This window comes from Burkholderia paludis, assembly GCF_000732615.1.
In the GTDB taxonomy this organism is placed as follows: domain Bacteria; phylum Pseudomonadota; class Gammaproteobacteria; order Burkholderiales; family Burkholderiaceae; genus Burkholderia; species Burkholderia paludis.
Map to the genome: position 1 here is coordinate 1 of NZ_JPGL01000037.1, position 57,282 is coordinate 57,282.

General features: G+C 67.7%; 47 protein-coding genes and 2 pseudogenes. 24 read left to right on the forward strand and 25 right to left on the reverse strand.

The genetic code is table 11. From position 1 onward, the window contains the following. The 4 genes from GQ56_RS46610 to GQ56_RS0122770 form a co-directional block, all read left to right on the forward strand. The coding region (locus tag GQ56_RS46610) for a hypothetical protein (RefSeq protein ID WP_235212743.1) at window positions 1–285 on the forward strand (285 nt) is incomplete at its 5' end. A gap of 231 nt (window positions 286–516) precedes the next feature. Then, window positions 517–885 (forward strand): response regulator, encoded by a 369-nt coding sequence (locus tag GQ56_RS0122760; protein WP_021161390.1) that lies wholly within the window; start codon window positions 517–519, stop codon window positions 883–885. Beyond that, complete coding sequence (locus GQ56_RS0122765) at window positions 878–1,504, forward strand: chemotaxis protein CheC (protein WP_031400830.1); 627 nt, start codon at window positions 878–880, stop codon at window positions 1,502–1,504. The genes GQ56_RS0122760 and GQ56_RS0122765 overlap by 8 nt, the downstream gene beginning before the upstream one ends. Beyond that, a complete protein-coding gene (locus GQ56_RS0122770; protein ID WP_031400831.1) occupies window positions 1,501–2,439 on the forward strand; it encodes a GGDEF domain-containing protein in 939 nt (312 codons plus the stop codon). The genes GQ56_RS0122765 and GQ56_RS0122770 overlap by 4 nt, the downstream gene beginning before the upstream one ends. A 51-nt stretch (window positions 2,440–2,490) precedes the next feature. Here GQ56_RS0122770 and GQ56_RS0122775 read toward each other — a convergent pair whose 3' ends face one another. After that, window positions 2,491–3,375 (reverse strand): alpha/beta fold hydrolase, encoded by an 885-nt coding sequence (locus GQ56_RS0122775; RefSeq protein WP_031400832.1) that lies wholly within the window; start codon window positions 3,373–3,375, stop codon window positions 2,491–2,493. A gap of 191 nt (window positions 3,376–3,566) precedes the next feature. Here GQ56_RS0122775 and GQ56_RS0122780 point away from each other — a divergent pair, with 191 nt between their 5' ends. The 5 genes from GQ56_RS0122780 to GQ56_RS0122800 all read left to right on the forward strand — a co-directional run bounded on the left by GQ56_RS0122780 (window position 3,567) and on the right by GQ56_RS0122800 (window position 8,967). Further along, window positions 3,567–3,899 (forward strand): hypothetical protein, encoded by a 333-nt coding sequence (locus tag GQ56_RS0122780; protein WP_031400833.1) that lies wholly within the window; start codon window positions 3,567–3,569, stop codon window positions 3,897–3,899. Window positions 3,900–4,158: 259 nt separating this feature from the next. Then, on the forward strand, window positions 4,159–5,007 hold the full coding sequence (gene hpnD / locus GQ56_RS0122785) for a presqualene diphosphate synthase HpnD (protein ID WP_031400834.1): 849 nt from the start codon (window positions 4,159–4,161) through the stop codon (window positions 5,005–5,007). A gap of 13 nt (window positions 5,008–5,020) precedes the next feature. Then, window positions 5,021–6,274: a hydroxysqualene dehydroxylase HpnE gene (gene hpnE / locus GQ56_RS0122790; RefSeq protein WP_031400835.1), complete on the forward strand. Its 1,254-nt coding sequence runs from the start codon at window positions 5,021–5,023 to the stop codon at window positions 6,272–6,274. A gap of 8 nt (window positions 6,275–6,282) precedes the next feature. Continuing rightward, window positions 6,283–8,256 carry a squalene--hopene cyclase gene (gene shc, locus GQ56_RS0122795; RefSeq protein ID WP_031400836.1) on the forward strand — a complete coding sequence of 658 codons (1,974 nt, stop codon included), beginning with the start codon at window positions 6,283–6,285 and terminating at the stop codon, window positions 8,254–8,256. A 3-nt stretch (window positions 8,257–8,259) separates the two neighbouring features. Then, window positions 8,260–8,967, forward strand: coding sequence for a phosphorylase (locus GQ56_RS0122800; protein WP_031400837.1), 708 nt, complete (start codon window positions 8,260–8,262; stop codon window positions 8,965–8,967). 121 nt (window positions 8,968–9,088) lie between these two features. Here the strand turns inward: GQ56_RS0122800 and GQ56_RS0122805 are convergent, their stop codons facing one another. Together GQ56_RS0122805 and hpnN are read right to left on the reverse strand one after the other, a co-directional pair. Continuing rightward, window positions 9,089–10,018, reverse strand: a complete 930-nt coding sequence (locus GQ56_RS0122805) for an MlaA family lipoprotein (RefSeq protein WP_031400838.1) — start codon at window positions 10,016–10,018, stop codon at window positions 9,089–9,091. Next, window positions 10,011–12,644 (reverse strand): hopanoid transporter HpnN, encoded by a 2,634-nt coding sequence (hpnN, locus tag GQ56_RS0122810; RefSeq protein WP_031400839.1) that lies wholly within the window; start codon window positions 12,642–12,644, stop codon window positions 10,011–10,013. Before hpnN ends, GQ56_RS0122805 begins: the two co-directional genes overlap by 8 nt. 314 nt (window positions 12,645–12,958) lie before the next feature. Here hpnN and GQ56_RS0122815 point away from each other — a divergent pair, with 314 nt between their 5' ends. Further along, entirely contained in the window at window positions 12,959–13,555 is a 597-nt protein-coding gene (locus GQ56_RS0122815; RefSeq protein WP_031400840.1) for an MlaC/ttg2D family ABC transporter substrate-binding protein, read from the forward strand. A 176-nt stretch (window positions 13,556–13,731) separates the two neighbouring features. Here GQ56_RS0122815 and GQ56_RS0122820 read toward each other — a convergent pair whose 3' ends face one another. From GQ56_RS0122820 to glcD, 12 genes are all read right to left on the reverse strand, one after another. Beyond that, window positions 13,732–14,913 (reverse strand): fimbrial protein, encoded by a 1,182-nt coding sequence (locus GQ56_RS0122820; RefSeq protein ID WP_043301599.1) that lies wholly within the window; start codon window positions 14,911–14,913, stop codon window positions 13,732–13,734. Beyond that, window positions 14,901–17,459, reverse strand: coding sequence for a fimbria/pilus outer membrane usher protein (locus GQ56_RS0122825; RefSeq protein ID WP_052007318.1), 2,559 nt, complete (start codon window positions 17,457–17,459; stop codon window positions 14,901–14,903). The genes GQ56_RS0122820 and GQ56_RS0122825 overlap by 13 nt, the downstream gene beginning before the upstream one ends. Window positions 17,460–17,612: 153 nt before the next feature. After that, entirely contained in the window at window positions 17,613–18,386 is a 774-nt protein-coding gene (locus tag GQ56_RS0122830; protein WP_031400843.1) for a fimbria/pilus periplasmic chaperone, read from the reverse strand. Between the two features lie 88 nt (window positions 18,387–18,474). After that, complete coding sequence (locus tag GQ56_RS0122835; RefSeq protein ID WP_031400844.1) at window positions 18,475–19,017, reverse strand: fimbrial protein; 543 nt, start codon at window positions 19,015–19,017, stop codon at window positions 18,475–18,477. Between the two features lie 460 nt (window positions 19,018–19,477). Continuing rightward, window positions 19,478–20,122, reverse strand: a complete 645-nt coding sequence (locus GQ56_RS0122840) for a response regulator (protein WP_031400845.1) — start codon at window positions 20,120–20,122, stop codon at window positions 19,478–19,480. 28 nt (window positions 20,123–20,150) lie between these two features. After that, a complete protein-coding gene (locus GQ56_RS0122845; RefSeq protein WP_031400846.1) occupies window positions 20,151–21,533 on the reverse strand; it encodes a cache domain-containing protein in 1,383 nt (460 codons plus the stop codon). A 110-nt stretch (window positions 21,534–21,643) separates the two neighbouring features. Next, window positions 21,644–23,206, reverse strand: coding sequence for a sensor domain-containing diguanylate cyclase (locus GQ56_RS0122850; RefSeq protein ID WP_031400847.1), 1,563 nt, complete (start codon window positions 23,204–23,206; stop codon window positions 21,644–21,646). Window positions 23,207–23,778: 572 nt separating this feature from the next. Beyond that, window positions 23,779–25,953 (reverse strand): malate synthase G, encoded by a 2,175-nt coding sequence (locus GQ56_RS0122855; RefSeq protein WP_031400848.1) that lies wholly within the window; start codon window positions 25,951–25,953, stop codon window positions 23,779–23,781. Between the two features lie 34 nt (window positions 25,954–25,987). Beyond that, a complete protein-coding gene (locus tag GQ56_RS0122860) occupies window positions 25,988–26,392 on the reverse strand; it encodes a GlcG/HbpS family heme-binding protein (protein WP_031400849.1) in 405 nt (134 codons plus the stop codon). A gap of 20 nt (window positions 26,393–26,412) precedes the next feature. Further along, the gene (glcF, locus tag GQ56_RS0122865; RefSeq protein ID WP_031400850.1) at window positions 26,413–27,633 is read right to left on the reverse strand and encodes a glycolate oxidase subunit GlcF; all 1,221 of its coding nucleotides are present in this window, start codon (window positions 27,631–27,633) and stop codon (window positions 26,413–26,415) included. 19 nt (window positions 27,634–27,652) lie between these two features. Beyond that, window positions 27,653–28,729: a glycolate oxidase subunit GlcE gene (glcE, locus tag GQ56_RS0122870; protein WP_031400851.1), complete on the reverse strand. Its 1,077-nt coding sequence runs from the start codon at window positions 28,727–28,729 to the stop codon at window positions 27,653–27,655. After that, window positions 28,729–30,228, reverse strand: a complete 1,500-nt coding sequence (gene glcD, locus GQ56_RS0122875) for a glycolate oxidase subunit GlcD (protein ID WP_031400852.1) — start codon at window positions 30,226–30,228, stop codon at window positions 28,729–28,731. The genes glcE and glcD overlap by 1 nt, the downstream gene beginning before the upstream one ends. A 220-nt stretch (window positions 30,229–30,448) precedes the next feature. Here glcD and glcC point away from each other — a divergent pair, with 220 nt between their 5' ends. Further along, the gene (gene glcC / locus GQ56_RS0122880) at window positions 30,449–31,219 is read left to right on the forward strand and encodes a transcriptional regulator GlcC (RefSeq protein WP_031400853.1); all 771 of its coding nucleotides are present in this window, start codon (window positions 30,449–30,451) and stop codon (window positions 31,217–31,219) included. A gap of 290 nt (window positions 31,220–31,509) precedes the next feature. Next, window positions 31,510–31,950: pseudogene (locus GQ56_RS0122885) on the forward strand (DUF6306 domain-containing protein); the annotation flags it as partial. 165 nt (window positions 31,951–32,115) lie between these two features. Here the strand turns inward: GQ56_RS0122885 and GQ56_RS0122890 are convergent. The 4 genes from GQ56_RS0122890 to GQ56_RS0122905 all read right to left on the reverse strand — a co-directional run bounded on the left by GQ56_RS0122890 (window position 32,116) and on the right by GQ56_RS0122905 (window position 35,009). Continuing rightward, window positions 32,116–32,562, reverse strand: coding sequence for a MarR family winged helix-turn-helix transcriptional regulator (locus tag GQ56_RS0122890; protein WP_031400855.1), 447 nt, complete (start codon window positions 32,560–32,562; stop codon window positions 32,116–32,118). Next, on the reverse strand, window positions 32,550–33,200 hold the full coding sequence (locus GQ56_RS0122895) for a cysteine hydrolase (RefSeq protein ID WP_052007319.1): 651 nt from the start codon (window positions 33,198–33,200) through the stop codon (window positions 32,550–32,552). Before GQ56_RS0122895 ends, GQ56_RS0122890 begins: the two co-directional genes overlap by 13 nt. A gap of 182 nt (window positions 33,201–33,382) precedes the next feature. Continuing rightward, window positions 33,383–34,114 carry a transporter substrate-binding domain-containing protein gene (locus GQ56_RS0122900; protein ID WP_031400857.1) on the reverse strand — a complete coding sequence of 244 codons (732 nt, stop codon included), beginning with the start codon at window positions 34,112–34,114 and terminating at the stop codon, window positions 33,383–33,385. 253 nt (window positions 34,115–34,367) lie between these two features. After that, window positions 34,368–35,009, reverse strand: coding sequence for a GntR family transcriptional regulator (locus tag GQ56_RS0122905; RefSeq protein WP_031400858.1), 642 nt, complete (start codon window positions 35,007–35,009; stop codon window positions 34,368–34,370). A gap of 133 nt (window positions 35,010–35,142) precedes the next feature. Here GQ56_RS0122905 and GQ56_RS0122910 point away from each other — a divergent pair, with 133 nt between their 5' ends. The 3 genes and pseudogenes from GQ56_RS0122910 (at window position 35,143) to GQ56_RS0122920 (ending at window position 36,866) form a co-directional block, all read left to right on the forward strand. Continuing rightward, entirely contained in the window at window positions 35,143–35,619 is a 477-nt protein-coding gene (locus GQ56_RS0122910; RefSeq protein WP_031400859.1) for an OsmC family protein, read from the forward strand. Window positions 35,620–35,782: 163 nt separating this feature from the next. Then, a pseudogene (gene araH, locus GQ56_RS46615) lies at window positions 35,783–35,911 on the forward strand (L-arabinose ABC transporter permease AraH); the annotation flags it as partial. Between the two features lie 52 nt (window positions 35,912–35,963). Beyond that, window positions 35,964–36,866, forward strand: a complete 903-nt coding sequence (locus GQ56_RS0122920) for an SMP-30/gluconolactonase/LRE family protein (RefSeq protein ID WP_031400861.1) — start codon at window positions 35,964–35,966, stop codon at window positions 36,864–36,866. Window positions 36,867–36,980: 114 nt separating this feature from the next. On the opposite strand, the gene GQ56_RS41675 is transcribed toward GQ56_RS0122920, so the two are convergent. From GQ56_RS41675 to GQ56_RS41680, 3 genes are read right to left on the reverse strand one after another with little or no spacing between them, the layout of a single operon-like run. Continuing rightward, window positions 36,981–37,847, reverse strand: coding sequence for a hypothetical protein (locus GQ56_RS41675; RefSeq protein WP_075122991.1), 867 nt, complete (start codon window positions 37,845–37,847; stop codon window positions 36,981–36,983). A gap of 1 nt (window position 37,848) precedes the next feature. Next, window positions 37,849–41,697: a type VI secretion system Vgr family protein gene (locus tag GQ56_RS0122925; RefSeq protein WP_235212744.1), complete on the reverse strand. Its 3,849-nt coding sequence runs from the start codon at window positions 41,695–41,697 to the stop codon at window positions 37,849–37,851. Window positions 41,698–41,703: 6 nt separating this feature from the next. After that, window positions 41,704–41,955 (reverse strand): PAAR domain-containing protein, encoded by a 252-nt coding sequence (locus tag GQ56_RS41680; protein WP_075122992.1) that lies wholly within the window; start codon window positions 41,953–41,955, stop codon window positions 41,704–41,706. A gap of 233 nt (window positions 41,956–42,188) precedes the next feature. Here GQ56_RS41680 and GQ56_RS0122940 point away from each other — a divergent pair, with 233 nt between their 5' ends. The 7 genes from GQ56_RS0122940 to GQ56_RS0122970 all read left to right on the forward strand — a co-directional run bounded on the left by GQ56_RS0122940 (window position 42,189) and on the right by GQ56_RS0122970 (window position 51,528). Continuing rightward, complete coding sequence (locus GQ56_RS0122940) at window positions 42,189–42,692, forward strand: MarR family winged helix-turn-helix transcriptional regulator (RefSeq protein WP_031400864.1); 504 nt, start codon at window positions 42,189–42,191, stop codon at window positions 42,690–42,692. A 220-nt stretch (window positions 42,693–42,912) separates the two neighbouring features. Next, window positions 42,913–43,743: a p-hydroxycinnamoyl CoA hydratase/lyase gene (locus GQ56_RS0122945; RefSeq protein WP_031400865.1), complete on the forward strand. Its 831-nt coding sequence runs from the start codon at window positions 42,913–42,915 to the stop codon at window positions 43,741–43,743. A 59-nt stretch (window positions 43,744–43,802) separates the two neighbouring features. After that, on the forward strand, window positions 43,803–45,251 hold the full coding sequence (locus GQ56_RS0122950; protein WP_031400866.1) for an aldehyde dehydrogenase: 1,449 nt from the start codon (window positions 43,803–43,805) through the stop codon (window positions 45,249–45,251). Beyond that, entirely contained in the window at window positions 45,248–47,149 is a 1,902-nt protein-coding gene (locus tag GQ56_RS0122955; RefSeq protein WP_043301600.1) for a feruloyl-CoA synthase, read from the forward strand. The genes GQ56_RS0122950 and GQ56_RS0122955 overlap by 4 nt, the downstream gene beginning before the upstream one ends. 208 nt (window positions 47,150–47,357) lie before the next feature. After that, on the forward strand, window positions 47,358–48,563 hold the full coding sequence (gene mhpT, locus GQ56_RS0122960) for a 3-(3-hydroxy-phenyl)propionate transporter MhpT (RefSeq protein WP_031400868.1): 1,206 nt from the start codon (window positions 47,358–47,360) through the stop codon (window positions 48,561–48,563). A gap of 66 nt (window positions 48,564–48,629) precedes the next feature. Continuing rightward, on the forward strand, window positions 48,630–49,778 hold the full coding sequence (locus GQ56_RS0122965) for a porin (RefSeq protein WP_031400869.1): 1,149 nt from the start codon (window positions 48,630–48,632) through the stop codon (window positions 49,776–49,778). Between the two features lie 28 nt (window positions 49,779–49,806). Then, window positions 49,807–51,528, forward strand: a complete 1,722-nt coding sequence (locus tag GQ56_RS0122970; RefSeq protein WP_031400870.1) for a tannase/feruloyl esterase family alpha/beta hydrolase — start codon at window positions 49,807–49,809, stop codon at window positions 51,526–51,528. A gap of 71 nt (window positions 51,529–51,599) precedes the next feature. Here GQ56_RS0122970 and GQ56_RS0122975 read toward each other — a convergent pair whose 3' ends face one another. Beyond that, window positions 51,600–52,076, reverse strand: coding sequence for an Lrp/AsnC family transcriptional regulator (locus GQ56_RS0122975; protein ID WP_031400871.1), 477 nt, complete (start codon window positions 52,074–52,076; stop codon window positions 51,600–51,602). Between the two features lie 158 nt (window positions 52,077–52,234). On the opposite strand from GQ56_RS0122975, the gene GQ56_RS0122980 reads away from it, so the two are divergent. Then, window positions 52,235–53,467, forward strand: coding sequence for a diaminopropionate ammonia-lyase (locus GQ56_RS0122980; protein ID WP_031400872.1), 1,233 nt, complete (start codon window positions 52,235–52,237; stop codon window positions 53,465–53,467). 37 nt (window positions 53,468–53,504) lie between these two features. Then, complete coding sequence (locus GQ56_RS0122985) at window positions 53,505–54,680, forward strand: M20 aminoacylase family protein (protein ID WP_031400873.1); 1,176 nt, start codon at window positions 53,505–53,507, stop codon at window positions 54,678–54,680. Between the two features lie 247 nt (window positions 54,681–54,927). On the opposite strand, the gene GQ56_RS0122990 is transcribed toward GQ56_RS0122985, so the two are convergent. Both GQ56_RS0122990 and GQ56_RS0122995 read right to left on the reverse strand, forming a co-directional pair. Continuing rightward, a complete protein-coding gene (locus tag GQ56_RS0122990; protein ID WP_031400874.1) occupies window positions 54,928–56,286 on the reverse strand; it encodes an aspartate aminotransferase family protein in 1,359 nt (452 codons plus the stop codon). Window positions 56,287–56,579: 293 nt separating this feature from the next. Further along, window positions 56,580–57,089, reverse strand: coding sequence for a GNAT family N-acetyltransferase (locus GQ56_RS0122995; protein WP_031400875.1), 510 nt, complete (start codon window positions 57,087–57,089; stop codon window positions 56,580–56,582). Window positions 57,090–57,282: the final 193 nt, after the last annotated feature.

The window sequence follows — 57,282 nt, forward strand, 5'->3', positions numbered from 1 at the left end:
GGGGCGTGGGAGTCGGCGGGCCGGTCGGACGTCATCGGGGAGGCGGGTGAGGCGGAGCTGCCTGTCATCATAAACGAGTTGCGACGGCCCGCCGCGCGGCCCCGGATGCACGCCGGATGCGCGCAATCCTGTCGATTCAGACAGGAGAAGTTTGTCAGATTGAAAACGCGACGAATCCGGCAGCGCAAACGTACACAAGGAAAAATTTTGCGTGCTTATCTCGAAAATGGTCGCGCCTGTTTTCGGAATGAACCGCGATCGGACCAAATCTGTCCGAAATGGTGAAAATGGCGAGTTGCATCGCCTCCCGTTTACTCCGAGAATCGCGCCTTGCTTTCCCTATGACAGATAGATGCGCCCGCCGGCGTTCGCCGTGCGGTGCGTCGCGCGCACCCGCGTCGCGTCGCCCGCGCGCGGTCGCAAGAGGGCTGCCCGCACCCGAACGCATGGCGCCTCAAGAAGCGCGCCGCGCGGTCGTTAACGCGAGAGAGACCATTCCGTATACCGCTTCGCTCCATGCCTTTGCCGATTGTAATTGCTGACGATTCGCTGCTCGCTCGCAAACTTCTGACAAAGGCGCTGCCGGGAGGCTGGGACGTCGATGTCGCGTATGCCGCGAACGGTCGAGAGGCCTTGGCGCTCTATCGTGACGGCAAAGCTTCCGTAATGTTTCTGGACCTGACGATGCCCGACATGAGCGGATATCAGGTCCTGGAGACACTGCGCCACGAAGATCTGAACACGTTCGTGATCGTGGTATCCGCCGATATCCAGCCGCAGGCGCAAGCACGCGTGCGCGAATTGGGCGCGATCGCATTCGTAGCCAAACCCGTGACGTCGGAGGCATTGCTGCCCATTCTCAAGGAGTATGGGTTGTATGCCTGAATCGGTGTTCACGGCGGAGCAACGCGACGCGTTGCAGGAAATCGCCAATCTCGCCATGGGCCGCGCCGCCGCGCGGCTTGCGTTGCTGCTCGGGCGCTTCATCGAGCTGTCGGTGCCGCGCGTGCGCGTCGTGAAATCGGCCGACGCGGGCGACACCTTGCGCGAGATGACGGGCATTCACGACAACGTGACCGCCGTGCGCCAGGGCTTCCGCTCCGACATCAAGGGCGAGGCGATCGTGCTGTGCCGCACCTCGGGCATCGCGCGGCTCATGTCGGTCGTCGACCGGACGTTCGGCGACGGCGTCTACGGCGGGATGGCGACGCCCGACGAAGTCGTGTTCGACGTCGCGAACGTGCTGATGGGCGCGTGCGTCGCGTCGATCCTCGACGAACTCGGCCGCAAGCCCGTGTTCTTTCCGCCGGGGCTGCTCGGCGCGAACGTGTCGTTCGACGACGTATTCCAGCCGGCCGAGCTCGCATGGAGCGTGGCATTGCTGCTCGAGGTGAACTTCGGGCTCGAGGATCATGCGTTCCGCGCCCACTTCGTGATGTTGATGGCCGAGGATTCGATCCGCCTGATGGGCGACGCGCTCGACGCGTTGCTGTCCGCGCTATGACGGCCGCCGCTCCGTCGCTGAGCGACCTCGTGATCGAGCGGGTGGGCTTCGGCCTGTTCGTGCTCGACCGTTCGATGACCGTGCTGATGTGGAATCGCTTCATGCAGGACCACAGCGGCATCGCGGCTGCCGACGTCATCGGCCGCAACCTGTTCGACTGTTTCCCGGACCTGCCGCGCGCTTGGCTCGCGCGCAAGCTCGAAAGCGTGTTCCAGCTCGGCAGCTTCGCGTTCAGCTCGTGGGAGCAGCGGCCCTACCTGTTCCGCTTCGAGCACGACCGGCCGATCACGGGCGGCGTCGACTTCATGCAGCAGGACTGCACGTTCATGCCGCTCACGCGCGGGCGCGACGTCGAGGCCGTGTGCGTGACGATCTCGGACGTCACGCATGTAAGCGTGATGCAGCGCGAGCGCGAGGAAGCGGTCGCGAAGCTGCGCGAGCACGCGAATCGCGACGGCCTGACCGGCATCGCGAACCGGCGCTTCTTCGAGGCGCGGCTCGGCGACGAGTTCTCGCGCTGGCAACGCTACGGCGGCGACCTGTCGGTGCTGCTGTTCGACCTCGACCATTTCAAGACGATCAACGACCGCCACGGCCATACGGTGGGCGACGCCGTGCTGCGGGAGACGGCGCGCCGCGTCGCGTCGATCGTGCGCGCGCAGGATACGTTCGGCCGCTTCGGCGGCGAGGAATTCGCGCTGCTGCTGCCGTGCACGAATCTCGACGAGGCGATGCGGGTGGCCGACAAGGTGCGCGATGCGATCGGCAGCGTGCCGGTCGACGCCGAGGGCGTCAGCGTGCCGGTGACGGCGAGCGTCGGCGGCACGTGCGCGAGCGAGGGCGCGTTGACCTGCGACGTGCTCGTCAACGAGGCCGACGCCGCGCTCTATCGCGCGAAACGGCTGGGCCGCGACCGCTCGGTCGCCTACGGATAGGCGGGCCTGCCCCGCATCGCGCGGAGCGGGCCCGCCCCGCGCGCGCCGTGCTCAGCTTTTCGCGATGTCGGCCAGCACGCCTGCCAGCACGGCCGGCTGCGACATGAACGGCGAATGGCTGCTGTCGAGCTGGTGGACGTGGGTCGGGTTGCCGGGAGCGAATGCATCGGCTTCGTCGATGAAGCGCTGCTGCAGCGCGGGCAGGATTACGCGATCCTGCAGGCACTTGATGTAGTGGCGGTCGATCGCGCCCCAGCGCGCGGCGGTCGTCGGGATCGCGGTCGCGAACGGCGCGGCCGGCACGTCGCAGGTCATCAGGTTCGCGACGGCTTCGAAGTCGGCCTGCGGCACGTCTTCGTACAGCGCGCGTTTCGTCATCTCGCGGTACGCGGCGTCGCCGTTGCGAGGATCGACGCGCAGCGCGCCCGCGACGCGCGGGCTTGCGAGCATCAGCGGGCCGAGCATCTCGCCCTTGTTCTCGGGCGCGCGCACGTAGTCGAGGCCCGGCACGCCGGTCGCGGGCATGAAGGCCGCCAGATAAACAATCTTGGCGATCTTCTCCGGCGCACGTTCGGCGACCGCCGTGATCGCGAGGCCGCCCATGCTGTGCCCGACGAGCACGACCTTGCCGCGGCCGAGCGCATACGCATCGTCCACGGCCTGCATCACCTGCGTGGCGTAGTCGTCGAGCGTCGTGTTCGCCACCGGCGACGGCTCGGCGCCGAACGCCTCCTTGTCGAGCGGCCGTGCGAGGTAGGACGCGGGAAAGCGGGCGTGGATGCCGTGCGCGGGCAGGTCGCGCGCGATCGACAGGTAGCCGCGCGCGGCCAGCGCCGCCGCGACGTGCGCGTAGCACCACGCGCCATGCCAGGCGCCGTGCACGAGCACGAAAACCGGATGATCGGACTGCGAGGGGGCGATTGCGTGGGTCTCCATGATGTCCGTGTATTTTGAGAAAGCTGTCATCTTAGACGAACCCGACCGCATCCAGATGCGGCCGCGCGGCGCGGTCGCGGCGCCGCGCGCGAGTCGTCCCGCTTGTCTCGTGCGGGCCACATTTCGTCCGGAACCGATTTGAATTTTTCGCGAAGCGCGCTAATTTGTTGCTTTGCCTGCGATTGCGCCCCATGAACGTCGACTATCTCTTCTACCGGAAGCCGGACAAGCCCGGCCCCTACTCGCTCGACGACCTGGGCGACGTCGCGCCGCCGATCGGCCCGGGCGACCTCGTGCGCGCGGGCATCGCGCGCGTGTTCGAGCAGATCGACTGGCGCGAATCGCCCGACGTGCCGGGCGCATGGTTCGGCACCGGCGGCGCGGTGTTCCAGTTCACCGCGGAGCCCGACGGCGGCGTCACGAGCTTCATGGGCTCGCGCCTCGAACGCCGCTCGATGCTGCAGCTCACCCGCGAAATGGGGCTCATTGCGCTCGACCTGCAACGCGACATCGTGTACGGCTGACGCGCGGCCGGCGTCCGTTTCCGCGCATGCAGGGCGCGCCGGCCCGCCGACGGCGTCCGGCAGGCCGCCGGACGCGGCGCGCGCCCGCCATCGAACTTCAAAGATTGCTATACTTCCGCCCAATTCCGGCTTCCAGCCGGTAATTTGCGCCTGTCTGCGTCGATCGTTCGACTATCCCGCACGCATTTGACACCCTGGCCATCCCGGCCGGGCATGGCTTCTTCAATCGCCCCGCGTGGGTGTCTCCGTGGAGCTCGTCTTGGCCGTTTCCCATTCCGTCGTGGACGAACAAGAAACCGATGCCGCTGCCGTCACTTCGGGCAGCTCCTTCTATCTTGCGATGCGCATCCTGCCTGCGATGCAGCGCGATGCGATGTTCCAGGTCTACGCGTTCTGCCGCGCGGTGGACGATATCGCCGACAGCGACCTGCCGCGCGCCGAGCGCAATGCGGGCCTCGATCGCTGGCGCGCGGACATCGACGCGTGCTTCGCCGGCCGGCCGCCGCGCCACCTGGCGGCGCTCGACCGCGAGATCCGCGCATTCAACCTGCAGCGCGACGATTTCCACGCAATGATCGACGGGATGGCGATGGACGCGGCCGAGGACATCTGCGCGCCCGACGAGCCGACGCTCGACCTCTTCTGCGATCGCGTGGCGAGCGCGGCCGGCCGGCTGTCGGTGAGGATTTTCGGGATGCCGGAAGCCGAAGGGATCAAGCTGTCGCACCATCTCGGCCGCGCGCTGCAACTGACCAACATCCTGCGCGACATCGACGACGATGCGGCGATCAACCGTTGCTATCTGCCGCGCGAGCTGCTCGCGCGCGAGGGCATCGCGATCGCCGATCCGGCGACGATCGTGCGCGATCCGGCGCTGCCGCGCGTGTGCGCGACGCTCGTCGAGCGTGCGCTCGAGCATTTCCGCCAGGCCGACGCGGTGATGGATACCTGCGCGCGTGCGCAGGTGAAGGCGCCGCGCATCATGTCGGGCGCGTATCGCTGCATTCTCGACGCCGCGGTTGCACGCGGCTTCGCCGCGCCGCGCGCGCCGCTGCGCAAGCCGAAAGCGCGCATGCTGATGATCGCCGCGCGCTACGCGCTGTTCTGAGCCGACCGAGTCGATGCCCAGGACCGTCCACGTGATCGGCGCCGGCCTTGCCGGCCTGTCGGCCGCGGTCGAGCTGCAACGCCGCGGGCGGCGCATCGTGCTGCACGACGCCCACGCGCATGCGGGCGGCCGCTGCCGCTCATGGTTCGACGGGACGCTGAACACGACGCTCGACAGCGGGTTGCACACGGTGTTCGCGGGACAGACCGCGACGCAGCGCTACCTGCGCGGGATCGGCGCGGCCGGCCAGCTCGCGGGGCCCGCGCTGCCTGAATTTCCGGTCGTCGACGTCGCGTCGCAGCAGCGCTGGACGCTGCGCTTCGGCGCCGGGCGCTGTCCGTCGTGGCTGTTCGACGCCGCATCGCGCGCGCCGGGCACGACGCCGCTCGACTACCTCGCGCTCGCCCCGCTCGCGTGTGCGCGGATGGGCCGCTCGCTCGCACAGACGATGCGATGCGACGGCGTGCTGTGGGAACGCTGGCTGCGGCCGTATTGGCTCGGCGTGCTGAATGTCGAGCCGCGCCACGCGAGCGCCGAGCTTGCACGCGCGGCGCTGTGCGGTGCATTTGCCGCGGGCGGCGCCGGTTGCCGTCCGCTCGTCGCGCGTCACGGGCTCGGCAGTGCGTTCGTCGATCCCGCGCTGCGGATGCTGCAGCACGGCGGCGCGCAGATCCGGCTGAACTCGCGGCTCGACGCGCTCGAATTCGGCGCGCACGGCAATGCGGTCGACGCGGTGGCGATCGGCGGCGAGCGCATCGATCTCGCGCCGGGCGACGCGGTCGTGCTGGCCGTGCCGCCCGAGGTTGCGCAGCCGCTCGTGCCCGAACTCACCGCGCCCGATACGTTCAGCGCGGTCGTCACCGCGTATTTCGCGCTCGAGGCGCCGGCCGGCGGCCCGCTGCAGACGGCCGTCGTCAACGGCGTGGTCGATGCGGTGCGCACCGGCGGCGGCCCGCTCGCGGCGACGATTCGCGACGCCGGCCGCTGGCTCGACACACCGCGCGATACGCTCGCGCGGCGCATCTGGGACGACGTCGCGCGCGTGACGGGCGCGAACCCGGAAACCATCCCCGCGTGGCAGCTCGTGGTCGAGCCGCGCGCGGGTTTTGCGGCGGTGCCGTCGCAGGAAATGAAACGTCCGGCCGTGCGTACGCGCTGGACCAATCTCGTGCTGGCAGGCGACTGGATTGCCACCGGCTTGCCCGCCACGATCGAGGGCGCGATCCGCTCCGGCCAACTGGCCGCGGACGTGCTCCAGACACACTAGAGGGACCGATGAACGATCTCACCGAAATGGCTACCCTGTCCGCCGGCACCGCGCCGGCCGGCGTCGACGCGGCCGTCGCGCGCGCGACCGACGCGCTCCTGGCCGCGCAGAAGGCGGATGGGCACTGGGTCTACGAACTCGAAGCCGATTCGACGATTCCCGCCGAATACGTGCTGCTTGTCCACTATCTCGGCGAAACGCCGAACCTCGAGCTCGAACGGAAGATCGGCCGGTATCTGCGCCGCATCCAGCAGGCGGACGGCGGCTGGCCGCTGTTCACCGACGGCGCGCCGAACATCAGCGCGAGCGTGAAGGCGTATTTCGCGCTGAAGGTGATCGGCGACGACGAGAACGCCGAGCACATGCAGCGCGCGCGTCGCGCGATCCACGCGATGGGCGGCGCCGAGATGTCGAACGTGTTCACGCGCATCCAGCTCGCGCTGTACGGTGCGATTCCGTGGCGCGCGGTGCCGATGATGCCGGTCGAGATCATGCTGCTGCCGCAGTGGTTCCCGTTCCATCTGTCGAAGGTGTCGTACTGGGCGCGCACCGTGATCGTGCCGCTGCTCGTGCTGAACGCGAAGCGCCCGCTCGCGAAGAATCCGCGCGGCGTGCGCATCGACGAGCTGTTCATCGACCCGCCCGTCAATGCGGGGCTGCTGCCGCGCCAGGGTCACCAGAGCGCCGGCTGGTTCGCGTTCTTCCGCGTGGTCGATCATGCGCTGCGCGCGGTCGACGGGCTGTTCCCGAGCTACACGCGCGAACGCGCGGTCCGTCAGGCCGTGGCGTTCGTCGACGAGCGCCTGAACGGCGAGGACGGCCTCGGTGCGATCTACCCGGCGATGGCCAACGCGGTGATGATGTACGACGTGCTCGGCTATGCGGAAGATCATCCGAACCGGGCGCTCGCGCGCAAGTCGGTCGAGAAGCTGCTCGTCGTGCACGAGGACGAAGCGTATTGCCAGCCGTGCCTGTCGCCGGTGTGGGACACGTCGCTCGCGGCGCACGCGCTGCTGGAAACGGGCGACGCGCGCGCGCAGGAAGCCGTGCTGCGCGGCCTCGAATGGCTGCGCCCGCTGCAGATCCTCGACGTGCGCGGCGACTGGATCTCGCGCCGGCCGCACGTGCGGCCCGGCGGCTGGGCGTTCCAGTACGCGAACGCGCACTACCCGGACGTCGACGACACGGCCGTGGTCGTGATGGCGATGGACCGTGCGCAGAAGCTCGAGCAGTCCGATACCTATCGCGAATCGATGGCGCGGGCGCGCGAATGGGTCGTCGGCATGCAGAGCAGCGACGGCGGCTGGGGCGCGTTCGAACCGGAAAACACGCAGTACTACCTGAACAACATCCCGTTCTCGGATCATGGCGCGCTGCTCGATCCGCCGACGTCCGACGTGTCGGGCCGCTGCCTGTCGATGCTGTCGCAGCTCGGCGAGACGCCGCTGAACAGCGAGCCGGCGCGCCGCGCGCTCGACTACATGCTGAAGGAGCAGGAGCCGGACGGCAGCTGGTACGGCCGCTGGGGGATGAACTACGTGTACGGCACGTGGACCGCGCTGTGCTCGCTGAATGCGGCCGGCCTGACGCCGGACGATCCGCGCATGAAGCGCGGCGCGCAGTGGCTGTTGTCGGTCCAGAACAAGGACGGCGGCTGGGGCGAGGACGGCGACAGCTACAAGCTGAACTATCGCGGCTTCGAACAGGCGCCGAGCACGGCGTCGCAGACGGCCTGGGCGCTGCTCGGCCTGATGGCGGCCGGCGAGGTGAACCACCCGGCGGTGGCGCGCGGTGTCGACTACCTGATCGCCAGCCAGAACGACGAGGGCCTGTGGGACGAGACGCGCTTCACGGCGACGGGCTTCCCGCGCGTGTTCTATCTGCGCTACCACGGCTATCGCAAGTTCTTCCCGTTGTGGGCGCTCGCACGCTACCGCAACCTGAAGCGCGACAACGCGACGCGCGTCACGGTCGGGATGTAACGCGTGGCGACGCAACAGCACACCGGCGCGTTGCCCGTCATCGCCGTGACGGGGATGGCGTTCGAGGCGCGCATCGCGCGCGGCGACGGCGTCGAGGCCGTGTTCGCCGCGCGGGCCGACCGGCTCGAGCGTGCGCTGGCCGATGCGACCGCGCGCGGTTGCGCGGGCATCGTCAGCTTCGGCACGGCGGGCGGGCTCGCCCCCGATCTGGCGCCCGGCGCGCTCGTGATCGCGAACGCGATCGACGGGCCGTTCGGCCGGGTGGAGACCGACCCGGGCTGGAGCACGCGGCTCGTCGCCGCGCTGCACGACACGCCGGTCTGGGCGCGCGTCACGCGCGGCACGATCGCGGCCGTCGGTGCGCCGGTCGTCAGCGAACAGGAGAAGACGGCGCTGCACCGCGCGAAGCGCGCGCTCGCCGTCGACATGGAGTCGCACATCGCGGCGGCGTTCGCGGCGTCGCGCGGCGTGCCGTTCGCGGTGTGCCGCGCGATCGTCGATCCGGCGTGGCGCACGTTGCCGCGCGCGGCGACGGCCGGCCTGCGCGACGACGGCAGCACGGCGATCCTGCCGATCCTGCGCGAGCTGCTGAAGCAGCCGTCGCAGCTCGGGCCGCTGCTGCAGGTTGCAGGCGATGCGCGCGCGGCGCGCACGACGCTGATCCAGGCGCGGCACGCGTTCGAGCGTGCGGGCGCGATGCGGATCGTCTGAGCGGCGCGCGCCGCTTTTCCCGCCCTTCCCTTTCCTTCCCGGTTCCCCGTTTCTCGCGGACAAAAAAAGCGCGCTGCGTAATGCAGCGCGCTGTGTCTTTGCGGCGGTCGCCGTTGCGGCGCTACTGCGCGGCCGGGCTGCTCGCCGGCGTTGCCGGTGCAGCAGGTGCAGCCGGTGCCGCCACCGGCGCGCTCGCCGGCGCCGCATGGTCGGCACCCGGATCGTCATACTGCGGCAATCCCGGCGCGGCCGGTGCGTTGTTCGGTTCGCCCGGATCCTCGTAGTTCGGCAGCCCCGGCGCGGCCGGCGCGGATGCGGGCGCGCCGCCCGATGCACCCGGTTCGCTGTAGTTCGGGAGTGCAGCCGACGACGACTGGCTGCGATAGGTCAGCGACTTGCGCTGCTGCAGGTACGCGTCGCGCACGAACGAATACGGATCGAGCGCGGCCTGCTTCAGCAGGTCGGTCGCGCCGAGCAGGTCGGAGCGCGCGCTGATGAACTGCGCGATGTACATCGGGTTGCGCGCGGCCGGCTCGATGTAGTTGAGCAGGTTGAAGCGCACGTCGACCGCGCGGCCCACGCCGTCGCGGAACGTGCTCGGCCCGAACACCGGCAGCACGAGGTACGGGCCCGACGGCATGCCCCAGCGCGCCATCGTCAGGCCGAAATCCTGGTGATGCTTCGGCAGCCCGGCCGGCGTCGCGATGTCGATCAGGCCAGCGACGCCGAACAGCGAGTTCATCGTGATCCGCATCAGATCCTGCGTCGCATCGGTAATGCGCAGCTGCAACAGGTTGTTCGCCATGTTGCCGAGATCGCCGAGGTTCGAGAAGAAGTTGCTGATCGCGGTGCGTACCGGTGTCGGCGTGACCTTCTGGTAACCCTTTGCGATCGGCTGGGCGATGTTCGAATCGACGGTGTCGTTGAACTTGTACATCGCCCGGTTCATCGGTTCGAGCGGGTCGTCGGGATTGCGGTTCGGTCCCGTCGCGCAGCCGGTCAGCATCGCGCTGGCGGCAACGGACGCCGCAATGATTCGCACCTTATTCATTGATTCCTTGCGATTGGTTCTTGGCGCGTTTGACGCGCGGTTTGCCCATCAGGACGGGCTGGAACACCACGGCGCCGATCAGCGTGCAGGTCAGGGCCAGCGCGAGCAGCTTGCCCATGCTCGACGTGCCCGGGTGGTGCGACAGCCACAGGCTGCCGAAAGCGGTCGCCGTCGTCGCGGCGCTGAACAGCACGGCATGCGTGAGGCTGGAGTGCAGCAGCCCCGTCTGCCCCGCGCGCCATGCCATCACGAAATACACCTTGAACGCGACGCCGACGCCGAGCATCAGCGGCAGCGCGATGATGTTCGCGAAGTTGAGCGACATGCCGAGCACGACGCACATCTCGAGCGTCACGACACCCGACACGAGCAGCGGCACCAGCGTGCGCAGCACGTCGCCGAAGCGGCGCAGCGTGATCCAGAGCAGGATCGTGATCGAGATGATCGACCACAGCGCCGCGTGCAGGAACGCGTTGATGATCGTGTCGGCCGAGTGCAGGATCGAGATCGGCCCGCCGATCGCGCCCGGCTCCGCGGCTTTCACGGCCTTGGCGAAACGGCGCAGCATCGTGTCGTCGTTCGGGTCGACGCCCTTCGGCACCTTCGGCGAGATCTGCACGAGCGCATGGCCGTCCGGCGCGACCCAGTCGCGCACGAGCTGCGGCGGCAGCGATTCGCGCGTGATGTCCTGCGGCTGCAGCAGCGAGGCGAGCTGGTCGAGCGCGATGCGCAGCGTGTCGGAGAACGCACGCTCGGCGCGGTCGCGCGTCGCGGCGTCCGCGGCGGCGAGCTTCGCGAGCGACGCCGACAGATGCTGCGCGGCCGCCGCGCCCGGGCCCGGGTGATCCTCTGCCGCATAGCCCAGCAGGTCCGACACGCGCTTGAGCGCGGCGACGCGCTGCGCGTCGGTCGCGGCCGGCGCGGCCGGCTGCGTCAGCGCGGGCAGCAGATCGCTCGCGGCCGCGGCGATCGCCGCGCGCTTGGCCGGCTGGTCGGCGGGGATGAAGGTCGACAGCGTGGTCGTGCGGCCGACTTCGGGCAGCGCTTCGAGGCGCTTCGCGGCTGCGTCGGCGCCGGCGAGCGACGGGGCGAGCAGCGTGACGTCGTTGACGGCCGCTTCGGGCGAATCCTTCAGCGCGAGCAGCGTCGCCATCGATTCGCTGTTCGGGTCCTTCAGGTGCAGCGGGTTGAAGTCGAAGTGCAGGAACGCGAGCAGCGGCAGCGCGCCAATCACGACCAGGAGCGTGCCGATCAGGATCGGCTTGCGGTGGCGATCGAGGTAATCGTCGACCGGCGCGAGCCACGGGAAGCCCGGCGTCTTCGATTCGCCCGGCGGCGCGAACAGGCGCAGCAGCGCGGGCAGCAGCGTGAGCGTGGTCAGCAGGGCGACGAACATCCCGACGCCCGCGATCAGGCCGAGCTCGGACACGCCGCGATAGGCCGTGGGGATGAACGAGAAGAAGCTCGCCGCGACGGCCGCGGTGGCCAGCGCGAGCGGCATGCCCATCGAGTGCGCGGCGCCGATCAGCGCGTGATCGATGCGCGGATCGCGGAAGCGTTCCTCGCGGTACTTCACGCCGTACTGGATCGAGAAATCGACGCCGAGGCCGACGAACAGCACCATGAACGCGACCGAGATCATGTTCAGCGAGCCGACCATCGCGAGGCCGAGCGCGGCGGTCACGACGAGGCCGACGAACAGCGTGACCAGCACCGAGCCGATCATCCGCTTCGAGCGCAGCGCCAGCCACAGGATGACGAGCACGGCGACCAGCGTGAGGGCGCCGTTGAGCGCGGCGCCGTCCTCGACCGACGCGAATTCGTCATCGGCGAGCGGCTGTTCGCCGGTGAGGCGCACGGCCGCGCCGTAGCGCTTCTCGAGGTCGAGCGAACGGGCCGCGTCGCGGATCACCTGGCTGGTTTCCGCGCCGGCCTTCAGCGCACCGTAGTTGACCACGGGCTGCACGGTGACGAACGCGCGCGCGGGCTGCCGCGCCGCGTCGCTGTCGACCAGCGCGCGCCACGAGAACGCGGCCGGCTTGCCGGCCAGCACGTCGTCGACCGTCGCGGCGCTGCGCGCGAGCAGCTTCGCCATCGCGGGCAGTTTCACCTGGCCGGTCAGCAGCGGCTGGCCGAGCGTGGTGGACAGCGTCGTGGCGAGCCCGGTCAGGCTCGGGTTCTTCGCGAGTTCGTTGACGAGCGGGCGCGCGCTCGCGAGCTGCGAGGTGGTGTCGGCGACTTCCTGCGGCGACAGGAACAGCAGCCCATTATGTTCGAAGAACGGCCCGCCGCCGGGCTCGGCGACCTGGCCGATGCGGCCGGCGTCGGCATCCTTCTGCAGTGCAGCGGTCAGCGCGTGGGCGGCGGCGTTCGCGAATTCGGGCGCGGGCGCCTCGACGACCGCGAGGATCGTGCCGTCGCGCTGCGGGAAGGCCCGATCGACGGCCTGGCCGAGCGCGGCCCATTGCGGTTCCGCATCGACGAGCTTGCTGATGTCGGTATTGATCTTGAAATGCTGCGCGACGTACACGCCGCTGAGCGCGGCGATGACGAGCGACAGGACGACGACCCAGACAGGGCGGCGCACCGACCACGCAACGAGTCGGACAATGAGAGAAGTCACCATGTGGCGGTGGGATGGGGCTGGCAAGGGCAAAGTAGCCAAGTATACCGGCGCGGCGTGGCGGCGGTCGTGACGTTGCGGGATTCGGGGCGGGAAGGATATTTGTTCGTGGCGGCGGAATCGGCGCGGGCGCCGATTCATTTGTATGAGGATATTGGCATAATCGGCGCGGTCCTGCTTTGCCGAGGCCGTAACGGGCCGAGTCGAAAGGTAACAGTCGGTCACGGCGCGGCGACCGGGCGTCAGGCCCGGTATACTTTGCGGCGTCGACGGGCACAAGGAGCCGGTCGTTTTTTCTTATCGAGTGCGATATCCGTATGAAACGTCATCTGTTTGCTTTCGTCGCGGCGGCCGCCGTGTCGGTTTCCGCTTTCGCGCAGAGCGCACCGGTCGATATCGTCCGCACCGCGGTCGAGGGCACCGTCACCGCGATGAAGGCCGATCCGGCCGCGCGCGGCGGTGACATGGCGAAGGTCACGCAGGTCGTCGAGCAGCGCTTCCTGCCCGCGACCAACTTCGAGCGCACGACCCGAATCGCGGTCGGCGACGCATGGAAGCAGGCCACGCCGCAACAGCAGCAGGAGCTCTACAAGCAGTTCAAGCTGCTGATGACGCGCACCTATGCCGCGTCGCTCGCGCAGCTCGGCAGCCAGGACGCGAAGTTCTCGTTCAAGGCCGGCGGCGCGTCGGGCGCCGACGCGCTCGTGCAGTCGACGGTCACGACGCCGGGCGACAGCCAGTCGGTCGGCTATCGCCTCGGCAAGGTCGGCAACGACTGGAAGATCTACGACATCGACATGTCGGGCGCGTGGCTGATCCAGGTCTACCAGGGCCAGTTCAAGAGCCAGCTCGCATCGGGCGGGATTGATGGCCTGATCGCGTATCTGCAGAAGCACAACTCGCGCACGAACTGACCGGCCGCTGCGCGGTTCGGAATCCGGATGCATGAGGGGCGCCCTTCGGGCGCCCTTGTCTGTTACCCGGGGCGGGCGCCTGGTGAGCAGTCGAACGACCGATGCGACCGCGCGCCCGGTCGCGCACGCTCAAGTCCAGGCCACCTTCGCGCACATCAAGGCTCGCTGTGCGCGGCCTACTGATACGTCATGGTGAAGGTCAGCACCGCGTTCGCGCTGCCGGGCGTCACGGTGGCGGCCGTCTGGTAGTACCTGGCCGTGAGCGGGATCGTGTAGGAGCCGCCCGTCGATTGGTTGTAGCTCGTCAGCGTGTACTGCGTGTTGTATGTCAGCGCATTGCCGTTGCCGTCCTTCAGTTGCAGTCCGATACCGGTGGCCGTCGAACCGCTCGACAGCGCCAGCACGCCGTTGGTGCTGTCGAGTACGGCATTGACCGGGATGAACTGGTACTGGATCGAGTTCAGGCCTGTCGGGCAGGCGTTGACCGCGACGTTGAACGAGACGGCCTGCTTGTTGGTCGAGCCGATGCCCGTGAATTCCGACTGCAGGGGTGAACCCATGTTGACCGTCACGTTCGGCGTGGTGCAAGCCGCCACGTTGACGATGGTCGAGGTCAGCGCATACGACACATGGTTCGAAGCGGAGACCGTAAACGGGCCGTTGATGTTTGCGCCCCCTGTCGAGGGCGCTCCCTCGAACAGCACGCCGCCCGTCACCGTGCCCGCCGTGATGGCGCCGGTCTTGACCAGCGCCACCTGAGCCTGGCCACCGTTGGTGACCAGACTGCTCGTACCGTTTTGGTTACAGGCCCACCCGGCCCAGGGGCTGGGTAGCGGCGGCCTCGGCGTGCCGAGATCGTCCCATGGCTGCCATCCACAACCGTTCGCATAGGAACGCACGCCGATCGCGACACCGACGCCCGGCACATTGGTATTCCAGACCGTATAGGCCACACCGTTCGGCCCGGCCACCGTCATGCCGGTCTTGGTCAACGACAACGCTTCGAAGGCCATACCCGAGAATGCAGAACCCGACACGGTGCAACTATAGAAGTTGGTGACGGCCGGAGTACTGGCCCAGGCAGTCAGCACCGTACCGATCGCGGCGTCGCGCGGGATCGTCACCGAAGCCGGCATCGAGATCGTCACCGTCTGCGCCGTGCCCGTGCAAACGGCGCTCTGCGCGAACGCGGCGCGCGAACCCGGACCAAGCATCAACGCTACCAGCGCGAGCAGCCAGAACACCACGCGGCCCCAGCCGCGCGCCGATTTCGCCTGCCGGCGCGTCGCGGTCGAATATTCGTTTCGTTTCATGACCTCTCCCAGTTTCATCGCACCCGCATCGCTCATTTCGTGCATACCGCCTCCGCCTCGGTCCAGCTTTGCCGGCTCGTCTTGCTCGCCGGCGCAAGCGTGTAGGACAGCGAACAGCCCTCGGCCGCCGTGTCGCCCCACTTCACGTTCAGCGTGCCGGTATCCGTCTTCACGCCGCGCAGGACGACGCGGCCATCCTGTGCCACGGTGCCGACGTTCTGCCCCGCCGCGTCGCTCACCTCCGCGCCGAACGGAACCGGCTCGCCGTCCGTCGTGCGCGCGCGCATGATCACCGCGCGCCCGCCGCCTTCGGTCTCGAACTTCAGCCGCACCACCGCGCCCGCGGTTGGCGCGACGTGCTGCGCGCTCGACTTCAGCTCGACACTCATCGGCACGCCCTTGGGATCGATCTCGACCTCATTGGTCGAGAATGGCGTGAGGTTCGCCGCCAGCGCATGGCCGAACGGATCGATGCGCAGGCCGCTGCCGGTCGTCACGCGCGCTCCGCTCGCATCCTTGGCCTCGACGATCGCCAACGTTTCGCCCATGGTCGGCGTCAGGACCAGGCCGCCGGCGTAGCCCACCATGCCGCCCGAGATACCGCCGCCGTACTGCGTGAAGCCGGTGCCCTTCGACGCATTGCCCGCGAAGGTCGCATAGGGCGACAGGTAGGACGCGCTGCCGCCCACGCTGGTGGCTGTAGCCGCGCCATTGCCGCTGGTGTGGCCGATGGTCATGCCGTAGCTGAGTGCGTTGTCGACGCCGAGCGAACCCGCCATCGACTCCTGGGCCACGGTCGCGCCGTTGCTGTCGTGCTGCAGGCTGGTCGACGCGTACACCGAGTGCGAACCGAGGTTCAACGGTATCGATACATTCAGCAGGAAGCGGTTGTCCCAGCGGTTTTGCGTCACGTCGAACTGGCGCGCGGCCGATATGCCGTAGTTGACGCGCCCGAAATTGTTGTTGTAGCCGGCCTGGAACTGCGTGTCGTTACCGCCGCGATTCCAGTAGGTGACAGTCGAGCCCGACAGGTAGAACGATCCCCAGCCTTCCGGCAGGCGCTGGTTGAGCATCACCTGGAACTGGCCACGGAGCCTGTTGCTCGACGTCTGGCCGTTCACGCTACTCGCCGGTTGTTCACGGAACTGCATTGCATCCTGCAGGCCCAGGTAGCCGCTGCTCGAATAGCGATAGGCAGCCACCGCGATATTGGTGTCGGTCCGACTGATCAGCTTGCTGTACGAGAGCTTCACACTCTGGCCGTGACGCGTATCCATCGCCGGCAGATCGGTGTTGGCCTGCGTGATGTCGAGGGCGAACGCGCCCAGCCCGGTATTGAGCGCGGCGCCGACCACGCTGGCCAGATAGCCGGGGGCGACCGTCACGCCGCCGTAACCCGTGATCAGGTTGGTGAAACCATGTTGCGCGGTTGCCTGAAACAGCGCCGGCTTGCCCGGCAGCAACGGATTGCGATACTCGCCGGCCGTCACGCTGAAATGCGTGATGCCGGGCCGCAGCGAATTGACGGCCGTCGCATACGGCACCTTGAAGGTATGGACGCTGCCGTCGGCCTCGGTCACGACGACGTCGAGATCGCCGCCGTAACCGGTCGGATAGAGATCGTCGATCACGAACGGGCCGGTTGCGACGTTCCCGCTGTAGATGATGTTGCCGTTCTGGCGCACCTGCACCAGCGCATTGCTGTTGGCGATGCCGTGGATGGTCGGTGCGTAGCCGCGTTGCGATTCCGGATACATGCGCTCGTCGCTGGCGATCCGCACGCCGCGAAAGCCCACGCTGTCGAACATCGTGCCGTCGGTGAACGCGTCGCCGATCACGAGTTGCGCCTTCAGGCCCGCGATCGAGCGCTGCAGGCTGGTCTGCACGCTTTGATAGTGCGAACCGCCATGCGTGTCGTACGTATAGTTGCCGTTGTGGCGGAAGCGCCAGGGGCCGGCATTCAAGCCGGCGGTCAGGCCGAGGAAGGCCTGGGTCGACGACGAGCCCGGATTGTCGGAATGGTACAGGTTGCCGCTGTACGACAGCAGCGCGGCCGGCACGCCCTCGTCCCAGTAGCGCGGGTCCACGTAGCCGCGCGCGTCTCGGCTGAGCGACGCCTGCGGGATGCTGACATCGAGCCTCTGCTCGCCATTGTCGAAGCTCGCGAAGGCGTCCGGTACCAGCATGCCGATCGTTGTGCAGGCCTGGCGATCGTCCGTCAGCATGCGCGTCGCTTCCTGCGACAGCTTCGCGATATCGACCCCGACCTGTTGCAGCAGTTCGCGATCGAAGCAGGGCTGGACGTTGTTCCGGTCGGTGCCGATCTGGCGCAGCGTGATCCCCGTGCGACCGATCCAGTTCGTGTTGACGAACAGGTCGACGCGATATGAACCCGGCTCTGCCACGTTGCCCTTTTCGAAGCGGCTGACATCCACCCGCGTGCTGCCCGGGCGTTGCAGGAACTGGTCGTCGAACTGGACCTCCGCCACTTGCGTGGCGCCGGCTCCGGCGTCGACGGTTGCCGCCGGCGCGTCCACCGACGCGAACACCGACAGCGCAAGCATGAAGCACGGGCGCAGACGCCAGCGCATGGACAAAGGCAAGCTGGAAATGCGTTGAATCACGATAGTCAGCCGAGCGTGAGCAAGCCTGCACCCTGCCCGGGGCGAGCATGCTCGATCTTGCGTTTGGAGGGGCGTGGCGCGCTACCCGCGCCTTGCGCGACGGAGGGGATCGGCCGTGCGTTACGGCGCCGGCGCGGCAGCGCCGGACTGCAACGGCGCCGTGCCGTTGACCGCACCGCCGTAGTCGTTCAGCGTCGTGTAGTGCACGCTGGCGCCGGCCGCTTCGGGCACATCGCCCTTCAGCGGGAACGCGCGCGTTTCGCCGGGGCCGACCATGCCGCCGTCGTCGAAGACCGCGCTGCGCTCGCCCGCCTGCACGCTGATCATGGTCAGCGACACATGGAACGGCGTCGGGTTATTCGCCTCGATGGCCGGCTTGCCGCCGGCCCGCGTGAGGCGCCAGGTGAGCTGTGCCGGCGCGTCGGCCGACGATCCCTTGAGCTTGCCCGGGCGATAGAACAGCTTGATGCGCGAGCGGAACGCGAGCTGGATCCGGTTCAGGTCCGCGTCCTCCGCTTTCGGTTTGGGCGGCACTTCGAGCACGTTGAGCCAGAACACCGACTCGCGATCCGCCGGCATCGGTTCGCCCGTATAGACGATGCGCAGCGTCTGCGCCTTGGACGGATCGATTCGCGCGATCGGCGGCGTGACGATGAACGGCACCTTGATACCGGTCGGTGCGCCGTGCACGTCGCCTGAATCGATCCACGACTGCACGAGTGCAGGCGTCTGCCCCGCATTCGACAGCTTGAGCGTGACCTCGGATTCGCCAGCATCGTAGATCACGCGCGTGCCGCCGATGACCACCGACGCGTCGGCGGGCGTTGCGAGATAACTGAACCATGCGATGCCCGCGGCGGCGAACGCGAATCGGAGTGATTTTTTCAAATTCATGGCTGAAATGATTCAGGTACCTTGCATGAGGTGGGGAGCGAATTCACGCCGCCCCACCTGTTACTTGTATGGACAACTAATCAGTTGGTCACTGATAAATGAGCGAGTACATGACGCTCGACGTCGCCGCGCCGGCCGTTGCAGCGCCGGTCGCAACGTATTGCGCGTAGTAGTTCAGCGTTGCCGCGCCGGCGGCACTGATTGCGGCCGACTTCGAATTCTGCGATGCGTCCGGTGCGCCGAGCTGGATTCGCGAGTAGTCGCTGTTCAGCAGGCCGATCTCGACGTTGGTCGCGCCACCCGTGGCCACGATCAGGTTGCCGGTGGCGGAGTCGACCGTCGGGCCCGGTTCGAAGTAGGTGTGGACGTTGCCCGACGCGGGCGTACAGGCCGTGAGCGCAATCGAGAAGCCCTGGCGGCCGGCATACTGGCCGGCGGTGGCCAGCGCGCTGGTCGATACCGGCAGCAGCGTGACACTGAAGTTGTTCGAGCCGCTGCCGTTGCCGTTGATCGTGCAGGTTTGTGCGGTCACGCTGCCGTTGAACGTAATCGTGCCGTCTGCCGCGGACGCGATCGAGGAAACAGTGGCAGCAGCCACGAGCAGCAGGGTGGAGATGAGCTTGGTTTGCATGGTTGTCGGTTTCGGAAATGATCTGGATGGACTGACGACGCCGAGGCGCTTTTCACTCGATAACGCCACGCGACATCCAACGGCAACCCGGTGAGGCGTTGTGCAGTCGAAAATTATGTTCTCGACTGGGTTACATTTGGACAGGGCTGGATCTTACCGACCGCGACACGCTGCTGTATGAACAATTGTGACTTAGCGATGCACAACGAATGTGCGCTGCGGTGTTCGACCGAACGGCACGGGCGCCGGCGGGCCGTTGCTCGTTGCCGCGCGTCACCAACCGGCGTCGGCGGGACCGCGCGCCGCTCGACGACGTCACGCGCCCGACGGCGCGGTTCGCCCGGATGCCGCCTGGCGAGTCGAGTGAGGCGCAAGGATCCCGCCGCCCCGGAGGGAACGCGATCCGGCGAATATGAAACGGGACGAAGAATCGTGACTGCGGCGCAGCCGATGCGCCGGGCTACCGCCGCCGATGCTCGACCGCGAACTTGATCAGCTCGGCCTGCCCTTCGATCTCCAGCTTGCGCTTCAGATTGAGCCGGTGCGTCTCGACCGTGCGCACCGACAGCGCCGTCTGCTGCGCGATCTGCTTGCTCGACAAACCCTCGGCCAGCATGTCGAGGATGTCGCGCTCGCGCGGCGTCAGCCGGTCGAGCGGCGACGTGGTGGCGCGTGCGTGGATCATCCGCGCGGCGAGCCCTTCGCTGAAGAACGTCTGGCCGGCCAGCACCGCGCCGATCGCACGGACGATCTCGCTCGCGGGCGAATCCTTCAGCAGGTAGCCGCTCGCGCCGGCGCGCACGGCCTGCGTCACGTATTCGAGGTTGTCGTGCATCGACAGCATCAGCACGCGGATGCCCGGAAAGCGCTCGTGGAACACGCCCGCGAGCGTGATGCCGTTCATCCCGTTCATGCCGACGTCCATCAGCGCGAGATCGGGTTCGAGCGACGCGGCAAGCGCGAGCGCCTCGTCGGCGTTGCCGGCCTCGCCGATCACGGACAGGTCGGCCGCTTCGAGCCGCATCCGCAAGCCGTCGCGCACGAGCGGGTGATCGTCGACGAGCAGCAGTCGGGCGGCGGGCCGGGCGGTGTCGGGGGCGCTCATGGGCAAATGGTCTCCGGTGATGGGGGCGTCAGGCGGCGCCGGGCAGCGGCACGCGCGCGGCGACGATCGTGTGGCCGACCTGCGACGTGATCGTCAGCATCCCGCCGAGCGCGTCGAGGCGCTCGCGCATGTTGCGCAGGCCGATGCCGCGGCGGACGTCGGCCTGCGAGCGCTCGGCGTCGAAGCCGCAGCCGTTGTCGGCGATCGTCAGCGTGACGGATTGCGCGCCGACGTCGAGCGTGACGGCCGCGCGCGACGCCCGCGCATGATGCACGATGTTGCTGAGCGCTTCCTGTGCGATCCGGAACAGCGCGGTATTGACCGCCGCGGGCAGCGGGCGCGCGCCGCCGTGCGCGACCTGCGTATAGCCGATGTCGACGCCGCTTTCGGCGCCGAGCTCGCGGACGAGTTGCTCGAGCGCGGCCGCGAGGCCCAGATCGTCGAGCATCGTGGGACGCAGCGCGTGCGAGATGCGCCGCACCTCGCGCAGCGTGTCGCCGAGCCGCACGACGCCGGACGCCAGCGCCTGCTCGGCCTCGGGCACGCGCGCGGCGCCGCGTTCGAAGCGCGCGAGCGCGGATTCGAGCATCAGCTTCGCGGACACCATCATCTGGCTGATCCCGTCGTGCAGTTCGCGCGACAGCCGCGCCCGCTCCTGCTCCTGCGATTCGACCACGCGCTGCGCGAGCAGCTTGAGCTTCGCGTCGGCGCTGCGCGACTCGCTGACGTTCAGCACCAGCGCGCACACGGCGATCGCCGCCGCGCCCGTGAGCGCGATCGCGGTGAGCCAGCTCATCGTGCGCTCGATGTTCGCCGACGCGCGCGCGTCGATGCGCTGGAGCGCGGTGTCGACGTCGTCGAGATAGATGCCGGTGCCGACCATCCAGCCCCAGCGCTCGAGCGCGACGACGTAGCCGAGCTTCGGCGCGATGCGGCCGGTCGACGGCCGCTGCCAGGTGTAGCGCACGTAGCCGCCGCCGTGCGCGGCCGCGCCGATCAGCTCCTGGATCGTCAGCGCGCCCTGCGGGTCGCGCATCGACCAGAAGTTGTGGCCGACGCGCTCGGGTTCGCGCGGATGCATCAGCGAGTTGCCGTGCAGGTCGTAGACGAAGAAATAGCCGTCGGGGCCGAAATCCATCTTCCGCAGCATCTCGAGCGCCTGCATGCGCAGCATCGCGTCGTCGCGCGCGTTGCGGCCGCTCGCGTCGTAGAGCGGCATGATCGCGCTCGTCGCGAGCTCCACGTAGTGCTTCAGCTCGACTTCCTTGCTCGACAGGTACGCGGCCTGGATCGTCGCGTGCTGCGTGCGCGCGAGCGACGTGGCCTGCTGGCGCACGCCGAAGCCGATGCCGGCGATCGCGAGCAGGAACGGCACGATGGCCAGAAGGAAGATCTTTGCCTTGAGTCTCATGGTGGTGCGAAGCGGCCGCGCAGCCGCGCGGGCGGCTCGTCGAGGCGACATTGTCGGCGATTTTGCCGGCGGGCGGCGACGGCGGCGCGGCGGCCGCCCTGTCGTTCCGCTCAGGCCTGCCGCGTGGCGAGACCGCCGGGCGCGACCGTCTGCACGACGATGCGGTTGCGCCCGCCTTCCTTCGCGCGATACAGCGCGTCGTCGGCGAGCTTCAGCGCGGCCTGCATGTCGTCGTCGTGCTCGGGGTAGCTCGTCGTCACGCCGATGCTCACCGTCAGGCGGCCGGACGCGCACGCGTCGTGCCGGATGCCGAGATCGAGGATGCCGGTGCGGATCGCCTCGGCGATCGACACCGCGCCGTCGGTGTCGACGTCGGGCAGCACCACGACGAACTCCTCGCCGCCGTAGCGCGCCGCATAGTCGGCCGGGCGGCGCAGGCAGCCGGCTATGCAGTGGCCGACCGCGGCAAGCGCGTCGTCGCCGGCCTGGTGCCCCTGCGTATCGTTGTAGCGCTTGAAGAAGTCGACGTCGATGAACAGCAGCGACAGCGCGAGCTGCGAGCGTGCGGCGCGGCGCCATTCGCGCGCGAGCGTGACGTCGAGCATCCGGCGGTTGTCGAGGCCGGTCAGGCCGTCGGTGCGCGCGAGCGCCTGCAGCTCGGTTTCCGCGCGGTGACGCTTGCGCAACTGGACGTCGAGCAGCAGCGACAGGCAGACGAAGCCGATCGCGAGCACGGCCATCGCGGAGCCGATCGGAATCGCACGGTCGTACCATGCGGCATAGGTATCGGCTTCCGAGCGCGCGACCATGATGATGAGCGGCAGGTGGTCGAGGTGCCGGAACACGTACAGGCGGCGCACGCCGTCGATCGACGCGGTATCGGCGAAGCTGCCCTCGCTGGCGGTCATGAAATGCCGGAACGTGCTGGCGTGGCTGATGTCGCGGCCGATGATCGCCGGATCGTACGGCTCGCGCGCGAGCATCCTGCCGTCGGTGTTGATCAGCGCGACCGAGCCGCGATCGCCGAGCGACAGGCGCGAGAACAGGTTCTGGAAATATTCGAGCCGGATCGACATCACGGCGACGCCCGCGAACGACCCGTCGGGTTTCGAGATCCGCCGGCTGAGCGCGATGCTCGGCGAGCCGGCCCGCATGCGGGAGTGGTACGGATCGCTGACGTGCAGGCCCACGTCGGGGTGGTCGCGGTGCACGACGAAATAGGACGCATTGCCGAAGTTGGCCTTGCGCGGCACGTCGCTCTTGCCGTCGACCTCGATGTCGCCCTTGGCGTCGAGCACGTAGATGCCGCCGAGGTACTTGGCCGTCGTCGCGCGGTCGAACAGCACCTGGCGGCGCAGCGACATCGGCAGCGCGGCGACCGCGGGGTCGTTCATGCCTTCGACGACGGCCTGCAGCGACAGCGAATAGATCTCGATGTTGCGCTCGATGTCCCACGATGCCATCAGCGCGAGGTTCTGCTGCGTGGCGATCGCGCGCTCGCGCGCGTCGATGCGGCCCTGATACAGCACGATCGCGCACAGCATCAGCAGCAGCAGCGCGATCAGCAGCCCGGCATGGAAGATCAGGTGCGGCAGCAGGAACCGGCGCAGATGTGCGGCGACACGGCGCATCAGGCCGGATTCGCTGGGCATTGCGTAGTCGGTTTCTGCCATGATTCGTGGATCGATGGGCATTGCCGCCGGAAGGCAGGCCGATGCAATTGTTCGTATGACGTGTCGGCGGCGATCCGGTACGCAGCCATCCCGACGCCTTCCTGCCGGTCAGCGGAGAAAATGAACGCCGATTGTCGATAATCGCGGCCGGATATACCGGTAAATCACGCGTTTATTAGCGACATCTGCGGAGATTCGGCGATCCGGCGAATCGGGCAGTGCTCATTCGACGGAGTATAGCGCGCGCGTCCGCATGCGCGGAATATGTTGCGACCCGTTGATCCCGGTCAAATTACGGTGTAATCCCGGGCTTGCGAAATACGGTCAGGGGGTTGCGGCATATGGTTTTGCCGCCTGAAGGGTCGTGGCGTGCGGCGTGTGGCCGCCGATTCCATCAGGTTAACGGCAGGCGGACGGAGAAAATGAAGGCAACCGAAATGCGCGGATTATCCGTTTCAACGGTGAAACGAACGCGAAAATGAAAAACGGGCGGCCGCGGCCGCCCGTTTCGTGACACCGGTTTCAAGACATCCGGCAATTCCGCCATGCGGGACGCGCCCGCATGCGCCGGCTCAGCCGCCGCGCTGCCCTGCCTTGAACGCGAGCCGGAACCGGTGCAGCAGCGGCTCGGTATAGCCGCTCGGCTGCGACGTGCCCTGCAGCGCCAGCGCGCACGCGGCCTTGAACGCGGTCGACTGGTCGTAGTCGGGCGCCATCGGGCGATAGTTCGGGTCGCCGGCGTTCTGCTGGTCGACGACGCGCGCCATGCGCCTGAACACGTCGAGCACGAAGGCTTCGGTGATCACGCCGTGGCGCAGCCAGTTCGCGATGTGCTGGCTCGAAATGCGCAGCGTCGCGCGGTCTTCCATCAGGCCGACGTCGTGGATGTCGGGCACCTTCGAGCAGCCGACGCCCTGTTCGACCCAGCGCACGACGTAGCCGAGGATGCCCTGCGCGTTGTTCTCGACCTCGCTCAGGATCTCGCTCTCGCTCCATGCGGCGCGCTCGACGACCGGCACGGTCAGCAGGCCTTCGAGCAGCGTGTCGCGTTCGCTCGCGTACGGCGTCTTCTCGAGCGCCTGCTGGACGGCCTGCACGTCGACGAGATGGTAGTGCAGCGCGTGCAGCGTCGCGGCGGTCGGCGACGGCACCCATGCGGTGTTGGCGCCGGCGCGCGGATGCGCGATCTTCTGCTCGAGCATCGCGTGCATCAGGTCCGGCATCGCCCACATGCCCTTGCCGATCTGCGCGCGCCCGCGCAAGCCGGCCGACAGGCCCGCGAGCACGTTGTTGCGCTCGTACGCGGTGATCCACGCCGACGATTTCATGTCGCCCTTGCGGATCATCGGGCCCGCTTCCATCGCGGTGTGCATCTCGTCGCCGGTGCGGTCGAGGAAGCCGGTGTTGATGAACGCAACGCGCGCGGCGGCCGCGGCGATGCAGGCGGCGAGGTTCACGCTGGTGCGGCGTTCCTCGTCCATGATGCCCATCTTCAGCGTGTTGCGCGGCAGGCCGTACAGATCCTCGATGCGCGCGAACAGCGTATCGGCGAACGCGACTTCGACCGGGCCGTGCATCTTCGGCTTCACGATGTAGATCGAGCCCGTGCGCGAGTTGCGCTTCGCCTTCAGGTCGTGCAGCGCGCACAGCGTCGTGACGACGCCGTCGAGGATCCCTTCCGGAATCTCGTTGCCGTCGCGGTCGAGCACCGCGCCGTTGGTCATCAGGTGGCCGACGTTGCGCACGAACAGCAGCGAACGGCCGTGCAGCGACAGCGTGCCGCCGGCGGGCGCCGTGTATTCGCGGTCGGCGTTCAGGCGGCGCGTGAAGGTCTTGCCGCCCTTCGCGACTTCCTCGACCAGCGTGCCCTGCATCAGGCCGAGCCAGTTGCGGTAGAGCTGGACCTTGTCGTCCGCGTCGACCGCCGCGACCGAATCCTCGCAGTCGATGATCGTGCTGACCGCGGCTTCGAGCACGACGTCCTTCACGTTGGCGAGATCGGCGCGGCCGATCGGCGTGGACGCGTCGACCTGGATCTCGAGGTGCAGGCCGTTGTGCTTCAGCAGGATCGCGGACGGCGCGTCGGCCGCGCCCTGGTAGCCGACGAATTGCGCCGGCTGCGCGAGGCCCACGCTGCCCTGCGCGGTTTCGACGGCGAGCTGGCCGTCCTGCACGCGGTAGCGCAGCGCGTCGCGGTGCGAGCCGCTCGCGAGCGGCGCCGCGTTGTCGAGCACGTTGCGCGCGTAGTCGATCACGCGCTGGCCGCGCGTCGGGTTGTAGGTCGCGGTGCGTTCGGCGCCGCCGTCCTCGGGCAGCGCATCGGTGCCGTACAGCGCGTCGTACAGGCTGCCCCAGCGGGCGTTCGCGGCGTTCAGCGCATAGCGTGCGTTCGACAGCGGCACGACGAGCTGCGGGCCGGCCTGCGTCGCGATCTCGCTGTCGACGTTCGCGGTGGCTGCCGCGACGTTCGACGGGGCCGGCACGAGGTAGCCGATCCGTTCGAGGAACGCGCGATACGCGGCGTGGTCGCGCACGGGGCCGGGGTGCGCGCGGTGCCAGGCGTCGAGTTCCTGCTGCAGGCGGTCGCGTTCCGCGAGCAGCTCGCGGTTGCGCGGCGCGAGGTCGTGCACCAGGGCCGAGAAACCGCTCCAGAACGCGGCCTTGTCGATGCCGGTGCCCGGCAGCGCTTCGTTTTCAATGAACTGGCTCAGCGCTGGCGCGACTTGCAGTCCTGCTTGGTCGATCATCGTTAATCCTCCCGGGGAAAAAATCGCGCGCGGCTCAGGCCGAGACGCTTTGTGTGCCGGCGCGGGCAATCTGCGCGTCCTGCTCCGACTTTACGCCAGACACGCCGATCGCGCCCGCAGCCCGGCCGCCGACCATGACCGGCACGCCGCCTTCGAGCAATCCCGTCAGCGGCGCGCTGAGAAACGCGGTACGGCCACCGTTGATCATATCCTCATACGCCTTCGTCTCGCGCCGGCCGAGGGCGGCCGCGCGCGCCTTGTCCTGCGCGATGCTCGCGCTGGCCGGCGATGCGCCGTCCAGCCGCGCGAACGCGAGCAGATGGCCGCCGTCGTCCACGACGGCGATCGACACGGCCCAGCCGTGGCGTTGCGCTTCCGCGCGCGCGGCGGCCAGCATGCGGTCGGCGTCGGCGAGTTCGAGTTCGGGTTTCGTCTGCATGGCTTTCCTCCGGCATCCGGTCAGTTGACGAGGCGGTTGTCGACCAGCTCGATCCAGTGGCGCACGGGCGTGCGGCCCGCGCCGTTCAGGTGAGTCTGGCAGCCGACGTTGGCCGTGACAATCAGGTCCGGCCGCGCGGCCTCGAGCGCATCGAGCCGGTTGTCGCGCAGGGTCGTCGCGAGTTCCGGCTGGGTCAGCGAATACGTGCCGGCCGAGCCGCAGCACAGATGGCCGTCGGCGACATTCGTCAGATCGAAGCCGAGCCGTGTCAGGATGCCCTCGACCGCGCCGCCGAGCCGCTGCGCGTGCTGCAGCGTGCACGGGCAGTGGACCGCGACGCGGCGCGGCGTCGCGTCGGCCAGCGCGTCGAGCGGCTCCGCCGCGATCACCTCGGCGAGATCGCGCGCCAGCGCGCTGACGCGCCGCGCCTTCTCCGCATAGGCGGGGTCGGAACGCAGCAGGTCGCCGTATTCCTTGACGAACGCGCCGCAGCCGCTCGCCGTCAGCACGATCGCCTCCGCGCCGGCCTCGATCGCGGGCCACCATGCGTCGATATTGCGGCGTGCGCGGGCGAGGCCGGCGTCCTGCGCGTTCAGGTGGTATTCGGTCGCGCCGCAGCAGCCGGCCTCGCGCGCCGGGGTCACGCCGATGCCGAGCCGGTCGAGCACGCGCGCGGCGGCCGCGTTGGTGTTCGGCGACAGCGACGGCTGCACGCAGCCCTCGAGCATCAGCACCCGCCGTGCGTGGCGGACGGCCGGACGCGGCGCGGCCGCCGGGGTGGCGGCCGGGATCTTGTCCCGCAGCGTGCCGGGCAGCAGCGGGCGCAGCGCGCGGCCGGCCTTCAGCAGCGCGGCGAACGTGGCCGGGCGCGGCACGACGTGACGCAGCCCGGCGCGCAGCAGGCGTTCGCGCGCGGGCCGCCGTGCATGCTTCTCGGCTTCGGCGCGGCCGATGTCGAGCAGCGTGTGGTAGCGCACGCCGGACGGGCACGTCGTCTCGCAGTTGCGGCACGTCAGGCAGCGGTCGAGATGCTGCTGCGTGCGCTCGCTGCACGGCTCGCCTTCGAGCAGTTGCTTGATCAGGTAGATGCGGCCGCGCGGCCCGTCGAGCTCGTTGCCGAGCACCTGGTAGGTCGGGCAGGTCGCGTTGCAGAAGCCGCAGTGCACGCACGCGCGCAGGATCGCTTCCGCTTCGTCGGCCCGGGCAAGGGCCTTGCTTGCTTCGCTGAGGGTGGTTTGCATCGGCGGGTCGTTTCGAGGGTCAGAGATCGGCGTACAGGCGGCCGGGATTGAAGATCGCGTGCGGGTCGAGCCGCGCCTTGAGCTGCCGGTGCACGCGCAGCAGCGCGGGCGGCAGCGGCTGGAACGGCTCGTGCGTCGCGCCCGCCGTGAAGCAGGTCGCGTGGCCGCCCCATTGCGCGGCGAGCCGCTGCACGTCGGCCGGCGCGGCGTCGCTTTTCAGCCAGCGCTGCGCGCCGCCCCAGTCGGCGAGTTGCGCGCCGGGCAGCGCGTCGAGCGGCGCGGCGGCCGGCGCCGAGACGCGCCACAGCGGGCGCGGATCGTCGAAGAACGGCAGCGCGAGGTCGCGCAGCCGCGACCAGAATGCGTCGTCGCGGCCGTCCATGCGGTCGCCGCCGATCGTGGCGACCGCCGCCTTCACCGAGCCCTCGCCGCCCTCGATCCGCACGCGCAGCACGCCGTCGGCGTGGCATGCGCCCGCGAGCGGCAGCCCCGCGCGCCGCCAGGCGGCGACGCGCCGTACGGCGTCGCCCGCAGTGAGCGGCAGCGCGAGGTCGGCCGTCGCGCGCGGCTTCGGCAGCACCTTCAGCGATACCTCGGTCACGACGCCGAGACAGCCGAAGCTGCCCGCGAGCAGCCGCGACACGTCGTAGCCCGCGACGTTCTTCATCACCTCGCCGCCGAAGCGCAGGTGCTTCGCGCGGCCGGTGATCACGCGGCAGCCGAGCACGAAATCGCGCACCGCGCCGGCCCACGGGCGGCGCGGCCCCGACAGCGCCGCCGCGAACATGCCGCCGACCGTGGCCGCGCCGCCGAACGACGGCGGCTCGCACGGCAGCATCTGGCCGGCCGAGTCGAGCATCGCCTCGAGTTCGGCGAGCGGCGTGCCCGCGCGCGCGGTGACGACGAGTTCGGTCGGGTCGTACGACACGACGCCGCGATGCGCGCGCAGGTCGAGCGTGCGGCCTTCGACGGGGCGGCCGAGGAAGGCCTTCGTGCCGGCGCCGCGGATGTGCAGCGGCTGGCGGTCGCGGATCGCCGCGTCGACCTGCGCGACGAGCGCCGCGCCGGCATCGGTCGATTCGATTTCACGTCGCATCAGAAGCGCTCCAGTTCGGGAAACGGCAGCTTGCCGTGATGGACGTGCATCGCGCCGAATTCGGCGCAGCGGTGCAGCGTCGGGATGTTCTTGCCGGGATTGAGCAGGCCCTGCGGATCGAACGCGGCCTTCACCGCGTGGAAGAACGCGATTTCGTCGGTGTTGAACTGCACGCACATCTGGTTGATCTTCTCGCGCCCGACGCCGTGCTCGCCGGTGATGCTGCCGCCCGCCGCGACGCACAGCTCGAGGATCCTGCCGCCGAGCGCTTCCGCGCGGTCGAGCTCGCCGGGCCGGTTCGCATCGAACAGGATCAGCGGGTGCATGTTGCCGTCGCCGGCGTGGAACACGTTCGCGACCGGCAGCCCGTATTCGGCGGACAGCGCGGCGATGCCTTCGAGCACGCGCGGCAGTTCGCGGCGCGGGATCGTGCCGTCCATGCAGTAGTAGTCGGGCGACATGCGGCCCACCGCGGGAAACGCGTTCTTGCGGCCGGCCCAGAAGCGCTGGCGCTCGGCTTCGTCGCGCGCGACGCGGATGTCGGTCGCGCCCGCGTCGCGCAGCAGCGCGGCGACGCGCTCGGCGTCCTCGTCGACGTCGGTCGGCGCGCCGTCGAGCTCGCACAGCAGGATCGCCTGCGCGTCGACCGGGTAGCCCGCATGGATGAAATCCTCGGCCGCGCGGATCGCGAGGTTGTCCATCATCTCGAGACCGCCGGGAATCACGCCCGCGCCGATGATCCGCGCGACCGCGGCGCCGGCTTCGGCGACGTCGTCGAAGCTGGCCATCAGCACCTTCACGTTCGGCGGCTTTGGCAGCAGCTTCACGGTCACTTCCGTGACGATGCCGAGCATTCCTTCGGAGCCGGTGAACAGCGCGAGCAGGTCGAAGCCCGGCGCGTCGAGCGCATCGGCGCCGAGCGTGAGCGTGTCGCCGTCGATCGTCAGGATCTCGACCTTCAGGATGTTGTGCACCGTGAGGCCGTATTTCAGGCAGTGCACGCCGCCCGCGTTTTCGGCGACGTTGCCGCCGATCGAGCATGCGATCTGCGACGACGGATCGGGCGCGTAGTACAGGCCGTACGGCGCGGCGGCCTGCGAGATCGCGAGGTTGCGCACGCCGGGCTGCACGCGCGCGGTGCCGGCGTCGGGGTCGATGTCGAGAATCCGGTTGAACTTCGCCATCACGAGCAGGAGGCCTTTTTCGAGCGGCATCGCGCCGCCCGACAGCCCCGTGCCCGCGCCGCGCGCGACCACCGGCACGCCGAGCGCGGCCGCGACGCGCAGCACCGCGCGCACCTGCTCGACCGTGTCGGGCAGCACGACCGCGAGCGGCACCGTGCGGTAGGCGGCGAGGCCGTCGCATTCGAACGGCTTGAGCGCCTCGCGTTCGTGCAGCACGTCGAGGCCGGGCGCCGCCGCGTGCAGCGCGGCGACGAGCGTGTCGCGGCCGACGGTCGCCAGCGGGCCGTCGATCCGTTCGTCGTAGATGAAACTCATCGGTCTGTCTCCACCATGCATGGCGGCCGCGCAAGGCGCGACACGCCGGATGGACGCGATTCTTGGCGGGCCGGGCGTGCATGTCCAGACGTCTTTCTTGTGGTCATACCAGTTTTTCGGACGGGGTTCCGGCAGGCGCCGTGGAATGAGCCATGAAATCCAGCACGGATAAGGCTTTGTGAGAAAATCGACGAACTCATTCCAAAGTGGTCATACCAGTATGGAAATCCAGGATCGGGAAAGGCCGGCGCGGCGCGTGGCCGACGTCGTCGCCGAACGGATCGAGCAGCTGATCGTCGACGGCGTGCTGAAGGCCGGGCAGGCGCTGCCGTCGGAACGGCGGTTGACCGAGAAGCTCGGCGTATCGCGCACGGCCGTGCGCGAAGGGATGAAGCTGCTGCACGCGCGCGGGATCATCGACACGGCGCACGGCAAGGGGTCGTTCGTCGCGAGCCTGACCCCGCAGCGCGAAATCACGCCGATGATGCACCTGCTCGGTTCGCAGCCGCGCACGCTGTACGACCTGTTCGAGGTGCGCGGGATGCTCGAGGCCGAGGCCGCGCGGCTCGCCGCGCTGCGCGGCACGCCGGCGGATTTCATCCTGATCCGGCGCCGCTACGAGGAGATGACCGCGGCCGATGCGCAGGACCTCGATCCCGCTGCGCGCGCGAAGCTCGACCACGCGTTCCATCTCGCGATCAGCGAGGCGTCGCACAACCCCGTGCTCGTCAACACGCTGCAGTCGCTGACCGACCTGCTGCTCAGTTCGGTGTTCGCATCGGTGAACAACCTCTATCACCGCGAACCGCTGAAGAAGCAGATCGACCGCCAGCATGCGCGGCTCTACAACGCGGTGACGGGGCGGCTGCCCGACCAGGCGCGCAAGGCGGCGAGCGAGCATATCCGGCAGTGCGTCGATTATTTGAGGGAGATCGAGCAGGAGGAGCAACGGCTCGTGCGGTCGACGTTGCGGCTCGAAGGGTGGGCGTGAGCCGGGCGGGGCCGCCGGCCGTGCGCCGGCGTTGACGGGTATCACGCACAGCGAACCGTCTGACGACGCGTGTCACACGGGCATGTCACACTGTGTTCCATTTTTCGTGTGGTCGCCGCCGTCCGCCCGATGCACGGGCCGGTCGCGTGCGCCGTGTTTCGCCGCCGTGCATGACGGAGTCGCGTCGGGCCCGTCGGACGGTGCGCCACCCATCCCGAAACGGAGCACATCGCATGTCGAACCGGACCCGCGACGACGGCCCCGCCCGAACGTCAGATCCCCCCGATGGCGCGCAGCGCGACGCGCTGCTCGCGTTGCTGAACGAACTGCTGGAAGCCGAGCGGGCTGGCGCGCGCATCGCGTCGGAGACGGCGGCGGCAATCGACGATGCCGAACTTCATCGTCTTGTGGTCGGTATCCGCCAGGATGACGCGCATTGGTGCACGGTGCTGGACGATGCGATCCGCTCGCTCGACGCGACGCCGACGCTTGCCACCGGCGCGCTCCATGAAACCGCGATGGCGATCGACGACGTGCGGGAACGGCTCGCATTCCTGAACCGGGGGCAGCGTTGGGTCGTGCGCAAGCTGCAGGCGATGCTGCCGACGCTCGACGTGCCCGATCTGCACCACGCGCTCACGCTGATGCTCGTGTCGCATGAGAAGAACATCGGGTCGGTCGACGCGCTGCTGCGGGTCAAGGACGGGGCCGGCGGCGCGGTGACGCCGTGACGTGAAGAACGCCTTTCGTGGGGGCGTGTCGATGTGCGATTCGCGCCGACGCCGCGGGGCGCTTCATCACTTCGGCGGTTGCTTGCGATGTACCGGCAGTCGGCCGTGCGCCCGTTCCGTGACGGTTCCGGTCACAGGCCGGCCGGCGCCGGTTGCAGGCGCCAACTAGCAGTGTTCGTCGCGCGACATGAACCGATCGATCAGCTGATAGTAGCCCGGCAACACGCGGTTCAAGCGATTGCGGCCGGCGCGCGTCAGGCTGACGAGCTTCGCCCGGCTGTCTTCGTCGCTCGCCTCGCAGGTGAGCATGCCGTCCTCGACCAGACCTTGGATCGTGCGTGTCATGACCGGGCGCGACACGTCGACACGATCGGCCAGTTCGCTCACTTTCAGGCCGTCCGGATGGTTTTCGCGATCCAGCACGACGAGAATCAGATATCGCAAGGTCGAGAGCCCGTTTTCCGCAAAGTAGGTGTCGAGCTCCCGCATCAGCGAGCTGGCACGTCGCAGCATGTGGAGTGCGGCCTGAACGTTGTCCACGTTCATGGACGGAAAGCGCTTATGGTAGGTTTCCAGCGTTTCCCGGCTGGGTAATTCCTTCAGGAAGAACACGGGGCAAGGTCTCCTTTCAAATGACGTGCGAGCGTCGCCGTATCGATTCCGGCGCCGAAATGATGCAGCACGTGTTCGACGACATGATCGTGTTGCCCTTTCGTGAACGCGGCACACCCGTCCGTCACGATCCAGCAGTCGAGGCCGATGTCGTGCGCTTCCCGAAGCGTGGATTCCACGCAGACATGGGTGGCGAAGCCCATCAGCACAATCGTGTCGATACGGTTGTTTCGCAGGAACGGATCCAGCGTCGAATTTCTCAGCACGCTCGCTCCGGAGCGGCCCTGCGTGACGAATTCGTTTCGCTCGGGCAGGAAAGGCGGCGAGAACGCGGCGCCTTGCCCGATCCACGTGCCGGCGCCCGGAATCGCGGAGCGCAACCCGAGGACGTCGTGGCCGCCGGCGAACAGGCGGTAGTGCGGATCGTGTCGCAGATCCAGTCCGGCATGGGCAATGGTCCAGCCTTCCTCCCGGGCAGTCGCGAGGATGTGTGCCGCGTTGGAGGCCGCCTCTCGAAACGGCGCCTCGTCGCGAACAAGACGCTTGAAGAGGATGCTGTCGTCGCCGAGCCATTCATTCTGGAATTCGATGAAGACAAGCGCGGTGCGATGCTTTTCGATGGAAACCGGATTCGTCACGGGATGTGCTCCATATAATTATCATGGTAACTATATGGTCGCGAGCGAAGAAGTGCAAGTCCCGCGGAAAAGGCGCAGGCGGGGCCACGATCGAATCGCTGCTTGTCGTTGCCGGGTCGACGGCTGGGCGCGTTAAAGAAATCGCGCGGAAGGTCTCTTCGTAGTCGCCGCCGGCCTCATGCTCAACCGGCGAGAACGGGATCGATCTCGTTGTGTGTCAGGCCGAAGCTCGCCATGCGGGCGCGATGATCGGGTGAGCCCAGATACAGGCGAAGTTGCTCGTTGACGGCATCGAGCAGGTCACGGTTCGTCCTGTTGAACGAGAATGCCCCGAGCGGGCGTTCCTGCCGCTTGCCAGGTGCGTCGGGACGGTGCTCCACGGCCTGAAGCACCGTGCCGCCGATGCGATCCGCAAGGATGCGGTTTCCCAGCGCCGTGCTCGCATACGCATCGATCGCCCCCGCGCGAACCGCTTCGATCGCATCGGCCTGGTGCTCGAAGATGACTATCTGGTCGTCGCTTACGCCCGCCGTTCTCGCCGAATCGTGTTGCACTTGTCCGGCGATGATGCCCAGCCGCGCATCGTGGCGTTCGGCGAGCGACGCGTAGCTGTCCAGTGCTTTCGGATTGCCTGCCCGAACCAGGAAGCCGTCCCCGATTGCCCAGACGGGCACGCTGAACGCGACCAGCTCGGCGCGCCCGGGCGTCACGAACAGCGGGACGTTCATATCCCAGCGGCCGGCTTCGACGCCGGGCAGCAGTTCACTGAACGTCGTCAAGTGATGTTCGATCCGGGTGACCCCCATTGCGCGAAGAACCGCATCGGCCAGATCGAGGTCGGCGCCGGCGGCGGTTCGATCCGCGTTCGTCCAGCCGAACGGGGGTTCTTCGATATAAGCAATCGTTACCTTCATCGTCGTGTCTCGCGAAATGGGGGGCATCGAATCGTCGAAGCCATTGTCCGGGATCGATGAAGCGGTGTCGAATGTCCAGAAATGGCGGTTCCGATCAGACGCAGTCACCCGTATTCAACCCGAAGCCGCCGCGCGCCATGCCGGTGCCGGACGGCGGATCGCCTCGCCGTGCGGAACGGTGAAATCCACCTCGACCGGTTGAGCAAGCGCGCCGACGCTCGCGGCGTGGGCGGCGCGCAACGCAGCGTCGCTCTCAGCCGCCTTCGACGAGCCGCATCACGATGCGTCTGGCCGATTCGAGATGCGCGACCGTCATCGAGCGTGCCGCACGCGCATTGCGCTCGCGGCACGCCTGCAGGATGTCCTCGTGCTCGACCTGGAACGACGGCGTATCCGCGAGCAGCGTGGCCTGCAGGCGCTCGTAGCGTTCGACCTGGCTGCGCAGTTCCGCGATCGTCTTCAATTGCCGCGCGTTGTCGCAGCACGAATACAGCAACGCGTGGAATTCGCGATTCAGCTCGCCTTGCCGGCGCGGCGCGGTTGCGTCGCCGAGCAGGCGGTGGACGAGTTCGGCGCGCGCCAGTGTTTCATCGTCGAGCCGCTTCACGCTCCGGTAGATCGCATCGCCTTCCAGCAGCACGCGCAGGTCGTAGATCTCCCGCACATCCGACGCGCCCAGCATGCGCACGACGGCGCCGCGATTCCGGAAAATATCCAGCAATCCTTCGCGTTCCAGCCGCTGGATCGCCTCGCGCATCGGAATCCGGCTGATGCCGAACCGCTCGGCCAGATCGCGTTCGACGAGCCGTTCGCCGGCCGCCAGCTCGCCGTTGATGATCATGTCGCGCAGCGATGCGGCGATCGCGTCCGCCGTGGAGTCGAGTCTGGCTTCCATGCCTGCCTGTTTCGTCAATTTGGAATAATGGTATACCAAACGACGATCCGATGCCAGAATGAAGGCTTCCGGCGGGCGTCGGTCGAACGCATGTCCGCCCCGGTCGAGGCAACCCACATTCATGGAGATCGAGATGGCATCCGGTGAGCACAAGTATCGCGTCGCGGTGGAGTGGACAGGCAATCGCGGCACCGGTACGTCGGGGTATCGCGAATACGGCCGCGAGCATGTGATCCGGGCCGGCGGCAAGCCGGACATCCCCGGGTCGGCCGACCCGGCGTTCCGCGGCGACGCGTCGCGCTGGAATCCCGAAGACCTGCTGCTCGCGTCGGCATCGGCGTGTCACAAGCTCTGGTACCTGCATCTGTGTTCGGACGCGGGCATCCGCGTGATGGCTTATGTCGACGATGCGGAAGGCACGATGCTCGACAGCGCCGAGCAGGGCCGCTTCACGGAAATCGTGCTGCGCCCGCACGTGACGATCCGGGCCGGCGACGATCGTGAGCGGGCGGAACGCCTGCATCACGATGCGCATGCGCAATGCTATGTCGCGAACTCGGTCAATTTCCCGATCCGCTGCGAACCGGTGATCGTGTTCGCGGCGGCCTGACGGCGCAGCCCGTCGACGCGGAGCATCGCGGGCGCGGCAACGCATCGGCTACAGCGGGGAATCGACGAGCCGTTCGAATGCGTCGGGTGCGGGCAGGGGCGGCGGCGAGTTGCCGGACGCCGCCGCGCCGAACCTGCATGGGCGCGTTCCGGTGTCGGCCTGCGTGTGGATCGTCGGCGAGGTGCGGGGCGCGAGCGTGCCGACGTCGTACCAATATCTGATACGCGGTGGAATTCTGTTGCTCGCGGTGTTGTTCGGCCCGTATCGTCGCAACCAGCGGTGCGCGACGAGGAGCCGACCGGCCATGCGACCGCCTGCAAATGCGACAGATATCGGGAGACGCCATGCAACAGGATCATCCGGCCGCGTCGGCGACGCTGCTGGCCGACAGCCGCAACCTGCTCGGCGAAGGAGCGACGTGGTGCGACAGGACGCACGCGGTGTACTGGGTGGACATCGAGGGCGCGCAGCTGTGGCGCTGTCGCGCGGACGGTTCGGCGCCGACGTCATGGGCGATGCCCGAGCGGCTCGCGTGCTTTGCGCTGACGCACGATCCGGACGTGCTGCTCGTCGGGCTGGCGACGCATCTCGCGTTTTTCGACCTGCGTAGCCGCACGGTCACGCGAATCGTCGATGTCGAACCCGGGCTGCCGACGCGGCTGAACGACGGGCGCTGCGATCCATTTGGCGCGTTCGTGTTCGGGATGAAGGACGAGGGCAGTGAGCCGCCGCAAGCGGTCGGCGGGTTCTATCGGCTCAGTGCCGACCTCACGCTGGAGCGGCTGGCGTTGCCGCCGGCGGCGATCGCGAACAGCATCGCGTTCTCGCCGGACGGGTCGAAGATGTATTTCTGCGATTCGCTGATACGTGAAATTTTCGTCTGCGATTACCGCGCGGGCGGCGACGTGGCTAACGTGCGGCCGTTCGCACGGCTGACCGATCCGGACGGCGATCCGGACGGCTCCACGATGGATCGCAACGGCGGGCTGTGGAACGCGCAGTGGGGCGGCAGGCGCGTCGTGCGCTACGGGCCGGACGGCGTCGAAACGGATCGCGTGACCGTGCCGACCGCGCAGCCGAGCTGCGTGGCGCTCGATGGCGAAGGCCGGTTGTACGTGACGAGTGCGCGGGTCGGGTTGAGCGACGATGGGTTGGCGATCGATGCTGACGCCGGCTGCGTGTTCGTCGCCCGAACACGCTACGCCGGGTTGCCGACCGCACGGTTTGCGGGGAAGCGGGCTGGATGAGCAAGCGGGGACGGCAGGTTCATATCGGCTGGCTGGCAAGAACGCGATTTGTCGGGACAATATGTATCGAACGCGCAATGGACGATTGGCCTCGCCCTTCTGGTTCATGCCTCGTCAGGATTCCGGATCGTCGCGCATCCACCATACCGGATGGTCGTGTGGCTCTCTCAACCACATCCACTGGCCTGCTACGCGCTCGGTAACTCGCCGCTGCTCGTGTTCTTCCTGAGGCGTCAAAGTGCGGACCGTGGGAAATTTTCGCCCCTTGTAGATGACCAATTCATCCGAACTGGAAATCGGGGTGAATCCCTGCCACAACCCTGTCTCGGGGCATGGCATCCCCGTGCACAGGTTCATTTCCCCGTATTTCTGGCGCTTCGCTTGCCGTTCTTCGAGGCGGCGTTGCTTGCGTTCTTCGGGTGTCAAGATTTTGTATGCGCGACGCATCTCGACCATCCATAAACTCTGTGGGTGTGATCCATCCTCCGGATTTAAATATCCAAGCTCGATATCGACTGGATACTTGCTTCCAGGAATATCTTTTGACCGGTAACGAAATGACTGTAAATTGGGAGAGTCTGGGGTGCGCCCTCTCATTTCATTTCCGTAATTGAGATTGCCGCCAGAGTCAACCCAGTAGTCCTCCAGCTGGAGAAGCGATTTAATTTCACTGTCAGGCAGATTGGCAATTCTTGAATCAAGGACGATTCTTACACCGGCTGGAACAATTTTTACCTTGTCGCGATCATTACTGTAGTCTTCGGGATCGTCGCCAGTGGAAAGCTCAATCTTCGTTCCGTGTAGTGAACGATTTTTATATTTATAAAGAAACCCCTTTGCAGGCGGATGCGTCCACGTTGTGTAGTTTGTTCCAAAGGAAATATGCTCAGGATTGTATGGGGCATCATCACGTAGTATTGCCATTGCTGCTTTGAGGATGCTCCGCAGCATGGTGCGTTGCTCTTCGTCGGTCATTTTCATTTCAAACCCCTCCTCCAATGGCGTGAAGTGAAGTGCTGTATTCTCCTGTGCATGTGCCGGGATTCCGCACGAAAGTGCGATCAGGACGATTCCAATAGGCTTGCACCACTTCCGCACACGCATAGGCATCTTCTTCATGTAACTGACTCCGGTAGCCTTCTTCGAAACTCGCCATCTTGGCCGCCGTTTCTGACGGTACCCTCAACAGCTTGCACACCTCGGCCTGTGCAATTGGCACATCCGGCTTGACATAAGATCCGCCCGCTTGATTTTGCATATACAAAATCATCCAGTAATAGTGAAAAACCAACATGCGATGAAGTCCAGCGGCAACCCGTGCGTCATCAGGGACATTTATTTTCTTTGCGGCCTCAAAAACCGCCTTTGAAAAACTGGATTCGTATACTTGCGTCGCTTGCGAGAACATCGAGTAGTCATTCGGGTGTTGTTGAAGCAGGGCCATCATCCAGAATGCCTGCTGGCAATGTCGTGCTTCGTGGTAAAGCATGTCCGCGAATGCCTTCAGAGTTCCATCCAGGGAGGTCGGATTATTCGATGATTTAACTATCTTCGTGATTTCCGTCTCTTGTATGGCTATTGTCCAGTACCTCCCGATAAATGATGCGCTCACATCCGATCGCATGTTGTACCTGGTTAGGCCTTCCTTTGTGTTCACAATATCTATCTTGGGGCTTGCCGCCTTTGACATCATCGGGTCGCCTGGCGCACCTTTGGATAATCCATATGGCCCCTCAGCAAGAGCTGAACTCAATATATTTTCAACTGCGAGCGCGATACTCTCTTTTAATTCTTCCGATATCGAACCACTCAGCGTATTGAACTTGCCCCATTCAATCCCTTTGAGTGCCGTCTTGACCGCCGCCGTATAGCTCTTCGTCACCGGATACTCGACGTCGCGACGTACGGGCATGTCGAGCCTCACATCGTCTTGTTTGGCCCCGTCCAGGAAGTGATGGAAACGCAACCCGAAATTGAGCGGATCGCATGTCGCGAACGCGGCCGGTTGACTCTCGGACGTCGCCCCCTGTTCCGGGGTGCCGACCTTCTTGCCTTTGATTGTTGCGGTACGCTTGTCGGCGTTCGGTGCCTTGGCGGTGTAGGGAGTCGTGTTGTCGCGCACGACTGCGGCTCGGTTGATGGCAATCACCTTGTCCGGATCGCTCGCCGCCAACAGCTCCACCGTGCCGAACGCGATGTCATGACTCGTCACCACATCCGTTTCGCCCAGTTCATTACTCACACCCTCGATCACGCGTCCGTTGTCGAGTGTGACCCGGTAAGGCTGGTTTGGTAGCGCAAAGCCACTGTCGTGCTCCAGCAGCACGAAGTGCGCGGCATACTGCCCCGGGTGTTCGGGCGTGACCGGCAGGCTCATCGGCCGCACCTGTGCGGCGTCTGTCTGATGACTGCCTGCATGGATCGTGTGCTCGCCGGGCGTTCGCACCACGTACCCCTGCTCGCTGATACGCACTTCGGTGCTGCCGGCATGCAGCACGATCTCCTTTGCCGCATGCAGGTGGATGCTGTCGGTCGTACTCGTGATGTCGACCGTCTTCTTCGCGGTGACGTCGATACCATTGGCTTGCGCTTCGATACGCACTTTCCCCGCCGCGGCGACGAGCGCCATGCCCGCCTTGTGCACGAACAGCGAGAACGCGTTCGACACGCTCGCGAACAGCGAACGCCCGACGGCAATCCCGACATGCCGGCCACTCGTCACCGCGACATCCTCGCCGCTCGCGATATGGGCGGTGCGCGCCGCTGCCAGACTGATCCCTGCCGATGCCGACATGGCCATGTCGCGCTCCGTCAGCTCCTGGAATTCGTCCGCCGTGCCGGTCGGGGTGCCCCGAATCGCATCGTTGCGCGCCTTGATCCCCCGAATGACGTCGCTCTGATCGGCGTCATGCTGTTGCGCCTGATGCCGCTGCGCCAGGCCCGTGAGGCTTTCCTGTAACTCACGTGCCCGCGTGAGCCGGCCGATGGCTTCCCCGGCGTCTTTCGCATGGCCGGGGCCGCCCGGTTGACCGTCCGTCGACACAAGCAAACCCTTCAACGCCCGAACCACACCCCAATCGTCGGTTCTCAGGTCAAAGCCCTTGCCGCGCGCATCGGCGCGTCCCTTCTTTCGGGTGATGCGTCGGAGATTGCCGAGACTCAATTGAGACGTGCCCGCATCGCTCGCAAGCTGTGTCTGGATTTGTTCCCGCGTATCGTCGATCGCCAGATGGCCGGATGCCGTGCCGTGGAGTTCCCTGCCGCGAATGAACGATACCGCGTGGTTGTACGGCTGATCCAGCGCAGGTTGGCGGAACGCGTTGACGGCACTGCCGATAATCACCGGCAAATCCGGGTCGCCACGGTAGTGCGACACCGCTACTTCATGGCCGATGCGCGGGATGAACGTCGCACCCATGTCGACGCCTTGCCACGGAGACAACACGCGGAGCCATATGCCCGAATGCTCGTCGTGCTTGCCCTGGCGATCCCATTCGAACTGCACCTTCACTCGACCGTATTGGTCTGTCCAGATTTCCTGCCCGGCGGGACCCACGACGACAGCTTTCTCGGGCCCGCTCATGACGGGCTTGCCGACGCTGCGCTCCAACTGGAACGGCTCGTTAGTCGGCAGCAGTTCGAACTGTGCGTCGGCCCGATAGGTTGGCGCGTCGCCGGCCCGCCCTGCGATCTCCTCGATATCGAGCGCGCAGGACACGACGAGGTATTCACGATTCGCCGCCCGTTGCGGATGACCGACGAGCGTAAAGGTGCGGCCGACCGTGAGGCCGCGCAGATTCCCGCTGCCGTTTGCGCGTCGTCCCTTGCAACGCTCGGCCTCAAGCCGGACGCGCGCGAAATGATGGGCTTCGCGATCCACGTCATTCGGGGTGCCTGCCAGCCCCTGAGCGCCCGCCAGCGGTTGACTGTAGTCCCCCCAGCCGTAAATCTCCCCGTCGGCATTGGCTGTCGGGCGCGGGTTCTCCACGGTCGCGCCCAGTCTCGCACTCGGGCGCGCGTAGTCGTAATCCGTCACGCTCACACGACCCGGCGTGAGGCGGCTCGTTACGGACAGCGTGCGAATGTGTTCTTCGTCGATGCGTTGACCGCCGGGAGGCAGATAGCGCAACGTCTCGTAGGCTTCGCCATGCGGCCGGTGACCGCCCATCGCGTCGGACAAGACCAGACGTTGGCGACCGTCATCGTGCTCGAACCACCACCAGATTCCCCATTCCTCCCACAGACGTTGCAGGAAGGCCCAATCCGTCTCGGATGCTTGCCGCTGCACGTCGCGTTTCGGATAGACACCCAGGAATGCGCCGAGGCGCTTGTCGACGGGGTACGGATATTTCGAGAGCACCGCGTCGGTGATGTCGACGACGGTCATATCCTGAAACAGGCGGCAGTCCTGCGTCAGCGTCGCGCGGTAGAGCCATGGGCGCAACTCGAGTTCGTACAGGATCGCATCGCGATCCTGACCGGCAAACCGTGCCGCCTCGACCAACCCGGTGATTTCACGCGTACCCGCGCCGACATTGCCGAGCCCGGCATTTCCCGCCAGCCCGGGAATGAAAGACCCTTTGCCTTCGAGCTGGATCGATACGGTCACTTCGGTGCCGACCATCCTGTCGAGATCGAGATCGGCCGTGCGACTGGGGGAAACCGCATAGGCGCCGTCGGTCCGCAACGTGACGAGATAGCGGCATTCGTCGAGACGGCCGATGGTTTCGGTGCCTCGCAATCGCACGGGAATAAAGACCGGCAGCGCATCCATGCCATAGGTCGGCAGCGCTGCGCCGGCGAGTGACAGCGTGCGAGCTTGAGAAGACATCGTCATTTACGTTGCCCCCGTTGTTCGCGGACCGATGACGGTCGCACCGCAACCGGTCTTGTCGCCGTGATAGCCGACGCGCTGGCCGCTTGCAAGTAACGGGAAAACGCCGCCGCATGTCGGACAACGAACACCGTGGCCTTCAAACGCCGCGTCGATTCCGTGCTGTCTCAGGTCATTCGTGCATTCGATGACTTCGCCGCCGTGGTCGGTTGGGTCATCCAGGCGGATCATTTCAATGCCGTGCTCGTTTTTCATCGACGACTCATGCGAGGGATGAAGTCGCTCTTTTACCTCGCATCGAAACGCCGCACAATTTTCAAGATGAAGGCGGACCGCTTTTGAGAATTTATTCAGTCATTTGAACGATAAAGTCGTACAGATACGAGTCCATGTCTAACAGGATGCCCGTTGAGATTGATGTCGCGACGATGCGATTCGCCCCCCCGACCTGCTGGTAAGATGGCCCGCACCCCCATCCTGCCCGCGCCATGAGTTCCACCCCGACCAAGCCCGCGAATCCGAAAGACGCCGCGAAAAGCGCCGCCCGCGCGACGGGCGACAAGCCGAAGGCCCGCATACCGCAGCGCCTGACCTACGTGATCGGCGGCCTCGACCGGCTGCTGCGCCGCCACATGACCGACGCGCTCGCGCCGCTCGGCATCACGCTCGCGCAGTACACCGCGCTGTCGGTGCTCGAGGCGCGCGGCGCATCGTCGAACGCGCAACTGGCCGAGCGCTCGTTCATCACGCCGCAATCGGCGAACGAGGTGATGAGCGTGATGGCCGCGCGCGGCTTCGTCACGCGCGAAGCCGACCCGTCGCACGGCCGCATCATCCTGTTGACGCTGACCGACGCAGGCGCGGCGATGCTGCGCGAATGCGAAGCCGTGCTGCGTCCGCTCGAGACGCAGATGCTCGGCGACTTCTCCGCCGACGCCGCCGCGCACGTGCAGCGCGCGCTCGAACTGTTCGCGCGCAACCTGCGCGGCTGATCCTTCCACGATCTTCGCGACGCAGGCCCGTCGGGCCCGCGTTCGCTTTGCCGGTCACCTGACCGTTCCCTGATTCCTCGATCGTCGTCCCGCTTTCCGATCCGGGTTTACACCGGCGCTCGTGTCGCTTGCAATATCAGGTAGCCTGATATTAAATGAAGCCGTCCGCAGCAGGAATGCTGCGCACCGAATCGCACAGGAACGAACGACAGGAACCGACATGAGCAAGTACGACAACCGCTGGCAGACCGTTGAAGTGAAGGTGGAGGCCGGCATCGCGTGGGTCACGCTGAACCGCCCTGACAAGCGCAATGCGATGAGCCCGACGCTGAACCAGGAGATGCTGCAGGTCCTCGACGCGGTCGAGTTCGACGACGAGGCGAAGGTGCTCGTCCTCACGGGCGCGGGCGCCGCGTGGACGGCCGGCATGGATCTGAAGGAATATTTCCGCGAGATCGACGGCGGCGCCGACGCGCTGCAGGAAAAGGTGCGGCGCGACGCGTCGGAATGGCAGTGGCGCCGCCTGCGGATGTACAACAAGCCGACCATCGCGATGGTGAACGGCTGGTGTTTCGGCGGCGGATTCTCGCCGCTCGTCGCGTGCGACCTCGCGATCGCGGCGGACGAAGCCGTGTTCGGGCTGTCGGAGATCAACTGGGGCATCCCGCCGGGCAACCTCGTCAGCAAGGCGATGGCCGACACGGTCGGGCACCGCCGCGCGCTGCACTACATCATGACCGGCGACACGTTCACCGGCGTGGAAGCGGCGGACATGGGCCTCGTGAACAGCAGCGTGCCGCTGGCCGGCCTGCGCGATGCGACGATCGCGCTCGCCGCGCGGCTGATGGACAAGAACCCGGTCGTGCTGCGCGCGGCGAAGCACGGCTTCAAGCGCTCGCGCGAATTCACGTGGGAGCAGTGCGAAGACTACCTGTATGCGAAGCTCGACCAGGCGCAGTTGCGCGATCCGGAACACGGCCGCGAACAGGGGTTGAAGCAGTTCCTCGACGACAAGACGATCAAGCCGGGCCTGCAGGCATACAAGCGCTGATACGAGCGCCGACGCAACCGCCAACGCAACCGCAAGAGACAGGCAAGGCAGGAGACGACATGACCGACAGACGGATGCTGATCGCCGGCGAGTGGTGCACCGCCCGCGACGGGCGAACCTTCGACCGATTCAACCCCGCAACGGGCGCGCTCGCGTCGCGCGCGCCGGCGGCCGGCGTTGCCGACGCCGACGCGGCGATCGACGCCGCGCACCGCGCGTTCCCCGCATGGGCGGCGCTCGCACCGACCGAGCGCCGCCGGCTGCTGCTGAAGGCCGCTGACCTGATGGATGCGCGCATCGACGCGTTCGTTGCAGCGGGCGTGGCCGAAACCGGCGCGACACCCGGCTGGATCGGCTTCAACGTGACGCTCGCGGCGAACATGCTGCGCGAGGCCGCGTCGATGACGACGCAGATCGCCGGCGACGTGATCCCGTCCGACGTGCCCGGCAATCTCGCGCTCGCGATGCGCGTGCCGTGCGGCGTCGTGCTCGGCATCGCGCCGTGGAACGCACCCGTGATCCTCGGCACGCGTGCCCTTGCGATGCCGCTCGCGTGCGGCAACACGGTCGTGCTGAAGGCGTCCGAAGCGTGTCCGGGCGTGCACGCGCTGATCGGCGCGGTGCTGGACGAAGCGGGGCTCGGCGCGGGCGTCGTCAACGTGATCACGCACGCGGCGGCCGATGCGCCCGAACTCGTCGAGCGGCTGATCGCGCATCCGCACGTGAAGCGCATCAACTTCACCGGCTCGACGCATGTCGGGCGCATCATCGCGCGTCACGCGGCCGCGCACCTGAAACCCGTGCTGCTCGAGCTCGGCGGCAAGGCGCCCGTGCTCGTGCTGGACGATGCCGATCTCGACGCGGCCGTCGCGGCGATCGCGTTCGGCGCGTTCTTCAACCAGGGGCAGATCTGCATGTCGACCGAGCGCGTGATCGCCGCGAGGCCGATCGCCGACGCGCTCGTCGAGCGTCTCGCCGCGAAGGCCCGCACGCTGGTGGCGGGCGATCCGCTGGCCGGCCATCCGCTCGGTACGATGGTCGATGCGGCGGCGGCCGCGCGCGCGATGTCGCTCGTCGAGGATGCGCGCGCGCATGGCGCGCGTCTGCCGCTCGGCTGCCGCGTCGAAGGCGCGACGATGCAGCCGGCGATCGTCGATGGCGTCACGCGCGACATGCGGCTGTATCGCGAGGAATCGTTCGCGCCGGTCGTGGCGATCCTGCGCGCGGACAGCGACGACGAAGCGGTCGCGCTCGCGAACGACAGCGAGTTCGGGCTGTCGGCGAGCGTGTTCAGCCGCGACGTCGCACGCGCGATGGCGGTCGCGCGGCGGATCGAATCGGGGATCTGCCACATCAACGGCCCGACCGTGCACGACGAGGCGCAGATGCCGTTCGGCGGCACGAAGGCGAGCGGCTACGGCCGCTTCGGCAGCCGCGCGTCGATCGCCGAATTCACCGAGCTGCGCTGGATCACCGTGCAGACCACGCCGCGTCACTATCCGATATGAGCGAGCCGACGATGAATGGTGCGACGCCCGCGAGCGGGCCGGTGAACGACACGGGCGGCGTGCGCTATCGCGCGGCGGCCGTCGCGGTCGGTGCGGCGGAGGTTCGTCGCGCGGAAAACGGCGCGTGGTACCTGCGCTCGCGCGAACCGCTCGGCGACTACCCGACGCGCCTGACCGACTGCCTCGTGCGCGGCGCGCAAGCGCATCCCGACCGCGTGCTGGCCGCGCGGCGCGGCGAAGACGGCCGCTGGATCGAGATCACCTACGCGCAGATGCTGGATCGCGCCCGCGCGCTCGGCCAGGGCCTCGTCGATCTCGGGCTGTCGGCCGAGCGTCCGCTCGCGGTGCTGTCCGGCAACGATCTCGAGCATCTGCAGTTGATGTTCGCGGCGATGCTGGCGGGCGTGCCGTACTCGCCGATCTCGCCCGCGTATTCGCTGGTGTCGACCGACTTCGGCAAGCTGCGTCACACGCTCGGCACGCTGCGGCCGGGCGCGGTGTTCGTTGCTGAACGCGGGCCGTTCACGCGCGCGCTCGACGCGACGTTGCCGGCCGATGCGGCGTTGATCGTCGCGCACGATGCCGACGTCGATGCCGAGGGGTGCGCCGTGCCGCTGTCACGCCTGCTCGCCACGGTCCCCCGCACGATCGATACGATCCACGCGGCAATCGGCCCCGACCATCTCGCGAAGATCCTGTTCACGTCCGGTTCGACGAAACAGCCGAAGGCCGTGCCGACCACGCACAGGATGCTGTGCAGCAACCAGCAGATGCTGCGCCAGACGATGCCCGAGCTGACGCGCGAACCCCCGGTGCTGGTCGACTGGCTGCCGTGGAATCACACGTTCGGCGGCAGCCACAACCTCGGCATCGCGCTGTACAACGGCGGCACGCTGTACATCGACGACGGCCGCCCGGTGCCCGGCCGCTTCGACGAAACCGTGCGCAACCTGCGCGAGATCGCACCGACGATCTACTTCAACGTGCCGAAAGGCTGGGAAGAACTGGCCGCCGCGCTCGAACGCGACGCCGCGTTGCGCGATACCTTTTTCTCGCGCGTGAAGCTGTATTTCTTCGGCGGCGCGGGGCTGTCGCAGGCTGCATGGGACCGGCTCGACCGCGTGACCGACGCGCATTGCGGCGAGCGCATCCGGATCATGGCCGGGCTCGGCATGACGGAAACGTCGCCGTCGTGCCTCTTCACGACGGGGCCGCTGATGCGCGCCGGCTATATCGGCCTGCCGGCGCCCGGCTGCGACGTGAAGCTGGCGCCATGCGGCGGCAAGCTCGAACTGCGTTTCAAGGGGCCGAATGTGATGCGCGGCTACTGGCACGCGGATGTCGATCCGCGCGACGTGTTCGACGACGAAGGCTACTACCGCAGCGGCGACGCAGCCGTGTTCGCCGATCCGGAGCGGCCGGAATTCGGGCTGCTGTTCGACGGGCGGCTGACCGAGGATTTCAAGCTGAGCAGCGGCACCTTCGTCAGCGTCGGGCCGTTGCGCGCGAATGCGGTGTCGAGCGGTGCGCCGTACGTGCAGGACGTGGTCGTCACCGGGATCAATCGCGACGACATCGGCTTGCTGGTGTTTCCGCGCATCGATGCGTGCCGTGCGCTGGCGGCGCTCGCAGTCGATGCACCGGTGGCCGACGTGCTGCGCGCGCCGGCCGTGCGGGCGGTGTTCGAGGCCTGGCTCGCCGCGCTGAACCGGCATGCGAGCGGCGGGTCGACGTTCGTCGCGCGCATCCGCTTGATCGACACGCCGCCGTCGCTCGACCTCGGCGAAGTGACCGACAAGGGCTCGCTGAACCAGGCGGCCGTGCAGCAGCATCGCGCGGCGACGATCGACGCGCTGTACGACCCGGCGCGGCGCGATCCCGACGTGATTTACGCGTAAGCACTAGGCAGGGACAAGCAGCAAAACGCAGACACGACGACCGGCCGGCCACGGGATCGGCAGGCATTCTTGCGGCCAGTGAATCAGGCTGCCTGATAAAGAAGGCCCTTCAGACGATACTTCGCGCGCCGCTTTGCCACTGGCCGGCGGCGGCGCGCGGCGGCCGTCGCAGGGCCGACCGACTACAAGACATGGGACTGGAGACAGGATGAACACTTATGTTGCCGAAAAACCCACGGTCGCGACCACGCTCGCACTGTGCTTCGCGATCGCGCTGCTCGAAGGGCTCGACCTGCAGTCGGTCGGGGTCGCCGCGCCGCGCATGGCGCGCGAATTCGGGCTGACCGTGTCGCAGATGGGCATCGCGTTCAGCGCGGGCACCTTCGGGCTGCTCCCCGGCGCCATGCTCGGCGGGCGGCTCGCCGACCGGATCGGCCGCAAGCGCGTGCTGATCGCGTCGGTCGCGCTGTTCGGGCTGCTGTCGATCGCCACCGCGCAGGTATCGAGCTTCGCGATGCTCGTCGTCGTGCGCGCGCTGACGGGCCTCGGCCTCGGCGGCGCGATGCCGAACCTGATCGCGCTGTCGTCCGAGGCGGTCGAGCCGCGTTCGCGCAGCAGCGCGGTCGCCGCGATGTATTGCGGCATTCCGTTCGGCGGCGTGATCGCATCGCTGATCGGCGTGCTGCTCGCGGGCGACACCGAGTGGCGGCACATCTTTTATGTCGGCGGCGTGGGGCCGCTGCTGCTCGTGCCGCTGCTGGCGCTGCTGCTGCCGGAATCGCGGGCGTATCTCGACATCGCCGGCACGACGGCCGCGCGTACGAGCGTCGCACGCACGCTGTTCGGGAGCGGGCGCACGGTGTCGACGCTCGCACTGTGGATCAGCTATTTCTGCACGCTGATCGTCCTGTATTTCCTGCTGAACTGGCTGCCGTCGCTGATGGCCGCACGCGGGCTCGATCGCGCGCATGTCGGGCTCGTGCAGATCGCGTTCAACATCGGCGGCGGGCTCGGCGCGCTCGGCATCGGCGCGGCGCTCGACCGGATGCGCGCGGCGCGCGTGGTCGGCGGCATGTACGTCGGGATCGTGCTGTCGCTCGCCGCGCTGGCGGCGGCGCCGGGCTTCGCGTCGCTCGCGGCGGCCGCGTTCGCGGCCGGCATGTTCGTGATCGGCGGGCAGTCGGTGCTGTACGCGCTTGCGGCGATCTACTACCCGACCGCGATGCGCGGCACGGGCGTCGGCGCGGCGGTGGCCGTCGGCCGGCTCGGTTCCGTCGTCGGGCCGCTCGCGGCCGCGACGCTGCTGGCCGCGGGCCGCAGCGCACCGGTCGTGATCGGCGCGAGCATCCCCGTCACGCTCGTCGCGGCCGTCGCCGCGCTGCTGCTGGTCCGCCGCCCGCAGGCCGGCGACTGACATTCCCCCGGTTTTTCAACGCGCGCCGTCAGAGCGCGCTCATTCAAGGTCTGGAGACGCAACGACATGAAGAAGAACACCAGGAACGGCCTGTTGGCCGCCGGCACGTGCTGCGCGCTCGCCGCGCCGGGCGCGCATGCGCAGTCGAGCGTGACGCTGTACGGGATCATCGATACGGGCGTCGAATTCGTGTCGCACGCGAACGCGGCCGGCGACCATGTGGTGCGCATGCCGGCCGTGACGGGCGAGCTGCCGTCGCGCTGGGGGCTGCGCGGCGCGGAGGATCTCGGCGGCGGCTATCAGGCCGTGTTCACGCTGGAAAGCGGCTTCAACGTGCGCGGCGGCGATCTCGGGCAGGGCGGCAGGCTGTTCGGACGGCAGGCGTTCGTCGGGCTGAAGGGCGGTTTCGGCACGCTCGCGTTCGGCCGCCAGTACACGATGACCTACCTCGCGCTGCAGGGGGCGGACATCATCGGCCCCGACATCTACGGGCTCGGCTCGCTCGACGCGTATGTGCCGAACGGCCGCGCGGACAACACGGTGACCTACATCGGCACGTATCGCGGCGTGACGCTCGGCGCCGCGTATTCGTTCGGCCGCGACAGCGCGGGCACCGGCAACTCGCCGGGGCAGGGCACGTGCGCGGGGCAGGTGCCGGGCGACGCCGTGCAGTGCCGTGACTGGTCGGTGATGCTCAAGTACGACAGCGCGTATTTCGGCGCGGCGGCGTCGTACGAGGAGCAGCGCGGCGGCACCGGCGCGGCAGCGAATTTCTTCGACGGCGTCGAGCCGGTCGCATTCACGAGCAGCGCTGGCAAGGACGCGCGCGTGCACGTGAGCGCGTATGCGCAGGCGTCGGGCGTACGGCTCGGCGCGGGCTGGATCGGGCGGCGCGTGTCGACCGGCTCGCCGGCCGAGGCCGGCGCGCATTCCGACCTGTTCTTCGTCGGCGCGTCGTATGCGGTCAAGCCCGATTTCGTCGTCGACGGCGAAGGCTACCGGATCGTCAACAGCGCGCACGACACGCGCGCGACGATGGCGACCTTGCGTGCGACCTGGCTGCTGACGAAGCGTACGTCGGTCTATGCGCAAAGCGCGTATCTGTGGAACAGCGCGCAGGCGCGCTATGCGGTCAGCGGCGGCGGGGCCGGCACGACGCCCGGCGAGGGCATGGGGCAGCTCGGCGCGATGGTCGGCATCAAGCACATGTTCTGAACCGGCCACTTCACGAACGGAAGATATCTTGAATAAAAAATCTGCAATCCTCTGCATTGCGCCGCTGTCGGCGCTCGTGCTCGCCGGTTGCGGCGGCGACGACCCGGTGAGTGCCGCACCGACGCACCTGAGCGCCGCGACGCCGGCCGCGATGGCGCAGAGCTGCGACGCGCTCGCCGCGAAGCTCGCGTATCCGGGCACGTCGTTTACCTCGGTGACGACCGCGGCCGCGGGTGCGTTGACGGTGGCCGGCCAACCGATCGCCGGGCACTGCGTGATCGAAGGGAAGATGAACGAGCGCGTGAGCGCGGTCGACGGCAATACTTATGCGATCGGCTTCGAGATGCGCTTGCCCAAGGCCTGGAACGGCCGCTTCTTCTACCAGGCGAACGGCGGGCTCGACGGCAGCGTCGTGACCGCGACCGGGGAGATCGGCGGCGGCGGGCCGCTGAACGATGCGCTGAACATGGGTTTTGCCGTGATCAGTTCGGATTCCGGGCACAGTGCCGCGCAGAATCCGCTGTTCGGCATCGATCCGCAGGCTCGCATCGACTACGGCTACGGCGCGGTCGACGCGCTTACGCCGATGGCGAAGCAGGTGATCCGGCTCGCGTACGGCAAGGCGCCCGACCGCAGCTATTTCGACGGCTGCTCGAACGGCGGCCGCCACGCGATGGTCACGGCCGTGCGCAATGCGGCCGACTACGACGGCATCATCGCGGGCGATCCGGGCTTTCATCTGCCGAAGGCGGCGATCGGCGAGATGTATGGCGCGCAGCAGTTCGCGAAGATCGCATCGGCGACGGGCGCGAACGGGCTGCCCGATATCCGCAGCGGCTTCACCGATGCGGAGCGGCAGTTCGTCGGCGCGAAGATCCTCGAGAAGTGCGATGCGCTCGACGGCGCGGCCGACGGGATGGTGCAGGATGTCGCCGCGTGCCAGGCGCATTTCAGCGTCGATGCGGACATCCCGACCTGCGCGAACGGCACGCGCACGGGCGCCTGCCTGACGACGGCCCAGAAGACGGCGCTCGAGAACGTGTTCGCGGGGGCGCGCAACAGCGCGGGCACGGAGCTCTACGCGAGTTTTCCGTACGATCCGGGCATGGCCGGCAGCGGCTGGGCCGCGTGGAAGCAGTCGAATTCGATCACGCTCGATCCGGCCGCGATGGCGTTCACGTTCATGACGCCGCCGAAAAGCGCCGCGACGCTCGCGAACCTGCCCGGTTTCGCGCTCGGCTTCGACATGGACAACGATGCGCCGGCGATCTTCGCGACCGGCGGCGCGTACACGCAATCCGCGTGGACGTTCATGACGCCGCCCGACGAAACGAACCTGTCCGCGCTGAAGGCGCGCGGCGCGAAGCTGATCGTCTATCACGGCACGGGCGATCCGGTGTTCTCGTTCAACGACACGCGCGACTGGTACGTACGGGTCGCGCAGGCGAACGGCGGCGATGCGACGGATTTCGCGCGCTTCTATCCGGTGCCGGGGATGAACCACTGCTCGGGCGGGCCGGCGGCCGACCAGTTCGACCTGCTGACGCCGCTTGTCGCGTGGGTCGAGCAGGGGCAGGCGCCCGCGGCGATCGTGGCCGCCGCGCGCGACGCAACGAACGTGGCGCCGAATGCGGACGTGCCCGCATCGTGGGGCGCGGGACGCACGCGGCCGCTGTGCCCGTATCCGCAGGTGGCGCGCTACAACGGCTCGGGCGATGTGAATTCGGCGGCGAGCTTCAGTTGTCGTTGAGGTAGCCGTCGATGGGAAGCGGCCGGTGCGCGCCATCGCGTACCGGCCGCTTCATGTTTGCTGGCGCCCACTCACTCGCCCGGCTCGACCGGCACCTCGAGCCCCACCTTCACGCGGCTCATGCTGACCAGCGTCTTGAAGCGCTTCACGTTGTTGTTCGCGAAGAACAGCTCGCGCGTGAGCGCGGTGTACTGATCCATGTTGCGCACGGAGAGGATCAGCACGAAATCCCATTCCCCCGTCACGTAGTAGCACTGCTGGATCTGCGGGCAGCGCTCGAAGGTCCGCTTCATCGCGTCGAGCTGGTCGATCTGCTCGCTTTCGACCTCGACGTTTACGACGATCGTCAGCGGATGATCGACCTTGTCCGGCGCGACGACGGCCGTGTAGCGCTCGATCACGCCTTCGTCCGCGAGACGCTTCAGGCGCCGGTTCACGGCGGCGGTCGACAGGTTGACGCGCGCGCCGAGTTCGCTTTGCGGCGTCTGTGCGTCGCGCTGGAGTTCCGTCAGCAGCTTGCGGTCGAACGCGTCGAGTGGGGTCGTCATGATGGCGCGTGAAGCCTCGAAAGAATGAGAAATTTTTGCGTGTGAGTGGCCGATTTGGCGATTTTTTTGATCCGCATGCGCAATATTATTTTTCAGACCGGCGGCGCGCGCAACCCGTGCGCGCCCGCCCCGGAACCGACTCACGGAGTGCCGCCGTCATGCTGATCGCCAACCCTCGCGCATCGCGCGCCGTCTATCCCCATGCGCTGCGCCGCGTGATGAACATCGCGTCGGCCGACGAAAGCGGCGCGTGGCTCGCGCACTGGCCGCTCGTCGGCAACGCGCGCACGCCGTTGCGCACGTTGCCGGATCTCGCGGCGCGGCTCGGCGTCGCGCGCATCAGCGTGAAGGACGAGTCGTGCCGGTCGCCGCTCGGCAGCTTCAAGGCGCTCGGCGCGCCGATCGCGCTGGTGCGGCTCGTGAAGCGCCTGCGGCGCGCGCAGGATCTGGATCCGCAGGGGCTCGTCACCGGCCGCTACGCGGCGGAGCTGGCCGACCTGACGGTGATCAGCGCGACCGACGGCAATCACGGCCGCGCGCTGGCCGCCGCGGCGCGCGCGATCGGCTGCGGGTGCGTGATCGTGCTGCACGCGAACGTCGACGCCGAGCGCGAACACGCGATCTCCGCGTACGGCGCGCGGATCGTGCGCATCGCGGGGAACTACGACGAATCGGTCGTCTGCGCGGCGCAGCTCGCGCAGGCGAACGGCTGGTACGTCGTGTCGGATACGTCGTACGACGGCTACGAGGCGATTCCGCGCGACGTGATGCAGGGTTACGGCGTGATCGCCGCCGAAGCCGTGGCGCAGGCGGAGCAGGACGACGGGCGGCCGTTCACGCACGTGCTGCTGCAGGGCGGCGTGGGGGGCCTCGCCGCGGGCGTCGCGAGTTACCTGTGGGAGCGCGACGGCATGCAGCGGCCGCATTTCATCGTGGTCGAGCCGCGCCAGGCCGACTGCCTGTACCAGAGCGCGCTGGCCGGGCGCGCGACCAAGGCCACCGGCACCGTGGATTCGGTGATGGCCGGGCTCGCGTGCGGCGAGGCGTCGCCGCTCGCGTGGGATTTCCTCGAGCTGTGCATCGACCAGTTCATGCTGATCGACGACGAAGACGCGGTGCACGCGATGCGCGGCCTGGCGGCCGGCAGCGGCCGCGACGTGCCGCTCGTCGCCGGCGAATCGGGGGCGGCCGGCATCGCGGGGCTCGCCGTGCTGATGCGCGACCCCGCGCTTGCGCGGCAGGCGGGGCTCGATGCGGGCTCGCGCGTGCTCGCGATCAATACGGAAGGCGCGACGGCGCCGTCCCTGTACCGGAGCTGCGTCGGCGAGACGGCCGACGCGGTGCTCGCGCGCCAGCGCGACTGGCTGGCCCGCGCGGCGGTGGCGGCCTGAACGACATGACGACCTGACGATCGGGGAGGCAAGCGCAATGGACGCAATCGACGAAAGCACGCTGCAGGGGCAGCTGAAGGCCTGGCGCAGGCATCTGCACCGGCATCCGGAGACGGGTTTCGAGGAAGTGAACACGTCGGACTACGTCGCCCGCATCCTGACGACGCTCGGGCTCGACGTGCACCGCGGGATCGGCGGCACGGGCCTCGTCGCGAACCTGACGGCCGGCGCGGGGAAGCGCGTGATCGGTATTCGCGCTGATATGGATGCGCTGAACATCGCCGAGCACGCGCCGGATCGCGAACATGCATCGCGCACGCCCGGCAAGATGCATGCGTGCGGACACGACGGCCACATGTCGATGGTGCTCGGCGCCGCGCGGCTGCTGGCCGAGCGCAAGGATTTCGACGGCACGGTGCGCTTCATTTTCCAGCCGGCCGAGGAGCATGGCCGCGGCGCGAAGGCGATGATGGCCGACGGGTTGTTCGAGCGCTTCCCGGTCGACGCGATCTTCGGCGCGCACAACATGCCGGGCATGCGCGCGGGCACGTTCGCGACGCGCGCGGGCGGCATCATGGCGAGCGAGGACAATTTCGTGATCCGAATCGACGGGCGCGGCACGCATGCGGCGCGCCCGCACATGGGCGTCGATCCGATCGTGATCGGCGCGCAGATCGTGCTCGCGCTGCAGACGATCGTGTCGCGCAATCTCGATCCGGGCCAGCAGGCCGTGATCTCGTGCACGGAATTCATCACCGACGGGCTGCGCAACGTGCTGCCGTCGACCGTGACGATCAGGGGCGATACGCGCAGCTATTCGCGCGACGTCCAGGCGCTGCTGGAAACGCGCATGCGCGAGATCGCCGAAGGCATCTGCCGCACGCACGGCGCGACCTGCACGTTCGACTACACGCACGAATTCGCGCCGACGGTGAATACGCCGGAATGGGTCGGCACGGCCGTGCAGGCCGCCGCGCAGGTCGCGGGCGCCGACGCGGTGAACGCCGACGTGCAGCCGATGATGATCTCGGAGGATTTCGGCGCGTTCCTGCAGGCCGTGCCCGGCAACTTCGTGTTCATCGGCAACGGCGAGGCCGGCGCGCGCGGCGGTGTGCCGCTGCACAACGCGACGTACGACTTCAACGACGAGATCCTGCCGGTCGGCGCACGCTATTTCGCGGAAGTGGCGCGGCGCGCGTTGCGGGCGGCGTAGGGCGTGTTCACGCTGATGACGGGCCAGCCCCACGAACGATTTTTTCTAAACAGGGGAACGTGCCTTTGCGCCCACATTGCGGCGTCGTTCGTCGTTGCAAGAGCGACGGCTATTGCGCCTCCCCTCTCCTTGCCCTGCGGGCGCAAAGGCGCGTTCACAAGCCCGTTATCAGCGTGAACATGCACGGGCGCCGATGGCGGCCGGTGCGGTGCCAGCGCCCGCGCGCCCCGCCCCGCCGGTTGCTCCGTCACGCCAGTTCGCCCAGGCACGCGTCGAATTGCGCGACGAGCCGGTCGACATCGTCGGCCGTCGTGTGCGGGCAGACGAGCATCATGTTGTGGAACGGCGTGATCAGCACGCCGCGATTCAGCAGGTACAGGTGCACGATGTGTTCGAGTTCGCTGTCGAGCTGTTCGCCCGCCAGCGTGCCGTTGCGCGGCGGCACGGGCGCGAACTGGAACTCGGTGCGCGCGCCGATGCGCGTCACGCACCACGGCAGCCCGCGTTGCGCGATCGCCTGCTCGAGCCCGGCGGCGAGTCGCGCGGCAAGTTCGAACATGTGCGCATAGGCGGCGTCGGTCGCGACTTCGGCGAGCGTCGCGCGCATCGCATGCATCGCGAGCATGTTCGCGGTGAGCGTCGTGCCGATCCCGGAATGGCCGGGCGGCGCGTTCAGCTTCGCCTGCTTCGCGCGCTCCGCGAATTCGGCGCTGAACCCGTACACCGCGCACGGCACGCCGCCTGCGATCGGCTTGCCGACCACCAGCATGTCCGGTTCGAGTGCGTGCGCGGCCGCGTAGCCGCCGGGGCCGCTGCTGATCGTGTGCGTCTCGTCGATCACGAGCAGCGTGCCGTAGCGTCGCGTCAGTGCGCGCGCGGCCTCCCAGAAGCCCGGATCGGGCAGCACCATCCCGATGTTCGTCATCGCGGGCTCGGCGAGCACGCAGGCGACGTCACCATCCTTCAGCGCGGCTTCGAGCGCGGCGAGGTCGTTGAATTCGACCACGCGCGTGTTGGCGAGCAGGTCGTGGGATTGCCCGAGCAGGCTGTCGCGCTGCACCGGGCGGCCGTCGACGAGATCGACGAACACGTCGTCCACCGTGCCGTGATAGCAGCCGTTGAACACGACGATCGTGTTGCGGCCGGTGGCCGCGCGCGCCCAGCGCAGCACGAAGCGGTTCGCGTCGCTCGCGCTCAGCGCGAACTGCCAGACCGGCAACCCGAAGCGGCGGGCGAGTTCGCGCGCCACCCACACGGCGTCCTCGCTCGGCAGCATCGTCGTGTAGCCGCGCGTGGCCTGTTCGACGAGCGCACGGGCGACCGGCTCGGGTGCATGGCCGAACATCGCGCCCGTATCGCCGAGGCAGAAATCGACGTAGCGATGACCGTCGACGTCGGTAAAGGTCGCGCCGCGCGCCTCCTTCACGTACAGCGAGAACGGCGTCGACCAGTCCTGCATCCAGTGCAACGGCACGCCGAACAGCAGATGCTCGGATGCTTCCGCGGACAGTGCGCGCGAGACCGGCATGGCTTCGGTGAATGCACGGCGCTCGCGATCGAACAGCGCGCGGGCGCGGATGAGGTCGACTCCGTGGCGGGAAGGCAAAGGCGGCTCCTGGCTGTGAAGGTGACGGCAACGATAGCGCGGGCGGCGGGGGGCTGAACAGGGGCGGAATTACGGAGGCGGCCCGCGTTGGCGCGAGCCTGTCGGTCAGGGCCGGGGCCGGGGTGCGGGAAGTTTTTTAAAAGTTTTTGCGCATAAACCGGCGAGGAACGGCCCGATTTTCGCTAATGCATGGAAAGTTAGTGTGTGCTCACATTCATTTAGCCGGATCCGGTGCGGGCGAAGGGCGGACAGGGACGCTTTCGGTCGCGTGCCCCGTTCGCCGCCGCCGCGCGTTACGCCAGCGTCTTCACCATGTGGTGTTCGTCGTAGAACCGCCCGTCGACGAACATCGAGCGCGGTTCCGTGCCGAACCGGACGAAGCCCTGCGACGCATACAGTCGCTCGGCGGTGGCATTGACCTCGTTCACGCACAGCATCAGTTGCTTGCATGCCCACGTCTGCGCCGCATGTTCGGTCGCGCTCTGGAGCAGCGCCTGCGCAATGCCCCGGCCGCGATACGCGGGATCGACGAACACGCCCCAGATCGTCGCCTTGTGCGCGATCTTCACGCGCGCATCGCGGCGCACGCCGGTGATGCCGACCAGCGTGTCGCCGTCGAATGCGCCGAACACGGCCCGCTCCTGCGTCGGCGTGATGCGCGCCGCGAATTCGTCGACGGGCACCTGCGATTCTTCGTCGAGCGTCGGCAGGAAGGAGGTGGGTGCGGTATCGACCGCACGCAGGCGGACGGTCTGGAAACGGGCGGCGTCGGCCGTGTCGAGCAGGCGGGTCGTGATCGTCATCAGGGGGATTCCGGTGGAGGGCAACAGGACGATGCGTGCCGCATCGGGCACACGGCATCACGCCTATGCTAATCGGATTCGCGCAGCCGCGTGGGCGGGTTCGACGTGTCGCGTGTGCCGGCGGCGGCGAGCGGTGAGCACGGCGCGACGGGCGACGTTGGAACGATCGAGCGTGGGGATATCGTGTCGGCCC

What these genes read in the sequence shown, in the direction of transcription:
- GQ56_RS0122980 (WP_031400872.1), top strand. Translation starts at nt 52,235, where the DNA reads ATGCTGATCGCCAACCCTCGCGCATCGCGCGCCGTCTATCCCCATGCG.
- GQ56_RS0122965 (WP_031400869.1), top strand. Translation starts at nt 48,630, where the DNA reads ATGAAGAAGAACACCAGGAACGGCCTGTTGGCCGCCGGCACGTGCTGC.
- GQ56_RS0122760 (WP_021161390.1), top strand. Translation starts at nt 517, where the DNA reads ATGCCTTTGCCGATTGTAATTGCTGACGATTCGCTGCTCGCTCGCAAA.
- GQ56_RS0122775 (WP_031400832.1), bottom strand. Translation starts at nt 3,375, where the DNA reads ATGGAGACCCACGCAATCGCCCCCTCGCAGTCCGATCATCCGGTTTTC.
- GQ56_RS0122995 (WP_031400875.1), bottom strand. Translation starts at nt 57,089, where the DNA reads ATGACGATCACGACCCGCCTGCTCGACACGGCCGACGCCGCCCGTTTC.
- GQ56_RS0122770 (WP_031400831.1), top strand. Translation starts at nt 1,501, where the DNA reads ATGACGGCCGCCGCTCCGTCGCTGAGCGACCTCGTGATCGAGCGGGTG.
- GQ56_RS0122905 (WP_031400858.1), bottom strand. Translation starts at nt 35,009, where the DNA reads ATGGAAGCCAGACTCGACTCCACGGCGGACGCGATCGCCGCATCGCTG.
- GQ56_RS0122955 (WP_043301600.1), top strand. Translation starts at nt 45,248, where the DNA reads ATGAGCGAGCCGACGATGAATGGTGCGACGCCCGCGAGCGGGCCGGTG.
- GQ56_RS0122910 (WP_031400859.1), top strand. Translation starts at nt 35,143, where the DNA reads ATGGCATCCGGTGAGCACAAGTATCGCGTCGCGGTGGAGTGGACAGGC.
- GQ56_RS0122900 (WP_031400857.1), bottom strand. Translation starts at nt 34,114, where the DNA reads ATGAAGGTAACGATTGCTTATATCGAAGAACCCCCGTTCGGCTGGACG.
- GQ56_RS41675 (WP_075122991.1), bottom strand. Translation starts at nt 37,847, where the DNA reads ATGAAAATGACCGACGAAGAGCAACGCACCATGCTGCGGAGCATCCTC.
- GQ56_RS0122975 (WP_031400871.1), bottom strand. Translation starts at nt 52,076, where the DNA reads ATGACGACCCCACTCGACGCGTTCGACCGCAAGCTGCTGACGGAACTC.
- glcE (WP_031400851.1), bottom strand. Translation starts at nt 28,729, where the DNA reads ATGCGACGTGAAATCGAATCGACCGATGCCGGCGCGGCGCTCGTCGCG.
- GQ56_RS0122825 (WP_052007318.1), bottom strand. Translation starts at nt 17,459, where the DNA reads ATGCGCTGGCGTCTGCGCCCGTGCTTCATGCTTGCGCTGTCGGTGTTC.
- GQ56_RS0122950 (WP_031400866.1), top strand. Translation starts at nt 43,803, where the DNA reads ATGACCGACAGACGGATGCTGATCGCCGGCGAGTGGTGCACCGCCCGC.
- GQ56_RS0122840 (WP_031400845.1), bottom strand. Translation starts at nt 20,122, where the DNA reads ATGAGCGCCCCCGACACCGCCCGGCCCGCCGCCCGACTGCTGCTCGTC.
- shc (WP_031400836.1), top strand. Translation starts at nt 6,283, where the DNA reads ATGAACGATCTCACCGAAATGGCTACCCTGTCCGCCGGCACCGCGCCG.
- GQ56_RS0122855 (WP_031400848.1), bottom strand. Translation starts at nt 25,953, where the DNA reads ATGATCGACCAAGCAGGACTGCAAGTCGCGCCAGCGCTGAGCCAGTTC.
- GQ56_RS0122925 (WP_235212744.1), bottom strand. Translation starts at nt 41,697, where the DNA reads ATGTCTTCTCAAGCTCGCACGCTGTCACTCGCCGGCGCAGCGCTGCCG.
- GQ56_RS41680 (WP_075122992.1), bottom strand. Translation starts at nt 41,955, where the DNA reads ATGAAAAACGAGCACGGCATTGAAATGATCCGCCTGGATGACCCAACC.
- GQ56_RS0122805 (WP_031400838.1), bottom strand. Translation starts at nt 10,018, where the DNA reads ATGAATAAGGTGCGAATCATTGCGGCGTCCGTTGCCGCCAGCGCGATG.
- hpnN (WP_031400839.1), bottom strand. Translation starts at nt 12,644, where the DNA reads ATGGTGACTTCTCTCATTGTCCGACTCGTTGCGTGGTCGGTGCGCCGC.
- GQ56_RS0122850 (WP_031400847.1), bottom strand. Translation starts at nt 23,206, where the DNA reads ATGGCAGAAACCGACTACGCAATGCCCAGCGAATCCGGCCTGATGCGC.
- glcF (WP_031400850.1), bottom strand. Translation starts at nt 27,633, where the DNA reads ATGCAAACCACCCTCAGCGAAGCAAGCAAGGCCCTTGCCCGGGCCGAC.
- GQ56_RS0122945 (WP_031400865.1), top strand. Translation starts at nt 42,913, where the DNA reads ATGAGCAAGTACGACAACCGCTGGCAGACCGTTGAAGTGAAGGTGGAG.
- GQ56_RS0122835 (WP_031400844.1), bottom strand. Translation starts at nt 19,017, where the DNA reads ATGCAAACCAAGCTCATCTCCACCCTGCTGCTCGTGGCTGCTGCCACT.
- GQ56_RS0122985 (WP_031400873.1), top strand. Translation starts at nt 53,505, where the DNA reads ATGGACGCAATCGACGAAAGCACGCTGCAGGGGCAGCTGAAGGCCTGG.
- GQ56_RS0122830 (WP_031400843.1), bottom strand. Translation starts at nt 18,386, where the DNA reads ATGAATTTGAAAAAATCACTCCGATTCGCGTTCGCCGCCGCGGGCATC.
- glcD (WP_031400852.1), bottom strand. Translation starts at nt 30,228, where the DNA reads ATGAGTTTCATCTACGACGAACGGATCGACGGCCCGCTGGCGACCGTC.
- mhpT (WP_031400868.1), top strand. Translation starts at nt 47,358, where the DNA reads ATGAACACTTATGTTGCCGAAAAACCCACGGTCGCGACCACGCTCGCA.
- GQ56_RS0122765 (WP_031400830.1), top strand. Translation starts at nt 878, where the DNA reads ATGCCTGAATCGGTGTTCACGGCGGAGCAACGCGACGCGTTGCAGGAA.
- GQ56_RS0122920 (WP_031400861.1), top strand. Translation starts at nt 35,964, where the DNA reads ATGCAACAGGATCATCCGGCCGCGTCGGCGACGCTGCTGGCCGACAGC.
- GQ56_RS0122815 (WP_031400840.1), top strand. Translation starts at nt 12,959, where the DNA reads ATGAAACGTCATCTGTTTGCTTTCGTCGCGGCGGCCGCCGTGTCGGTT.
- GQ56_RS0122820 (WP_043301599.1), bottom strand. Translation starts at nt 14,913, where the DNA reads ATGCACGAAATGAGCGATGCGGGTGCGATGAAACTGGGAGAGGTCATG.
- GQ56_RS0122940 (WP_031400864.1), top strand. Translation starts at nt 42,189, where the DNA reads ATGAGTTCCACCCCGACCAAGCCCGCGAATCCGAAAGACGCCGCGAAA.
- GQ56_RS0122860 (WP_031400849.1), bottom strand. Translation starts at nt 26,392, where the DNA reads ATGCAGACGAAACCCGAACTCGAACTCGCCGACGCCGACCGCATGCTG.
- GQ56_RS0122845 (WP_031400846.1), bottom strand. Translation starts at nt 21,533, where the DNA reads ATGAGACTCAAGGCAAAGATCTTCCTTCTGGCCATCGTGCCGTTCCTG.
- GQ56_RS0122780 (WP_031400833.1), top strand. Translation starts at nt 3,567, where the DNA reads ATGAACGTCGACTATCTCTTCTACCGGAAGCCGGACAAGCCCGGCCCC.
- hpnE (WP_031400835.1), top strand. Translation starts at nt 5,021, where the DNA reads ATGCCCAGGACCGTCCACGTGATCGGCGCCGGCCTTGCCGGCCTGTCG.
- glcC (WP_031400853.1), top strand. Translation starts at nt 30,449, where the DNA reads ATGGAAATCCAGGATCGGGAAAGGCCGGCGCGGCGCGTGGCCGACGTC.